Genomic DNA, 57,671 nt, shown 5'->3' with positions numbered 1-57,671 from the left:
CAGCCACGGCAACACCCAGCCCTTCCGCCGCAAGCTCACGTCCGAGTGCCCGGCGATGATCGGCACCGTGCCGGTTTACGACAGTGTGATCCACTACCAGCGGGATCTCGACACCCTGTCCGCGAAGGATTTCATCGATGTGGTGCGCCTGCACGCGCAGGACGGCGTGGATTTTGTGACGCTGCACTGCGGCATTACGCGCAAGACCATCGAGCAGATCCGCAAGCACAGGCGGAAGATGAACATTGTCTCGCGCGGCGGTTCCCTCGTCTTTGCGTGGATGTGCATGACCGGCCAGGAGAACCCCTTCTATGAGTATTACGATGAGATCCTCGACATTTGCCGGGAGTACGATGTGACGATCTCCCTCGGCGACGCGTGCCGCCCCGGCTGTCTGGCGGACGCAACGGATGTGTGCCAGATTGAGGAGCTGGTGCGTCTCGGCGAGCTGACCAAGCGCGCCTGGGAAAAGGACGTACAGGTTATGGTGGAAGGTCCCGGCCATGTGCCGATGGACCAGATCGCGGCCAACATGAAGGTGCAGCAGACGATCTGCATGGGTGCTCCGTTCTATGTGCTCGGGCCTCTGGTGACGGATATTGCGCCGGGCTACGATCATATCACCGCCGCCATCGGCGGAGCCATTGCCGCCATGAACGGCGCGGCTTTCCTGTGCTACGTCACCCCGGCGGAGCATCTGGCTCTGCCGAACCTCGACGACGTGAAGCAGGGCATCATCGCCAGCCGCATCGCGGCGCACGCGGCGGATATCGCCAAGGGTGTGCGCGGCGCGCGCGACATCGATGACAGGATGGGAGACGCCCGCCGTGCCCTCGACTGGGAAGCCCAGTGGGCCTGCGCGATCGACCCCGAGACGGCGAAGGCCGTCCGCGCGTCCCGCTCCCCGGAGCATGACGACACCTGCTCCATGTGCGGTAAGTTCTGCGCCGTGCGCAGCATGAACAAGGCACTTAACGGCGAGCACATTGATATTCTGTAATCCAAACACAGCACACAGCAAATGCCCCGCGTTGGAACCTCTAAAGGCTCCGGCGCGGGGCATTTTTGTTTTGGAAGGCGAGTTATGTGTCGTGCCTGCAATCCGTGCGGAACATGGTCGGGGTTTTGTTTTCCTGCTTTTTAAAGACACGGATGAAGCTGGCGTCGCTGGAAAAACCGACGGCCAGCGCCACATCCCGGACGCTCATGGAGGTTTCCGCCATGAGCGATTTGGCCCGCTCGATCCGCAGGCTGTTGATGTACTGCGTGACGCTGATCTGATACATATTCTTGAACGCGGTGGATAAGTACGAGTTGCTGACGTTGAGCCGTTCGCTGACAAAGTACAGGCCGATCATCGGATCGGTGTAGTTTTCGTCCAGGATTTCCTTGGCGCGCACCGCGATGGGAAGGGGTTTGCTCTCTGCGGGGAGTTCCATCTGCACGCGGTCAAGGTGATCCAGGATCCCCTGCACGCGCAGCCGGTATTCGCTGAGTGTGCAGGGCAGCGAGAGCAGCCGCCACAGCTCGGAGGTCTCCTGTTCCGGGAGAGATTCGCACGCGGCGTCCATCAGAAGGCTGCTCACGGCCTGCTGGCGCAGAACGTCGCTGGAAGGGACGGCGCTTGTGGAGAGGTATTCTTCGCAGAGCTGATCGAGCGTTTTCCGCGCCTGATCGTACTGTTTTTGGTAGATCTGCCGGGAGAACAGCTGCATGGATTTTGTGTTTCCGTGATGCCCGGCCGCCATGTCAGGCGTGTAGCGGCACACAGGGTGCTGTTCCGAGGGCTCGCAGGAGAGAAGGGCCCTTCTGGCGCACTGGTAGCTGGTGACGATAGAGGCCATACTGTCATAAGCGTTCCCAATCCCGGCCGCGGCTGCGCGTCCCGGACAGAGGAGGTCAAGAATTCGGATGCACAGCTCCCGCAGGCTGGTTTCCGAGAGAGGCGCGTCCGTGTTCAGGAGTACGCACAGCCTGCCATTGTAAAAGGCTGCGAGCCCCTTGGCTTGTTCCCGCCGCAGAAGGGAATCGAGCGGACTGCGCCATTGCTCCGATTCGGAGAACAGCTCGCCCTCGCCGGAAAAGAGCAGAACCTGATAAGCCGTGCCCTCGAAGCTGACGCCGTACCGGTTTGCGGCGGCAAAAGCAGCACTTTCGCTGCGCAGTTCTCCGCGCAGAGCCGCGCGGAGAAAGGAGGCATCGAGTAAAAGCTGATGCTCCGATAAAAGCTTCTGATCCTTGGAGTGGGTTTCCAGAAGCGTCTCCACCTTGCTGTCCAGCAGCTCATAGGAATCGCCTTTGTCCTCTGAAGCGCCCAGCTTTGCCAGAAGCCGCCGGAGAGGACGCTGGCTTCGGCTGCCGATGTACAGGGATCCGGCAATGGCGATGATGAGGCTCAAAAAAGCTCCGGCCACACAGATGAAAGCGGTGGCCCGGACGGTTTTCATGGTGTCGTTTTCCGTGTAGAAGCTGGCATAGTATAGATCCGGCAGCATGGATTCGCTGAAAAATCCCACAATTCCATCCTGGCGCACCGGCCCGGAGAGGGGATTTTCTTTCCAGCGGGCAAACAGGGCGGCGGCGGTATCTTCCCCGGCGGCCTGGCCCTCCAGAGAGAGAATTTGATCGTCAAACAGGATGCACAGGGCGCTGGCGTTTGGATAGGATTCCTGCGCCTGGGCAAAGGTTTGCAGCAGGGCGTCAGGGTTTAGCTCGATCACTGTGACAGCTGTGTATTCTCCCTCAATCACTCTGGGGGTGACGTAGCACAGCTTTTGCTCCGGACCGCCGTTGTCGAGCAGAAAGAAGCTGGAATTTCCCACCAGAAGCTGCTGCTTCCAGCTGTCCATCCCAGAGGGGCTGGGCAGGTTTTGCAGGGCGCGGTAAGAGGATGCCTGGTAACAGCCGAGATTTCCCACCGTAAAGTCAAGATCGGGGTAATAGATATAGATCGCATCCACAATGGGATTGGTGGTGACATAATCCTGCATCATATCATGCAGGCGGTAGACTGAGGACGGCAGCGGCTGAGGGACGGACTGCGTGCCGCGCAGAAAGGCGTTGGCATTGTTCAGCTCCAGCGTGAGCGTATAGCGGTAAATTTCTTCCAGACGTTTGTCCGCGCTGCCCTGGATCAGGCTGTTCAAAGAAATGCTGCTTTGCTGGAAGCTGGTGTCAAGCTGGTGGACGATATAAAAGCAGATCCCGGCGAATACCAGGAGGCATGGACACAGCACAGCCAGCACGGGCCGCATCCATCGCCAGATCTGTCTTTGGAACAATTTTTTCATCGGGATTCCTCTTTCTTTTCCGCTCAAACTGCCTTTTGACGGGGTTGGATATTATTGTAACATAAATGATGGAAATAAGCAAAATTTTATGTAATTTTGTGCACTTTTCCTTCTGATCGAAAAAAATGATCCCTGAAATCTAAAAAATTGCAGGGGATCCGCGCAAAGGGAGATGTGCAAAATGAATAAAAAAGAGACGGTTGCTCTTCTCCAAAAAGAAAAATTGCTCATTTACAGAACGGTGATCCGGCGGTATGGTAGAGACACAGAACACGGCGGCGCGCTGAAACAGCAAACGACTTTGTTCTATCGCAGACAAATCCAAAAACCGGTAAATGATTCGGACTTTCATTTACAGAAAAGAGGAGAATACCATGAAAAAAATGAAGAAGCTGGCTTGTATCCTTTTGGTTGGCGCGATGACGGCAAGTCTTTTGGGCGGCTGTACCGGAAACACCACCTCCTCCACGGCAGGCGGCACAGAATCCACCGGCACGGAATCCGCCGCAGCGGAGAGCAAGACAGAGAGTGCGGCGGAGGAAACAAAGGAAAAGGAGCCCTCCAATCTGCTGCTGTGGATGCCGCCGTACGCCACGGACGGCGAGGCGCTCGATCAGCAGTGGTGGACGGAAACACTGGCTCCGTGGGCGGAGGAAAACAATGTTACCCTGAGTATCGAGATCACGCCGTGGGGCAATTACGCGGAAAAATACCTGACAGCCTTCTCCTCCGGGCAGGGGCCGGATGTCGGTTATATGTACAATGAAATGTTTAACGATTTCATTGACATGGGTACGCTCGAGGAACTGAGCCCGTATTTTACCGAGGAGGATACAGCGGATTATATCTATTATGATCTGGGCTACATCAAGGGCGGACAGTATGCGCTCCCATTTATCGTCGGCAATGCCCGCGTCCTGTTCTTCAATATGGATATCCTGGAGCAGGCCGGCGTGACGGAGCTGCCGGAGACGTGGGAGGATCTGACCGAGGTCTGCGTCAAAGTGAAGGATGCCAACATAGAAGGCGTTATCCCCTTTGCGCAGGAGTGGGCCGATACCGCAATCGGCGCGCTGAACAGTATCTATTACCCATATCTGTGGCAGGCGGGCGGCGATATCTTTGACGAAAACGGCGAAGTTGCGCTGATGCAGAATGACGGCGCGGTGAAAGCAGCCCAGTATGTCTACGACATGCGCTATACTTACGGCGTGCTGCCGGACGAATCCATGGCCATGACGGGAAACGACGTGCGCGACCAGTTTGCGGCGGGTAAGGTTGCGGTGGCGATGGGAGCGACCAACCAGGCCGCCCTGTACACGGAAAACGGGCTCAACTGGGATTATGTCGCGAGCCTGAAGGGCGAGCAGCAGGCAACGTGGATCGCGTCCGACGCCCTGATCATGAACGCGGCCGGAAACAACAAGGAGATGGCGGCGGAGCTGATGAAGCATATCACCAGCCCGGCGATCATGGAGAAGTTCCATTCCGAGCTTTCCGCGTTCCCGCCGATCAACAAGAGCGAAAAATACCTGGATAACGAGCGCTTTGCTTCCATCTATGAGAACGAGGAGACCCTTCACACTTTGCCCGTCGCCCCGAATTCCTACAAGGTGATGGATTCCCTTTATAAGAACCTGCAGCTGATGATGCTCGGCGATCTGACTCCCGAGCAGGCTATCCAGCAGACGGTGGATTATGCGGGGAATGTGAGCTGATCAAACGAGCTGAATCAAGCGTAAACCGGTGCAGGCAGGCGCATGGTCGCCTGCCTGTGCGGGCTTTCAAGCAAGGGAGGAGGAAAAGGAATGCTCAACCGCAAAAAGGAAGCAGTGCAGGGGATCCTATATATTCTCCCGAGCCTGATCCTGATTCTGGTTTTCTCTGTTGTGCCGATCCTCATGAGCGCCTATTTCAGTTTTACAAAGTATAACATGATGCAGGCGCCGCAGTGGGTTGGATTGGACAACTATGTAAGAATGGTGTCGGACCCCTATGTCAAGGCGTCCCTCATCAATACCGTCGTCTTTACGCTTGGGACAGTCCCGGTGCAGACCATCCTTTCGCTGATCATTGCGGCGGTGCTGGCGGAGCTGTTCCGCGGGCGGTTCGGCGGTTTCGTTAAAAGCTCGCTCTTTGTGCCGGTGATCGCTTCCGCGATTCTGGTGGGAACGCTGTGGTCGTTCCTGCTGAACCCGCGCGGCCTGATCAATGAGATGCTTGGCGTGTTCGGAATCCCGCCCGTCAACTGGATCGGCGGAAAACAGACGGCGATGTTCTCCATCTGCCTGGTCAGTGTGTGGAAAAACGTCGGGTATTTTCTCGTGATCTACTATGCGGGGATCATGGATATTCCGCGCAGCCATTATGAGGCGGCGGAGGTGGATGGGGCGAACGCGGTTCAGCGGTTCTGGTTCATCACGCTGCCGGGTCTCAAAAGTGTGACGTATCTGGTGGTAACGCTGGGAACGATCTGGTCGTTCCAGGTGTTTGATCTTGTGTACAACATGACGGGCGGCGGCCCCGGTACCTCCACGCAGACGCTGGTGCTGACCATTTACAACGCCGCGTTTAAAGAGTACAATATGGGGTATGCCAGCAGTGTGGCCATGCTGATGTTTGTGTTCGTCCTTCTGATCAACGCCCTGCAAAAGCTGTTTTTGCAGGAGTCGAAGAAAGGGGCGAAATAAACAGATGACCAGAAAACGCAGAGCGGTGTCCGTTTTGGCAGGGTTCTTCCTGCTGATCTTTGCCCTGTCGGCGCTGACGCCCTTCCTTTTCATGGCGGCGGTTTCCCTGACGCAGAAAACGACGCTGAATCTGAATTTTGCGGGGGAAAGCTTTGATCTGAGAAACTATATCTCGGTCTTTCGCAACCTGAATATTGCACGTAATTTTGCGAACAGTCTGATTGTCACGGGCGGATCCTGCATCCTGAATATTCTGATCTGCTCGATGGCGGCGTATGGCTTCACGAAGAAGCGCTGGCCGGGAAGAGACAAGGTGTTCGCGGTGTATCTGGCCACGCTGGTAGTTCCCAGCCAGGTTACGCTGATTCCCGTTTTCATCATTATCCGCAGTCTGAACCTGATCAATACGCACATTGCCCTGATGCTGCCGATTCTCAACGCATTCGGTGTGTTTCTGATGCGCCAGTTTATGGAGAACGTTCCCGACGAGCTGATTGAAGCCGCGCGCATCGATGGATGCGGGGAGATTCGTGTGTTCCGTTCCGTGGTAATCCCCCTGATCCGTCCCGTGATTATCTCTCTGACGGTGTTTACCTTCATCACAAGCTGGAACGATTTTCTGTGGCCGCTTGTGATCTGCACCAACCAGAATATGCACACGCTGACACTGGCGATCTCGGCGCTCAAGGGGAACTATTCCACGAACTACGGGCTTGTGATGGCCGGATCGATGATCGCGTTTCTGCCTCCGTTTATCCTGTATATCTTCCTGCAAAAGCAGTTTGTGGAGGGGATTGCGCTCTCGGGAATCAAGGGGTAACGCCTGCGCGAAAGCAGGCATAGTTTGCCGCCGCTGTATGCGGTGGGACAGGAGGAGTTTTGTATGCCAGGAGTCGAATTTTTCCTTGCGTCCTCGTTGGAAAAGGTATTTCCCGGGAAACGCCCGGAGCCGTTTGCCGGGACGCTCTCTGCATGGCGCGGCACACGGGCGGCTGTGCAGCTCGTGTACCGGAGTGAGGGCGGGGATGGTGGATCCCTGATGCAGCGCTTTACCGTCTCGGTGGAGGGCGCGCCGGGGGAGCCGGAGCTGTACCGCGTGGAGCTGGTGCCCTCGGATTTCCCGTGCTGGGAGTCCTCGGAGGGCGATCCGAATTACCTCACGCGCGATCCGGGCCTGTTCCCGGATCTGCTGCGTCCGCTGGAAGGGAATGTTTTGCGGCCTGTGCCGCGCCAGTACCGCAGCGTGTGGATTTCCCTTCCCGTGCCGCAGGATGCGCTGCCGGGCAGCTATGAGGTGAAAATCCATGTCACACCCGACCCGCAAAACAGCGCGTTTCACGACGAAGCCTGCCTGCATTTCTGTCTGCGTGTCGGAAAAGCACGCCTTGCGCCGCAGAAGCTGCTGCACACGGAGTGGTTCCACGGCGATTGCCTTGCTTCGTATTACGGTGTGGAGCCGCTGAGCGAGGCGCACTGGAACATCCTGGAAAGCTTTATCCGGCAGGCCGGGGAGCGCCACGGGATCAACCTTCTGCTGACGCCGGTGTTCACCCCGCCGCTCGATACGCTGGTGGGCGGTGAACGTCCCACGATGCAGCTGGTGAAAATCCGGCTGGACGGCGGAAAGTATTCCTTTGATTTCACGGATCTTGCGCGCTGGGCAGGCATCTGCCGGGGCAGCGGGATTCATTCGCTGGAAATCGCGCACCTGTTCACCCAGTGGGGCGCGAAGGCCACGCCGAAGATTGTGGCCACTGTCGACGGTGAGGAAAAGCGTATCTTCGGCTGGGACGTGCCCGCGACCGATCCGCGCTACCGCGCCTTCCTGGAAGCTTTCCTGCCCGCTCTCCGCGCGGAGCTGGAGCGCCTTGGCTACGACAGAGAGCATGTGTTCTTCCACATCTCGGACGAGCCGGGAGAAGCCGATCTGGAGGGTTACCTGGCCGCAAAACGCCAGACGGAGGGACTGCTGGACGGCTGTCAGATGATCGACGCGCTCAGCAGCCTGGAATTTTACCGGCGCGGTGTGGTGGAGCAGCCGGTCTGCGCGAGCGACCACATCCAGCCGTTCCTGGACGCGGGCGTGAAGGATGTGTGGGTGTACTATTGCTGCTCACAGGGGAAGCTGGTGCCGAACCGCTTCTTTGCCATGCCAAGCGCGCGCAACCGCATCATGGGCGTGCTGATGTACCTCACCGGTGTGAAGGGCTTCCTGCAATGGGGGTATAATTTCTACTACACGCAGTTCTCCCGTAAACTGACGGATCCCTTCGCCGTCACGCACTGCGATTACGCGTTCCCCTCCGGGGATGCTTTCCTGGTCTATCCCGGCCCGGGCGGCGAGCCGCTGACCTCTCTGCGTGCGGAGGTGCAGAGCGAGGGTCTGACGGACCTGCGCGCCTTGCAGACGCTGGAAGCGCAAGCGGGACGCGAGGCGGTGGAGCGTCTGGTTCTGGAAAACGCCGGAATGGAGTCCATGAGCTATACGCAGTATCCCGCTTTCGCATCGTATCTGCTCGCGCTGCGGGAAGCCGTGTTTGACGTACTGGAAAAAGTGTAAAAACGGAGCCCACCGGGGAAAACCGGTGGGCTCCGTTTTGCTATAAAAAGAAAACATTATGCTCTCTGCGCCATTTTCTGTTGGATTTCCTGTATCAGCGCTTCATATTTTTCGACAAGAGCACGCATCTGCGGCGTCAGCGCCTGCTTGTAATCCGTGCTCTGCGCCGAGAGACTCGGCAGGAAGAGCAGCGTACGCATGGCCTCCTGGGCTGCTTTGGCTGCCTCTGCGCCATGCTCGTAGGTATCTTTCTGTGCCCCGATCCGGGTAAAGGAGCTGCCGGCTGTCGTGAGGACGGTTTTCATCATATAATCCAGCGCGGCAGATTGGTCTCCTCCAAATACATCCGCGCCCTGAATCAGATTCGTCATGTTCTGAAAATATTCAATCCCCTGATCGCTCGTCAAATACGGAGCCAGCATGGTAAACAGATCGTCCTGGATCTGATCGATCTTTCCCCCGTAATTGAAAGCGCCGGGAGAACCCGCAATCATCTCTTTTTGGGTGCCATTCATGGCGTATCGCAGATCCATTCCGCCGTTTTCCAGATTATGAAAATACTGTGGAACATTGCTGAAAAAGCCGGAAAGGAGATCTCCCTGATACGCTTTGTTTGCCTTTGCTTCTTGGGTTTCAGAAGTGCGAAATTTCAAATTGACCAAAGCGTCGCTCTTTTTGCCCGTCAAAGCCAGTGATCGGTTGGAGGCGGCGATGGTGTCATTGGCCGCGAACACATCCTGAAGATTCTGGAACGCATCTGCACCGCCCAGCTGGCCCGGCTGCGCCTGCTCCAGACGGTTTGGGATGCTGGACGCGTCCATTGTCGCGCCGCGCATGGCCTTCTGATAAGCGACGGCCTCCGGCGAGGTGTCCGCCTGCACGGAGAGAGGGGCGGAAATGTTCATCGGCTGCTTCTTTTTGCCGAATTTTTTGCGGAACCAGTCGATCAGGCCTCCCTGCATTTCGCCCTGCGGCGCACTCTCATGCACGCCCTCCCCGCCGGACTGCTGCATGGTGTGGGTCAGCTCGTGTGCCAAAAGGCCGCGGCTGGCGGGATCGTCCTTCTGGAATACGCCCCGGCCGAAGAAAATATCATTGCCCTGGGCGAAAGCGTCGGCTCCCGTCCCCTCCACACGCTGGGCGGCGGATTCGTCGGTGTGGATGTTGACCTGGGAAAAATCATGCCCGAACGCGCGCGACATATCGCCCACAACGTCGGTGCTGTCCATGAAGCGGGACGCAACCTCGTTTGCTTCGCGTTCCGCGCCGAGATTTTGAAGCAGCTTTTTGCTCATCGTTTTGCCTCCTGTTCTATCGGAATCCGGAAGGGCGGAACGGGCTTTGCCGTCTGCCGCATTTCCGGCCGTTTGTCTGAAAAAATGGATGGAGATCAGGTTTCCGTGTCGGGCTGCCTGCGTTCGAGCAGATCGTACAGCAGGTTCCCGTATTCCCCGAATTCCCCGGCCAGCATGACCTTGCCCTCCTTCTGCCGCTCGAGGAAAACGGCTTCGACGAGGTGGCGCATGGTGAGCGCGCCGCCGTCTGCCGCGGCCCGGTAGCAGGCGTTCAGGGCAATGTTCTTGATCTGGGAGCCGGGAAGCTCAAACCGCTCCGCCAGATAGGAGAAGTCGATTCCCTTCTGCGGGACGGACGCGGGCAGAACGGAGCGCCACAGCCGCAGGCGCAGCTCCTTGCCCGGGAGAGTGAAGGAAACGTGGTAGCGGAAGCGGCGCACAAACGCGCTGTCAATGTTTGCGGCAAGGTTTGTCGCCATGAGCACGATGCCGGAATACTCCTCCATGCGTTGGAGCAGGTACGCGACCTCGGTGTTGGCGTATTTGTCCTTCGCGTCCTTCACCTCGCTGCGCTTGCCGAGCAGCGCGTCCGCCTCGTCGAAAAACAAAATCATATTGCTCTTTTCGGCGCGGTCGAACACCTCGCGCAGCCGTTTTTCCGTTTCGCCGATATATTTGTCCACAACCTGGCTCAGGTCGATCTTATAGAGTTCCAGTCCAAGAGCGGCGGCCAGTACCTGCGCGGCCATCGTCTTTCCCGTGCCGGGCGGGCCGGAGAAAAGGGCGGACACGCATCGCCCGTACGGGTATTTCGCCCGCAGTCCCCAGTCGTCGAGCACCTGTCCCTGGTGCTCGACCTGCGCGCAGATAGCCTGAAGCGTTTCCTTCTGGTACGGTTCCAGCTGCAAATCGTCCCAGGAGAAGGTTTTCTCCACAAAGCGGATGTTCTGATAACGCCCATCGTCCAGCACCTGGTAGCACAGGCGGAAGATCTCCTTCGCGTCCCACGGCCCATCGGGATGCGTCCGCGCGAGCAGGGAGAGAATGCGGTCGATCTGCCCGGCGGTGAGCGTCATTTTCCCGGCCAGCTCACGCGCTGGCAGGCCCTCGTCCGTTCCCAGGCGCTCCCGCGCGAGCGCCTGCCAGAGGGCTTCGCTGTCCCGCATGGAGCAGGCACGGATCGGGACGGCATGCACGAAGCAGGAGACAAAGGGGATCACACGCACGGTTTCCCCCGTGGTCAGGAAAGCGGGGCGGCCGAAGGGGCGCAGGTCGCGTTCCAGGATCCGAAGCTGCGCGGGTAATACGCCGGAGCGATCCTCAGCCTCCTGCTCCATGCCGCACAGGCACAGCAGACGGTCCGAGAGAAGCAGCTCGCGCAGAATGCGCCGCCAGGGGGCCGCCAGAAGGCGGTTGTGCTCGCTGATTTCCCCATAGGGCACAAAGAGCACCTCGCGATCGAGCAGGCGGGCCGTTTCCCGCACCAGGAAGCGCCGTCCGCTTGTCGGTTCGCCGGAAATATGCAGAAGGGAAAGGCCATCTGTGCGGGAGAGCAGATCCGCCGCCCTCTCCGCATCCTCGCGCAGGCGGCAGAAGGCGGGGGCGGGTTCCGTCCGGGGGGAAAAGAGCGTGCAGAGGTGGCGCAGGGCGTAGTCCGGCCGATCGTCGCCGGAGAGCCAAGCGGCAAGCCGCCCATCCGGAGCAAACGGGGATCGCAGAAAGCCGGACGCGTCCGGCTGCGCCTGCAAGAGCAGCTCCACACAGTCAAACGCGCGGCGCACCGCGGGGAGATCCTCAATGCTCTCCATGCCCGGGCAGGCAACGCGCGCGGCAATCTCGATCGTCAGCGCGCCCTGCGGCTGTCCGAAGGCTTCCCGCAGAAGAGACAGCGCGCGCTCGTCCATCTCAATGAGCAGCGCAAGCTGGATCGCCGTGAGCGCGATGGGATTGCCGCCGCACAGGTCAAACAGCCTGCGCCAGCGGGATGCAAGGGGAGGATCGTCGGAAAACAGCTCCTCCGGCTCCTGCGGGCAGGAGTCAATCTCCTCCCGCGTCACATCCGGGGAAATCAGGCGGCTGTAGCGCGCGAAAAAAGCGCTGTCCACGCGCCCCTTGAGATACAGGGAGAGGCGCAGCGCCGCCAAAGCGGCCAATCGTTTCAAATCGCGTCCCTCCCTCGTTTTGTCTTACCTTTATTGTAAAGGAGGGCGGATCGCTTGTCAAACCGATCCCGGTTTTTTTAAGGAAATTTTAGATTTCTCGCCACAGACAAAAACGCGCCCGCTCTTGTCGGGGTAAATCCCGAAAGAGCGGGCGCGGAAGGTTCTCTCTTACAGACCGGCGTCCACCAGCTTTAAATCGCCGTTTTCACCGGCGAAAATCTCATAAGACTTCGTCTTGAAGTTCACCTTGAGCTCCGCGACGGCATTGCCGTTCTGACGGCGGATGTGCAGCGAGTCGTCCGCGCAGGGCAGCAGCTCAAAGGAGCCGTCAAAGGCCGGGCACTCGTTGCGGAATTTCATCATATCCAGCAGCTTCTTCACCACAGGGCGCTCCACCTCGGCGGCGACCTCTTCGGCGGTGTAGTAGTGGCGGTTGATGTTGCGGCCCTCCTTGGTGCTCTCGAGCAGCTCGATGTCGTTGCGGCCCGCGAACATGCCCACATAGTACACCTGCGGGATGCCGGGAGCGAAAAACTGCACGGCACGGGCGGCCAGATAGGCGTTGTCATCGTCACCCAGCGCGGAATAGTAGGTGCAGTTGACCTGGTAGATATCCAGATTGTTGTACAGGGCGGTGTTGTAGACCTTTTTCACGTTCGCGCCGAACTGGAAGATGTCCTCCTTGGTGCGGTCGATCTCCTCGTCCGGGAGCAGGCCGCGCACGTCCACCACGCCGATGCCGTCGTGCGTGTCGAGTGTGGTGAACTGCTTTCTCGGGCAGATGGTAAGCCAGTGCTTGAGATACTGGGACTGTCCATAGTAAAGCGCGTTGATCAGCAGCATGGGAAGCTGGAAGTCATAGACCCAGTAGCCTTTTTCCGCGAGCTTGAGGGGCATGGAATAATGCTCGTGGATCTCCGGCAGGATCGTCGCGCCGGAGGGGCGCAGGATATCCATGACCTCGTCAAGCAGGCCCCAGACCTCCGGCTCCAGGAAGAAGCAGGAGGTGCCGGCGCGCTTTGTCGCGTAGGCGAAGGCGTCCAGACGGATGACGGAAACGCCGTGCTTTGTCAGCTCGGCAAGGTTGTCCCGCAGGAACTGCTTGCCCGTCTCAGAGGGGCAGTTGATGTCGATCTGCTCCTCGCCGAAGGTGCACCACACCTTTTCGGATGTGCCGTCCGCAAAGTGGGCTTCCACATACGGGGCGCGGGGCTTGCGCTTATAGATCGCGTCCACCTGCTCCTCGGTCGGCTCGCCGCCCTCCCAGAAATCCTTGTAGCGGATGAATAGATCGTGCCAGGGGGACTCGTCTTTGCGGGCAAGGAAATCACGGAAGTAGCTGCTCTGAGCGGAAATGTGGTTGATCATATAGTCCGTCATCAGGTAATACCGGTCGGCAAGGCCCTCCACATCCTTCCAGGTACCAAAGGCCGGATCCACCTCGTGATAGGTCATGGGAGCGAAGCCGCGATCGCCGGATGAAGGGAAGAACGGCAGCAGATGGATGCCGCCGATGGCATTTCCTACATATTTGGTAAGGAGCTCCTGAAGCTCCGAGATATTCTTTCCGATGGAATCGCTGTAGGTGATCAGCATAATTTGATTGGACAGCTTTTTCATGGGGGATCCTCCTTCCGTGCTGCCCCGCGCATGGCCTTGCGGCCGGGCCGGGGACCTATTGTTAGACTACCATAAGGAGGGCGGTTTGTCAATTTTCGGTGCGAACATAGCAGCGGATCCAGCATAGTGAAAGAGCCCCCGCAGGGAAATTCCCTGCGGGGGCTCTGCTTTGTGTGTTTGATTGGTAAGGCTTACTCCTTGAGCATGTCGCGGTACATCCGGATGTAGTCGTTCGCGGAACGGCCCCAGGAGTTGTCGCTCTTCATAGCCCGGTCAACGAGGATCTTCCATCCGTCGGCCTGCGCGTAGCCCTCCAGCGCACGGTGGATGGCATAGAGCATGTCGCCGCCGTTGTAGCTCTGGAAGGTGAAGCCGTTGCCCTCGCCGTCGCCGCTGTCCTGGATGGAATCCTTCAGGCCGCCGGTGGCGCGCACCACCGGAATGGTGCCGTACCGCAGGGCGATCATCTGCGAAAGGCCGCAGGGTTCGCTCTTGCTGGGCATGAGGAAGATATCGGCGCCCGCGTAAATCTTGCGGGACAGCTCCGGCACGAAGCCGAAGCAGGCACAGAGCCGGCCGGGGTATTTGTTCTGCATCTCGCGGAAGAACGTCTCATATTCGTAGTCGCCCGAGCCGAGGATAACGAACTGGATGTTCGATTCCCACATCAGCTGATCCAGTGTCTCCTTCACGAGATCGAGTCCCTTGTGCGCTACCATGCGGGTCACCATGCCGATGAGCGGCACGTCGGGCGTTTCCGCAAGGTTCAGGCGTTTCTGGAGCTCGAGCTTGTTCACGGCCTTGCCGGACATATCCTGCACGGAGTAGTTCGCGTAGATATCCTTGTCCGTCTCAGGGTTGTAGCTTTCCGTGTCGATGCCGTTGAGAATGCCGCTGAGCTTCCAGGAGCGCTCCCGCAGGATGGTGTCCATCTTGTGGGAGAACCACGGATCGAGGATTTCCTGCGCATACGTCGGGCTGACGGTGGTGACACGGTTGGCCGTCTCGATTGCGCCCTTCATCATGTTGACGCAGTTGTCGTATTCCAGAAGGGGCAGAGCCGATCCGGGAATGCCGAGCACGTCCTCCAGCAGCTCCTTGCCGTACTTGCCCTGGTACTGGATGTTGTGGATCGTGAACACCGTCTTGATGCCGCGATACCACTCGTTATTGGCGTAGAAGATGCTGTAATACACCGGGACGAGAGCCGTCTGCCAGTCGTTGCAGTGGATCACATCCGGGCGGAAGTCGATATAGGGCAGCATTTCCAGCGCGGCACGGCTGAGGAACGCAAAGCGCTCCGCGTCGTCGTAGTGGCCGTAAAGGCCTTTGCGCTTGAAATAATACTGGTTGTCGATGAGGTAATAGATCACCCCGCCCGAGCGCGCTTCAAACACGCCGCAGTACTGCCGGCGCCATGCCACCGGAACAGAAAGGCTGGTGATGAATTTCATGTTGTCGCGCAGGGACTGCGGGATTTCCTCGTAGAGCGGCATGACCACGCGGCAGCCGATGAGACGGGCGCGCAGCGCCTGCGGCAGGGAACCCGCCACATCCGCCAGACCGCCCGTTGCGGCGAAGGGTCTTGCTTCACTGGTGCAGTATAAAACCTTCATAAGTGCTTCTCCTCTCGTTTGCCGCGCGGTGTTCGCCCGGCTGGGACGCGGGCGGTCAGACGATCGCGCCCTTGCTGATGTATACCGGATAGGACTGGAAACCCATCAGCGAGCGCTCTTCTTTGATTTCCACATCTTTATCCACCACCACATAGTTCATGCGGCAGTTCTGGCCGATCACGCTGTCCTGCATGATCACGCAGTTTTCCAGTCTTGCACCTTTTTCCACCCGCACGCCGCGGAAGAGCACACAGTTTTCCACCGTGCCCTCGATCACGCAGCCGTCCGCGATGATGCTGTTTGCCACGTTGGCGCCCAGGCCGTAGCGGGCGGGCATGTCGTCACGCACCTTCGTGTAAATCGGGCGGTTCGGGTTGAAGAGCTCCGCGCGCACCTTCGGCTGCATCAGCGTCATGTTGGCCTCGAAGTAAGAGTTCATGGAGCAGATGGTCTGCACCGTGCCCTCAAACTCATAGCCGTAGATGCGGTAGTTCTTCACGTTCCTCTGCAGGAAATCGCGCTTGAAGTTGAACATGTTGCGGCTCACGCAGTCGCTGATCATGCTGATCAGAAGCTCGCGCTTCATGATGAGGATGCTTATGCCGTGATTGCACTCGCCGTCAATGGCGGGGGAGATGAGCATGTCGAGGATACGGCCGTCCGGTGCAAGCGTATAGACCATCGGATCGCTGCTGCCCACCGGGATTTTGCCGAAGCGGTACACCAGCGTGATGTCGGCTTCCTGGCGCAGATGGAAGGCCAGCACGTCACTGTAGTCAATGTTGCAGAGCATATCACAGTCCGAGAGGGCGACGTATTCCTCGCGGGAGTTGTGCAGGAAGCGGGTGATGGAGGCCAGATATTCCACGCGGCTGTTCGGGATCGCGCTCGCGTCGCCGAAAGGCGGCAGGATAAACAGGCCCTCTCTCTTGCGGGAGAGATCCCATGCCTTGCCGGAGCCGAGATGGTCCATCAGGGACTGATAGTTGTTCTTGGTGATGACGCCAACCTTGTTGATGCCGGAATTCACCATATTGGAGAGCGGGAAGTCGATCAGGCGGTAGCGGCCGCCGAAGGGCACGCTGCCCATGGCGCGCTTTTCCGTCAGCTCCCGGATGTTTTCATCATGTACATTGGAGAACAAAACTCCCAGCATATTATTGGCACGCATTATTTTGTTCCCTCCTCATAAGTGGTTCCCTCTTCGATCATGGCCTTGGGCGGCACGACCGCGCCGGGAGCGATGGTGCAGTCCGCACCGACGACGGCGACGCCCCACTCTTCCTTGTTGTCAATGTCTTCGGGGCGGGCGCCGACATGCGCGCCCTTGCCGATCACGGTGTTCTCGGAGATGATGGCGTACTGGACGACAGCGCCTTCCTCCACGCGGCTGCCGGGCATGATGATGGAATCCTTCACGACGGCGCCCGGAGCGATGTACGCACCCGCGAACAGCACGGCGAAATCAATCTCGCCGTACACGTTGCAGCCTTCCGCCACGAGCGAATTCTGCACGACAGCATCCTTGGCCACATACTGCGGCGGCATGACGGGGTTTCTCGAATAGATTTTCCAGCTTTCCTCGCTCAGATCCAGGGAGCCGTTCGGGTCAAGCAGATCCATGTTGGATTCCCACAGGCTCTCGATGGTTCCCACGTCCTTCCAGTAGCCCTGGAACTCATAGGCAAACATGCGCTCGCCCGCGTTGAGCATGTTCGGAAGCACGTTTTTGCCGAAGTCGTTCGAGGATTTCGGATCCGCCTCATCCTCGATCAGGTACTTGCGCAGCTTGCTCCAGGTGAACACATAGATGCCCATGGAGGCCTTTGTGCTCTTGGGCACCTTCGGCTTCTCGTCGAACTCGTAGATGGAGTTGTCCTCTCTGGTGTTCAGGATACCGAAGCGGGAAGCCTCCGAAAGCGGCACATCGATCACGGCGATGGTGCAGTCGGCCTCCTTTTCCTTGTGGTAGGCCACCATCCTGGAGTAATCCATCTTGTAGATATGGTCGCCGGAGAGCACCACAACATAGTCGGGCTGGTAGCGATCGATGAAATTGATGTTCTGATAAATGGCGTTGGCCGTTCCCTTGTACCAGTCGGATTTCTTGCCGCGCTGATACGGGGGCAGGACATGAACGCCGCCGTACATGCTGTCGAGATCCCACGGCTGCCCGCTTCCGATGTACTCGTTGAGCTCGAGCGGCTGATACTGCGTGAGCACGCCGACGGTCTCAATGCCGGAATTGACACAGTTCGAAAGGGGGAAATCGATGATGCGGTATTTTCCTCCATACGGGACCGCGGGTTTCGCCAGATTTTTTGTCAGTACTCCAAGTCTGCTGCCCTGTCCACCGGCCAGCAGCATTGCCACAACTTCCTGCTTTGGCAACATGGAAAATCCCCTCCTTGATAGAATATGAAAAGATCAAATGATCTTACCAGTGATGGAAAGCGCCGCTTTTATGCGTCGTCCGTCTTTTTTTTGCGGCCGCGCGCGGGTTTCTTTGCTGTGGATTCCCCGGCGGGCTTTGCCTCCTTTGCGGCAGCTTTTGTCTGCCGGGCGGGTCCCTTCTCTTTGGCGGGCTTCGCTTCTTTGGCGGGTCTGGCCTGCTTGGGGGCGGGCTGAGCCTGCGCGGCGGAAATCTTCCTGCGCTGGGGCTTCTTCCTTCTGCACCGCAGGTACAAAACAGACATCGGCGGCAGATCCAGCTCCATGGATTCCTCGCAGCCATGCATCGGCACGGCGGTGGTCTTGATGGTATCGCCGTTTGTGATGCCGGAGCCGCCGTACGCGGCACGGTCGGAGGAGAAAACTTCCTCATAGATGCCGGGCGTGGGCGCGCCGATCCGGTAGCCCTTGCGCTCCACCGGGACAAAGTTGCACACGACGACAAGCTCCCCGCCGTTTTTGTCGATGCGGCGGAAGGCAATGACGCTCTGGGTGTAGTCGTCGTTGGAAATCCAGCTGAAGCCCTCCCACGAGAAATCCACCTCCCAGAGAGCGGGGGTGTCGAGATAGAAATGGTTCAGATCGCGGAAGAAGGATTGCTGCTTGCGGTGCTGCGGGTATTGCAGCAGCAGCCAGTCGAGCTCCTTCTCATAATTCCACTCAATGAACTGGCCGAATTCGCTGCCCATGAACAGGAGCTTTTTGCCCGGGTGCGCCATCATATAGGAGAGGAAAGCGCGCACCCCGGCGAATTTCTGATCATTGTCGCCGGGCATTTTATTCATCAGCGAGCACTTGCCGTGCACCACCTCGTCGTGCGAGATCGGCAGGATGTAGTTCTCGGAGAAGGCATAGAAGAACGAAAACGTGATGTTGTCGTGGTTGAATTTGCGGTAGATGGGGTCCAGGGACATATAGTGGAGCATGTCGTTCATCCAGCCCATGTTCCACTTGTAATTGAAGCCCAGTCCGCCGCAGTCCGTGGGCTTGCTCACCATCGGCCAGGAGGTGGATTCCTCCGCGATCATCATGACCTCCGGGAAGAGGGAGAATACGGATTCGTTGAGCCTCTGCAAAAAGGCGACGGCTTCCAGGTTTTCCTTGCCGCCGTCCTTGTTCGGCAGCCATTCGCCGTCGCGGCGGCTGTAGTCGAGATAGAGCATCGAGGCCACCGCGTCCACGCGGATGCCGTCGATGTGATATTTCTCCAGCCAGAACACGGCGCTGGAGATGAGGAAGCTGACGACCTCGCACCGCCCGTAGTCAAACACGAGCGTCCCCCAGTCCTTGTGCTCGCCCTTTCGGGGATCGGCGTACTCATAGCACGGCGTGCCGTCAAAGCGCGCCAGACCAGCCTCGTCCTTGGGGAAGTGCGCGGGAACCCAGTCCATGATGACGCCCAGGCCCGCCTTGTGGAATTTGTTGACAAAGCTCATGAAATCTTTCGGGGAGCCATAGCGCGAGGTGGGGGCAAAATAGCCCGTCACCTGGTAGCCCCACGATCCGTCGAAGGGGTATTCCGTCAGCGGCATCAGCTCGACGTGCGTGTAGCCCATGTCCAGCAGGTACGGAATGAGCTCGTCCGCCAGCTTGTCATAGGAAAAGACGTTGCCGTCCGCGTACCGGCGCCAGGAACCCGCGTGCACCTCGTAGATGTTGACGGGACGGCTGTAGTGCGGCTTGGCCGCCTTGTGGCGGAACCAGGCGTCGTCCTCCCAGGCAAAGCCCTCAATGTCGCAGTAGATCGAGGAATTGTTCGGCCGTGTCTCGAAGTGGTAGGCATAGGGATCGCTCTTGAGCACTTTGGTACCGTCCTGCTTTACAATGCAGAACTTGTACACGGAATATTGATCCAGCTCAAAGGGCAGAATTGCCTCCCACACGCCGTTTTCGCTGATCTTTTCGAGGGGATGCTTCTCGTCATCCCAGTTGTTGAAGTCTCCCACCAGCGAAACAGCCTGGGCGTTGGGCGCCCAGACACGGCAGGTCATGCCCGGATTTTCGGGATCCCCCGCTTTCCGCAGCCCCATATATTCATAGGCTTTGCTGTTGGTGCCTTGATGGAACAGATAAAGCGGAACGCTGTTTTTGGAGTTGACTTCCTTCTGCATGGAACCATCCTCCTCTATGCAAATTTCTTTACCATAATCATATCACAAAGGTGAGAAATATCAAGTTTTTCCGTCATTTTCTTAAAGATTTTCCGCTTTTAGCCAACTTGTATTGGTTGATTTGTTACAAAATACACAGAAACAGGGCAGGAAGAATTCCATTTCAGTATAGCAGAGAGGAGGTGTCGAATTTATTCGAAAGTGATATTTCTACGATATTGCTTTCTGTTTATTTTAAATAAACAATATATGGAAAATGTTTCCTTCCGGCGCTCAGCGAAGCAGCGTCAGACGGGCAGGCAGGGACGGGGCGGGGATATCCCGATCCGCACCGGAGACGGGAAGCTCCTCGCCGTTGACAGCGGCGCGTACACCGGCCGGAATGCGGAAAACGACCGGGGCCTGCAGGTTGCCCTCCACGGTGCACAGCAGTCCCTCTTCCTTCTTTTCAAAGCGTACGCTCACGCTTGCGCCAAGGACAGGCACGTTCTCCAGCGCGGCATTTTCCCAGCCGGCGGGCGGGCAGGGGGCGATCACAAGCCGGCCCTCGTTTGCGTCCGGCTGGATGCCGAAGAAATAGCGTACGATCGGCACGAAGGCGGCGTACACCGTCCATGCCTGCACAAAGCAGCCGTAGTCCGGGGACATCTCCGAAAGGTTGCCCGGGCCCGCCATGCCGAAGGTGGAGAACATGCGGCGCAGCAAATCGAGGGCGCGGTCCGGATGGCCGTAGCGTGCCTGGGAGACAGCCAGCGCTCCGGTGGAGATGGTCATCATCCGGTTGTGGGAGAGGGCGTCGAGATATGCGCCGAACGGTCCGACAACCTGCGGGCTGTCCATCGTTTTCAGTGCGCGCTGTGCCTTTTCTTCCGGAGCAAGCCCCATCTCCATGGGCAGGCAGATCACCCAGTTGCGGTTGAGCAGCCAGCCGCTTTCACGCTCGCCGAGGGCGCGCTTTTCCTCGATCAGCTCATGGGCGTACCGGCGCAGGCGTTCGCCCTCCTCGCCGCTGGACTTGCCGAGGATCTGGGAAAGCTTGCTTTCCACCTCCGGCAGGCTGGTGTAAGCATCGCAGTACAGCCCGGCGCGCTCGTCCCAGAGCTCCGTGTTCACAGCTTCCCGCACGCGGGCCGAGAGATCGGCGTACTCCTTTGCCTGATCCGCGCGCCCGAGACGGCGGCACATTTTGGAAAACGCATCATAGGCTGTGCAGGCGTAAACGGCGGTGTCGATCAGCTCGGAGTTGAGCCCGGGGATTTCCATGATGCCGTAGCCGCTGGGGAAGAGGTCGCCGTCGTCATCCTGCTTCCGCAGCCAGTTGACGCTCTTTTCCAGATACGGGAAGGCTTCGTTCAGGATGGAGAAATCGCCCGTCCACTCACAGTAGAGCCAGATCGCCGTGAGGAAGTGGGCCGTCTCCTGCGTGTTGCCGGGGTTGGCGCATATGCCGCTTGTGACAATCTCGTGGGCAATGCGGCCGTCGCCGTTGCACTGCTCCGAATAGCGCAGAAGGAGCAGCAGGGTGTCGCGGGCCAGCTGCGCCTCGCCCGTGGCCAGAAGGCCCTGCACGGCGTAGCAGCTGTCGCAGCCGAACCACCACAGGTATTCCGGCGCGCCCGCTGTCAGCCCGCGTCCGAAGCGGCCCGCGTCCACCGTAAGCCAGTCAGAGTGCACGCGGATCCATTCGCAGATTTCAGCGGTGCGCGGATCGATCCCCGTCAGGCGGCAGCGCGCGGCGAGCGCGTCATACCGGGCCTGCTTGGAAGCCAGAAAATCCTCGCTGCCGGAGAGGCGGGCGTGCTGGGCCAGGCAGTCCTCCTTTGACTCAAACGATCCCGCGAGGAAGAAGCGCAGCTCCAGCTCGCCGTCCGCGGGCAGGGAGAGGGAGTCGTAAAACAGGCTTACGCTCACGCCGCGTCCTTCCGTGATTTCCGGGCCAAACTGCTGCCCGATCGCGGTGCGGTCCGGCCTGCGGCTTGCGCCGAGCGAGGCATACCACTCGTTCTTTTCATCCTTTGCGAGGAAAACGCCCGCGTCCTCAAGCCATTCGCCGTGATCCTCCCCGTCCTGCCAGCCGGCGGTGTCGGAGTACCAGACCGGGTGCAGGTCGGTGCGGGCCAGGAATTCCAGGCTGACCGTGCGTGCTTTCTCCGGGTTTTGCAGACGGTAGGTGACGATCACGCCGTGCGCCTCCTCCGGCGCCAGCAGGGTGCGGACAATGCGCACAGGCGTGCTGCCGAGCGTGCTGCCGTAGCCGCCGCCGGACTGCTCCAGGCCCCAGGGAGCGACGCGGCAGGTGTCCGCCGCCACCCAGGTGTCCGGGTGATCGGCGCCATGGTCGCGAAAGCGCAGCCAGAAGCCGTCGAACAGCTTGATCGGGTGCATCCAGACTCCGCCCATCTCGTGGTCCTGATGATGCCCGAAGTCCGGGAAATAGCCCTCCTGCGTGGTGATCAGCTTGATGGCCTCACTGGAGCAGAGGCAGAATTTTCTCGCGGCGTTGGTGGATTCCTGAAGTTTCATAATAGAGATCGTTCCTTTCCTTTTGGATTTCAAAATTTTCAAATTTTACGAACCGAAATCGTTTTCGGTGTTTGGCAGGTTTCGTCGTTTTCACGAATTTGCGGTGGGGGCGGTTGCGCCCCGCACCGGAATCCGGTATACTGAGGGTATTCCGCGCCGCCGCAGGGGCGGTGCGGCAATCCCGATTGTATGGAGGAGGAAGAAAACATGAATGCGGCTGCAAGCGGAGGAAGGCTCAAACGCCTGTTTTCCGCGCAGGATATGTCTCTGGGCGCGCCCTGGAAACGGATCCTGGAATTTTCCCTGCCGATGCTGATCGGCAACCTGGCCCAGCAGATGTACAACACGGCGGACTCGGTCATCGTGGGCATCTATGTGGGGGACAACGCCCTTGCCGCTGTCGGCAGCGCGTCCCCGATCCTGAACCTGCTGCTGGCGCTGTTCGTCGGCATTGCGACGGGCGCGGGAATTTTGGTCTCACAGTATTTCGGGGCGAAGGAGCGGGACCACCTGGCGAACGTCATCGGCAACTGCATGACGCTGACGCTGCTGGCATCCGTGATCATCATGGTGGTGGGGCTGCTCGTGACGCGCCCGCTGCTGGTAATGCTCAACACGCCCGCATCCATTCTGGACTGGTGCACCGATTACCTCAATATCTTTTTCCTGGGGATCGTCGGCTTTGCGGCGTACAACATCCTGTCCGGCGTGCTGCGCGGGCTGGGGGATTCGCTCTCGGCGCTCGTGTTTCTGATTGTGGCCACGGTGCTGAACATTGGGCTGGATCTCTGGTTTGTGGCCGGGCTTCACATGGGCGTGGCGGGTGTGGCCCTCGCCACCGTCATCGCCCAGGCGATCTCCGCCGTGCTGTGCTGTCTCAAGCTGTTCCGCATGCATGACGTGTTCACGCTGCGCGCGGCGCATCTGCGGCCGGTGCGGCAGTATGTGGGGAAAATCATCCGTCTCGGTGTGCCTTCCGGCGTGACGCAGGCGATTTTCTCCATGGCAATGCTTGTGGTGCAGTCGCTCACAAACAGCTTCGGCGAAGCGGTGATCGCGTGCAACGTGATTGTCATGCGCGTGGACGGCTTCGCCATGATGCCGAATTTCACCTTCGGCCAGGCGATGACAACCTTCACAGGTCAGAACGTCGGCGCGGGAAAGCCGGAGCGCGTGCGCGCCGGGGCAAAGCAGGGGACGCTCATGGCGCTTGCGTGCGCTGTGGCTCTGACGCTGTGCATCCTGCTGTTCGGCCGGTCGCTGATGTCGATTTTCACCAGCACGGCTTCGCTTGTGGAGCTGAGCTATCACATGATGAGCATTCTTGCCGCCGGGTATATCGCGATGGCCGTGACGCAGAGCCTGTCCGGCGTGATGCGCGGCGCGGGCGACACGATGACGCCGATGTGGATTTCCATCATCACCACCGTAGTGCTGCGCGTTCCGATCGCCTATGGCCTCGCGTTCCTGACGCGCAGCCCCGAGTATCCGGTGGGCCGTCCGGAGTCTGTGTTTATCTCGCTGCTCGCGTCCTGGGTGCTCGGCGCGCTGATCACGCTGGGAGCCTACCGCATGGGACGCTGGCGCAGAAAGTATGAAAAGAAGGAGGATGCCGTTTGATTTACTGGTTTTCCGCCACAGGGAACAGCCGCTATGCCGCCCAGGCGATCCGCGCCGCCACCGGGGATATGTGTGTCGATCTGCTCCCGCTTCTGCGGGAGGGCGGCGCGGCTCGGGTGGAGTCTGAAAAGCCGCTGGTGTTTGTCTGCCCCACCTATTCCTGGGGAATGCCGCGCATCGTCGAGGACTGGATCGGCAAAGCGAAATTTTCCGGGAACCGCGCGGCGTATTTTGTGCTGACGTGCGGCGCGCAGATCGGCGCGGCCCCGGCGCAGATCCAAAAGCTCTGCGCGCGCTGCGGGCTGGAATACCGCGGGACAGCCGCCGTGCCGATGCCGGACAATTACCTGATGCTGTTCCCGTCCCCCACGCAGGAGGAAATTCACGAGAGCCTGCAAAAGGCGGTGCCGCTTCTGGAGCGGACGGCGGCCGTCATCGCGCGCGGCGAGCTGCTCCCCGAGGAAAAAGCCGGCCTGATGGGACGGCTGTGCAGCGGCCCGGTGCGGAGCATGTTCTATTCCTTCTATGTCAAGGACAAGAACTTCTCCGTCAGCTCCGCCTGCGTTTCCTGCGGTCTGTGCGCGCGCGTGTGCCCGCTCAAAAACATTGTGCTTCGGGATGGCCGTCCCACCTGGAACGGGGCGTGCACCCACTGCACCGCCTGCCTGAACCTCTGTCCAGCCGGGGCGATTGAGTACGGAAAGAAAACCGTGGGAAAACCCCGCTACCGCAATAACAAAACCTTCCCGGATACGGACTGAGCCATCCGGTTCCCCGTCAGAAAGGCCCCTGCCAGTCTTATGTCGCAAATCGGTCCGCGTGGTTTGCGTGGGGGGATTTTGTTTATGCCTGAAGCAGCGGGACGGTGCGGCGGCACTCCTCGATCTCCGCCTCCGTCGGCAGGGCGGGGATGGAGCCCTTGCGGGTGGTGGTGAGGGAACCGGCGGCGTTGCCGTAGGCGAGGATGTCCTCCAGCTCGTCGCGGGACAGCGCGCGGATTTCTTCCAGCGACTTTCCGGCCACACGGTGCAGCACCGCGCCGAAGAAGGAGTCGCCCGCGCCGTTGGTGTCGATCGTTTTCACATCATAGGTCGGCTGGAAGCCTGTCAAAGAGCCGAGACGGTAGAACGCGCCCTGCGCGCCGAGCGAGACGAGAATCAGCGACGGCCCTTTCTCCGCGAGAATGGCCGAGCCGCGCTCGAGATCGTCCGTGCCGCTGAGCAGTTCCAGCTCCTCGCCGGACACCTTCACAATGTCCGCAAGGGCAAGGCCGCGCAGCATCTGCGTCTTGGCGTTCTCCACGCTGTCCCAGAGAGGCGGGCGGAAGTTCGGATCATAGCTCAGCAGCTTGCCAAGGCTTTTCGCATGCTCCGCCGTTTTCAGCGTCGCGGTGCGGGACGGCTCGTCGGTGAGCGAGACGGAACCAAAATGCAGGATACCGGCCTGTTCCACCAGATCCAAACGCACCTCGGAGAAGTCGAGCATGATATCCGCGCCCGGCTTGCGGTAGAAGCTGAACGAGCGGTCGCCGTGCTCGTCAAGCTGGACAAAGGCGAGCGTCGTGTGTACCTTCGGGTCGGAGAGCAAACCTTCCGTGGAGATTCCCAGCCCGTCAAGCGTGGCGCGCAGGAACGATCCGAACGCATCGTCTCCCACTTTTCCAAGGAATGCCGTGCGGTTGCCGAGTTTTGCGGCCGCAGCCAGCACGTTCGCGGGAGCGCCGCCCGGGATGCGGGCGAACAGCATGTCGCCGCGCTCCGTCTGCCCTGCCGGGGTAAAATCGATCAGCAATTCACCGATTGCGGTAATATCAACCATATGACTCAACCGTCCTTTCGCGTCCGCGCGCATCCGGGGCGTGCGGCATTATCCATATTGTACCGCCCCTCCCGGAACCTGTCAAATGCTTTCGCGCTCAGTTCTTCCCTGTGATGCGGATGACGGATTTGACGATGTTCGCCTTGTCGTGTGCGCTCTTGTCCATCGCTTCCTGGATGTCGTCGAAGTCAAAAAGGTTCGTGACAATCCCCTTGAGGTTGATGGCGCCGCTCGCCACGGCCTCGATCGCCATGGGGTAAATATGGCGGTAACGGAAGATGGTGCGGAACGTCAGCTCCTTGTCGAGCGCCAGGCTCATCGGCAGCGTGACGTCGCCTGTTTTCGTGTAGCCCACAAAGACGATCACCGCGCCCTTTTTGGCCATTTCCACCGCCTGGCGGGAGGTCTGCTGTGTGCCCGCCGTCTCGATCACGACGTCCGCGCCTTTGCCCTGCGTCAGCCGCATAATAGCTTCTGTGGTGTCCTCCTGTGAGGCGTTCACCACAGCCTGTGCGCCCAGCTCCTTCGCCTTTTGCAGCCGCGCGTCCATCACGTCCGTCACAATGACGTTCCGCACGCCGCGCGCGTGCAGCGCCAGCATCGTGACCAGCCCGATGCAGCCTGCTCCCAGCACAACCGCTGTCTGCCCCGGCCCCGCCTGCGCCTGGTTCGCCGCGTGGAAGCCGACGGCCAGCGGCTCGATCAGCGCGCCCTCCATCGTGCTCACGTTCTCCGGCAGCGGGAAGCACAGCGCCGCCTCGTGTGCCACATACTCCTGAAATACGCCGTCCACGGGCGGCGTGGCGAAGAATATCACGTCCGGGCACAGATTATACCGGCCCGTGCGGCAGAATTCACAGTGGCCGCACGTTTTTCCCGGCTCAAGCGCCACGCGGTCGCCGGGTTTGACGTTTGTCACGTTCTTTCCGACCTCCACCACAACGCCGCCGCACTCGTGGCCGAGCACAAACGGCGGCTTCACCACATAGTTTCCGATCGCGCCGGACTCGTAGTAATGCAGATCGCTTCCGCACACGCCGACATACTCAATTTTGACAAGGGCTTCGTCGTCCTTCGGCTGTGGGATCGGGCGCTCCTCAAACGCCATTTTTCCGATTCCTGTCATCACAGCTGTTTTCATGATCCCTTTCATTTCCGGTCACTCTCCTTTGTTTTATAAACTACTTTTATAAAACAACTTTAATTAGTTGGATCATACCCCATGGGAAAGCGGTTGTCAAGAGGAAAAGCGGGAGGGTTAAACTTTTTGTAAATTCCACCGCGTGAAAAAGGGCGAACCTTGACAGCACCGCGTGGAGCGGGGTACAATAAGGAAAGCATAACGCCGCCGGACAGGGGCGGAAGGAAGGATTTGCATGAACGGAAAACGCAGGGAAGCGGCTATGAAAATGGCCTCCCTTTCCATTTACAAGGGAATTTTAAACCGAACGGTGCCGCAGGCGCTGTACCGTCTGCTGTGGGCGGAGAATGAGGAAGCGTTTCTGCGCGCGTGGGGTGAGCTGTTTGCCGCCCTGTGCGAGCGCGGCTACAGCGATAACCTCACCGGCTGCCTGACGGAAGCGGCTCTTTTCGATGAAAACGCTTTCTCGCTGACCGCCGCGGCGGGACGCGAGGTATCCCCGGCTATGCGCGGGGCGGCAGGGCGCGATCTGCGCGTGATTCTCGAGTTGGGCTCGCTCAGTGCGCAGGATGTGCTGGACGATGGCCCGCAGGGCGCGGATTCCCTCTCGCTTCCGGTGTGGGGCGCGGGGGAGCCGGTCGAGCAGCTTCGCGGCGAGGGAAGCCTGGCGGAGCGTCTGGAACGGTATTACCGGGAGAACGGCTGCGGCATGTACGCGCGCTATCGCGCCTTCATCTGGCGCGACCACGCGATCCATCCCGTGGTGCATCCCGATCCGACCACGCTGCGCGATCTCAAGGGCTACGAGATCCAGCGCCGCATGGCAATCGACAACACTGTGTCGTTTCTCGTCGGCCTTCCGGCGAACAACTGCCTGCTGTACGGCGATCGCGGCACGGGAAAATCCTCGACTGTCAAGGCCATTCTCAACGAATACTATACGCGCGGCCTGCGCGTGATCGAGATGCCGAAGGAGTCGCTGATGGACTTCCCGCGTCTGGTGGACGAAATCGCGGCGCTGCCGATGAAATTTATCATCTTTATCGATGATCTGTCGTTCTCCAATCAGGACGACACCTATGCGGCGCTCAAGGCTGTGCTCGAGGGCGGACTGGCCGCGCGTCCGGAGAACGCTCTGATCTATGCCACCTCGAATCGCCGCCATTTGCTGCGCGAGACGTTCTCGGATCGCGAGGGCGACGAGGTGCACAAGGGCGACACGATTCAGGAGAGCCTGTCGCTCGCGGATCGCTTCGGGCTGTCGATCCATTTCTCGTCGCCGGATAAATGGCGTTATCTGGAGATTGTCCGCCAGCTTGCCGTGCAGCGCGGGCTGGAGGATCATCTGGAGGAGCTGGACCTGCTGGCCGAGCGCTGGGCGACGGAGCGCGGGGGACGTTCTCCGCGGTGCGCGCGCCAGTTCATCGACGACGCGGAATCCAAGGTGCGGCGCGGGGAACCGCTTCGCTGAGAAAGAAACACACACAGCCCGGCGCGGCGGAAACCGCGCGCTTTCGGGCGGGATACCGGGAAACGGGAGGAGATGCCAAGTTGCAGAAGTCGAATCGATCCATCATCCGGCGGGGGATTTCCCTGCTTTGCATCCTTGTTCTGACGGCGGGGATGCTGCTCACGGGCTGCGGCCAGGCCAACGACGTCACTTCCGGCGTCGGAACCACGGATTTCCCCGTGACAGTCAACGAAGTCACCATTCAGCAGAAGCCGGAGGGCGTGGCTGTCCTCTCGGACAATCTGGCGGATGTGGTGCTTGCCCTCAATTATGAAGCAGTGCTGAAAGCGCGCACGGCGGACTGCACACAGAGCGATCTGGAAGTGCTCCCCATCGTGGATCCCACGGATTACGGCGCAATGAGCGGCGTGGGCGCGACACTTGCGCTGGTGGACGAGCTTCCCGGCGAGGAGGAAGTCAGCGCCGCGGCCTCTGCGGGCGTGACGCTGCTCGCCATCGAACCGGCCAAGTCGCGCGAGGATCTGGAGCGGCTGTATTCGCAGGTCGGCGCGGCGCTTCAGGGCGGCGTGACCGGCTATGAAAAGGGCGGCAAAACCGCGAAAAACGTGTTTATCACTATCGACGATGTGGAGCGCGTGATTCCTTCTTCTGATACCCCGAAGGTGTCCTGCTATCTTTTCGACGCGCAGGGACACGGTGTGACGGGCGACATGTTCCACAGCATCCTGTTTGCCAGCGCGGGGCTGACGAACGCGGCCACCGACTGCACCGGCGGGAACTTCCCGCTTGATAATCTCAAGCTGGCCGATCCCTCGTATATCTTCTGCCCCACGGGCGTGAAGGCACAGCTCGAAGCGGCGGAGGGCTATAAGGATCTCACCGCTGTAAAGGAGGGCCGCGTCTACGAGATGGATCCCACCTGGATGACCTGCCAGGGACGCGGACTGATCCAGGCTGTTTCCTTTATGGCGGGCACGGTGTTCCCGGAGCTGCTGGAGGATACCGGCGACGGCACGCAGAGCACCGCGAGCGGCGACGATACCCAGAGCGGCGGCGACAGCTCCTCCTCCGCGACTTCTTCGCTGCCGGAGGGCGCTCCCTCGGGCGAGCTGAAGATAGGGGATCAGGGCGACGACGTGCTTCGCCTGCAATACCGCTTGCAGGAGCTGGGCTATCTGTTTGTGCCGCCGACGGGTCTCTTTGCCGAGGGCACCGAGCAGTGCGTGAAGGACTTCCAGCTTCTCAACGGCATGATTGTCACAGGCGTGGCGGATGAAGCGACCATTGCGCTGCTCTTCTCCAACGAAGCGGTGCCGCGCAACGCATCCTGATTCGGAGAAACATCCGGAAAGAAAAAGAAACCGCTCTCTCCTTTCCCGTAAATCGGGAGGAGAGGGCGGCTTTTGTGTGGGAGGGGAAATTTTGCGTGAGGATTTGACAACCGGCAGCATCACCGGCACGATGCTGCGCTTTGCCCTGCCGATGATCGCGGGCAACCTGCTTCAGCAGTGTTACAATCTGGCGGACACGTTTTTAGTCGGGCGTTTCATTGGGTCGGACGCACTCGCGGCGGTCGGCTCGTCGTATACGCTCATGACCTTTTTGACGTCGATCCTGCTCGGTCTTTCGATGGGCAGCGGCGCGGCATTCTCGATCCATTTCGGTGCGCGGGAGGAGGATCGGCTCAAGTCGAGCATCTTCACCTCTTTTGTGCTGATCCTGTCGGTGACAGTCGTGCTCAATGTCCTTGTGTTCGCTTTGCTCGACCCGATTCTGGTGGTACTGCAAATCCCGGCTTCGCTCTACGCGATGACGAGGGATTATCTGTGGGTGATTTTCTGGGGCATCAGCGCGACGTTCCTGTATAACTTTTTTGCGTCGCTTCTGCGCGCGCTGGGCAACTCCGCGACGCCGCTGATTTTCCTCGGCGTGTCGGCGGTGCTGAACATTGTGCTTGACGTGGTGTTGATTGTCAACGCGAACATGGGAGTGGCGGGTGCGGCGCTGGCCACCGTGATCGCCCAGTTTGTGTCCGGAATAGGGCTGCTCGTTTACGCGCTCCTGCGCTGTCCGCAGCTTCGTCTCAGCCGCCGCCATCTGCGCGTGACGGCGGCGGGCCTGCGCGAGATTGCGAACCTGTCGTTTCTCACCTGCTTGCAGCAGTCCGTGATGAATTTCGGTATCCTCGCGGTACAGGGGTTGGTGAACAGCTTCGGTCCCGCCGTGATGGCGGCGTTCGCGGCGGCGGTAAAGATCGATTCGTTCGCTTATATGCCGGTGCAGGATTTCGGCAACGCCTTCTCCACCTTTATCGCGCAGAACTACGGAGCGGGGAAAGAGGAGCGCATCCGCCGCGGCGCGCGCAGCGCCGTGCTCGTCTCGTTTGTGTTCTGTATCGTGGTTTCGGCTGTTGTGTTTATTCTGGCTGAACCGCTGCTTCATATCTTTATCGATCCGGCGGAGACGGCTATCACGGCGATCGGTGTGCAGTATCTGCGGATCGAGGGCGCGTTTTACTGCGGGATTGGCTGCCTGTTCCTGCTTTACGGCTATTTCCGCGCTGTGCGCCGTCCGGGTGTCTCGCTGGTGCTGACGATCGTTTCGCTCGGAACGCGCGTTGCGCTGGCGTTTGCTCTCTCCGCCGTACCGTGGATCGGCGTTGTGGGGATCTGGGCGAGCGTGCCGATCGGCTGGTTCCTTGCGGACGCGCTGGGGCTTGTACTCTACCGGAGGGCGCCGCTGGAAAGGGAACTGGCAAATGAGTCTTAGTTACCCGTTGGATCCAAACAGCTTTGCGGTGCGGTACAGACATACCAGCTTCCAGATGCCCGTCACAGCCATAGCAGCGATGACGAACAGCACGAGCAGCAGGCTGAGCGTTGGAACGGCGGACAGAAGCATGGCGGCAGCGGCCGCGATCAGGGCGGCGGCGCGCCATTTCCACAGCATCCGCCATTTGCCCGCCAGCTGCTCGTCCCATCGTTCCGCAAGCGCCGCATGCGCGCTGCACTCATAATATTCGGCGGCAATGGAAAGTCCCGTGCCGCATAACCCCAGCACAAGGATCAGCCCGCCGCCCATTGCGTCGGCGGGGAGGAAAAGTGTCAGGAGGGAGAGAGCAACCGAAACAAGGGTAAACAGTCCCGCTGTGCGGTAGGTATTTTCCTCTTTGCTCAGACGAAGAAAGAGGACTCCGCAGGCGGCGGTGCGCACAAGACCGGCGATTGACCAAAACAGCTCCTGCTGTGCCGCGTCGCCCCCTGAAGTGGTCAGGCGGATCGAGAACGTTCCCAGCAATGTCAGCCAGAACAGAATCCACAGCAGCAGGGAGAGGTCGGGATCCGTTTGACTGAGTTCCAGCCGCCGATCAATCTCTGCGCGGCGTTCGTCCAGGCGATCCTGCGCCGCGTCGTGCCATCGGCGGTATGTTCCGCAGGAGACGCGGAAGCGACATGCGGAGCAGGGCGGGTAGCCATGTTCCCGGCGGCAGCGCGCCAGTTCACATTCCCCCACGCCTTTTTGCCCCGGCCCCCGCGTACAGCCGGGACAGTCGTTTGCCTGCCGGTGCGGGCAGGCTTCGCAGGATTTTCCGCAGGAGCCTTCCTCTTTTACCTTCTCACTCACCATTCTTCCTCCTTTTTTGCTCATAAATCTTATCAATCATTATATTATGTTTCCGTATCTACCACAAGAATAGGCAAGGAATCTGACACAGAATCTGCTTGCCTTTTTTATGAAATTGGGAGATAATAACCAATAAAGAGGAGTACGCGGCCTTTTGAAAAAGGCCTGGCGAAAACTTCACGCGGCTCCGCCGTGCGAACAGAAACTTTATGGTTAAAGGAGACATGCGATATGCAAATCGGCGCGCAATTTTACACCCTCCGCGACCAGTGCAAAACGCTCGAAGCGTTCGCGGAATCGCTCAAGCGGGTGGCGGACATCGGCTACCGCACCGTGCAGATCTCGGGAGTCTGCCCATACGATCCCGCGTGGCTGCGCGACAGGCTGAAGGAAACCGGCCTTGCCTGCGTTATTACGCATACCAACCAGGACCGCATCGCGGACGAGACGCAGGCAGTGATCGCGGATCACAGCGTGTTCGGCTGCGATTATATCGGCGTCGGCTCGATGCCGGGGGGCCTGCGCAATCCCGGTGACTATGAGTCGTTTGTCGAGCGTTTCCGCCCGGCTGGCGCGGCGATCGCGGCGGCGGGCAAACGCCTGATGTACCACAATCATCATTTTGAGTTCATGAAGGCTCCGGACGGCAAGCTTTACCTGGAAAAGCTGGCGGAGGACTTTGCCCCGGAGGAGCTGGGCTTTACGCTCGATACCTACTGGGTGCAGTACGGCGGCGGCGATCCGGCCGCGTGGCTGGAACGGCTGTCCGGCCGTGTGCCGTGCATCCATCTCAAGGACATGGCCTGCGTGAATTTCGAGCAGCATATGGCTCCCGTGGGAGAGGGCAATCTCAACTGGGAGCGGATTCTTTCCTCAGCGGAGCGGGCAGGCGCGAAATATCTGCTTGTGGAGCAGGACGACTGCTATGGCGAGGATCCCTTCGACTGCCTGCGCCGCAGCTATCAGTTCCTGCGCGCGCTGGGGCTCGGCTGAGGCAGTGCGTCAAGGTCTCCGGTGGCGATAATCCGCAGCTCGCGCCCGAATTTCAGGGCCATCTGAATGGTGGAAAAGGTGCCGCCGCTCTGCCGTCCGTCATAGATGGCGAGCACGCGCTGGGAGCGACCGATCATGAAGCGGTTGCGGTGGCTGTATACGCCGGGCGAGTAGCGTTTGGAAAGGACATGCACCTCAGCGCAGCCATTGAGCAGGTCGGTGGTTTCCGGTTTTCTCTGGAGGGTTTGGATCCGTCCGCGGAAGGGGATGGCCGCTTCCAGGCGGATCTCTGGGTTGGTTTTTGCGCGTTCCAGAACCAGGGAAGCAAAGAGCATGTCCGCTCCCTCCGCAAAGCCCGAGAGGAAACAGACATAGCCGTCCTCAATCGCGCGGTCAATTTCCAGTGCGAGCGCGCGTCGGGTCTCCTCCCATTTGTCCGCGGGGATCTCCCGATGGCCTGTGACACAGCAGGTTCTTTCTGTCATGGCATTTTCCTCCCGTCCGCGGTTCGGATTCCATGTGTTCTTCCGGGTACAAGGTCCGAATCGCGGTGTTTTTTCATTTCTTTTCTAATTATACACGGGATTTTGAAAAAAGGAACGTATTTTCGATACAAATTTTCTTTTCTTTTTTGTGGATTATTGCCGCCTGCGCATACTTTCGGAGAGTTTGGGGGATACTGGAAGCGCATCGTGGGATTTTTTACCGCTTTTCCTTTACGATTCTCCACCCATGCGGTATAATAAACCGGAGAAGAGACGTGCGCGGGAAGCGTCCGCGCCGCAATGTAAGCGGACAAGCCGGACAGGCGAAGCGTCCGCAAAGGAGGGTATGTTTTGAATTGGCGTGACTGGATCGGGAACCCAAAGGTGACAAAAAAGATCCTGTTTTACATCACCTACACGGTGCTGCTTGTGTTTGCGATTTTCAATCTCCAGCAGATCCGCGACGCGCTGGGCTATTTTGTGGCTCTGATCTATCCGTTTATCATGGGAATCGCAATGGCCTTTGTGGTGAACGTGATTCTCCGGTTTTACGAGGAGCGGGTATTCGCTTTTCTGAACCGGCGAGGCTCGCAGCTGTGGGAAAAATGCCGCCGGGGTGTTTGTGTGGCGCTGTCGTTTCTCACGCTGATCCTCATTCTCACGGCGATCATCGTCTTTGTGGTTCCGGAGTTTGTTTCCTCGCTGCAAGTGCTGATTGATAACGCGCCCTTGTATATCAATCGTCTTTCCGGCGAGATCACAAGGCTTCTCAAGGAGTTCAATATCACGCAGGACCAGATCAATTCGCTCAAGCTCGACTGGTCCTCCATCCTCACCAAGGCCACAGAGCTGACCACCGGCCTGATGGATTCCGTCGTGGTGGTAACGACTTCCATCGCAAACGGCGTTTTCATCACGGCGATGGGCTTTATCTTCTGCATGTACCTGCTGTTCGGCAAGGAAAAGATCATCGGGAATGTCAAGCGGATCCTGTATGCGTATCTGCCGCGCCGCGCCGCACACCGCATCATCGAGGTGGGATCGCTTTCCAACCGGATTTTCTCCAACTTTGTGCGCGGCCAGCTCACAGAGGCCTGCATCTGGTTCGCCATGATCTATGTTCTGCTTACGTTTATTCTGCGCCTGCCGTATGCCGTGCTGATCAGCTGTATTGTGGCGCTGTGCAGCCTGATTCCGATCATCGGGCCGTATATTTCGATGTTTACAGCTGGTTTTATTCTCTTGCTTGTCAACCCTTGGTATACGCTGACGTACATTATCGCGTTCCTGATTTTGCAGCAGATTGAAGGAAACCTGATTTATCCGCGTGTGGTCGGTACGTCCGTGGGCCTGCCGGGAATCTGGGTGCTGCTGGCGATTATCCTGTGCGGCAATCTCATGGGTGTGCCGGGCATCCTGCTGGGAATTCCGCTGTTTTCCGTCATTTACACGCTTTTGAAAGAATCGACGGCACGCCGCTTGAAAGCCAGGCATATCACAAGCCGCCAGGCGATCAGCAATACGCCGCCGGGCGTGTCGGACGAGGACGATCCCGATGGAGACGAGGGTGTTCTTTATGGGGAAGAGGAGAACATCCCGGATGCGGACGGGAAGGACGCAAAGAAGGAGCCGTAAAACGGCGCTGTACGCGAAATATGGAGAGCCGCGCCGTTTGCAGGGCAGAGGGCGCGGCGTTTTGCAGAAGGAGGACCCCGAAAACATGCGAATTCTGGCTTTGGAAAGTTCCTGCGACGAGACGGCCGCCGCAGTGGTGGAGGACGGAAGAACCGTTCTGTCGAATATTGTCGCATCGCAGGTGGAAGAACACCGGCTGTACGGCGGTGTGGTGCCGGAGATTGCTTCCCGGCGGCACTGCGAGGCTGTGGCTGGCGTGACGCGCGAGGCGCTCTCCCAGGCGGGCATGACGCTCTCTGAGGTGGACGCTATAGCCGTGACCTATGCCCCCGGCCTGATCGGCGCGCTCCTGGTGGGCGTGAGCTTTGCCAAGGGGCTTGCGCTGGCTGCGAAAAAGCCGCTGATCCCGGTACATCATCTGCGCGGGCATATCGCCGCGAACTACATCACCACGCCCGACCTCACGCCGCCGTTTTTGTGCCTGGTCGTATCGGGCGGGCACAGCCATATCATTGAGGTGCAGGATTACACCCATCTGCGGGTGCTTGGCCGCACGCGGGACGACGCGGCGGGCGAAGCCTTCGACAAGGCGGCCCGCGCCATGGGGATGCCGTATCCCGGCGGTGTGGAGCTGGATCGCGTGGCTGAGGGCGGAGATGACCGGGCCTTTTCGCTTCCGCGCCCGTCCGTTGACGGCGCGCCCTACGATTTCAGCTTTTCCGGCCTGAAAACGGCCGTCATCAACCTGCTGCACAATGCGTCTCAGAAGGGGCAGACGCTTTCCGTGCCGGATCTCTCCGCGTCCTACCGGCGCGCCGTGGTCGAATGTCTGGTGAAGAATTTTGTGCGCGCGGCGAAGGATACCGGCGCGAAAACGCTTGTCATCGCGGGCGGCGTGTCCGCGAATTCCCTGCTGCGCCGGAGCCTGGAGGCGGAATGCGCGGCGAACGGCTGGCGTTTCTGCCGCCCGGATCTCTCCCTGTGCGGCGATAACGCGGCGATGATCGGATCCCAGGCGTACTATGAGTATCAGGCGGGGAACCTTGCTTCGACAGCGCTCAACGCCTGCGCTTCCATGGAGATCGCTGCTTCGGGGCCGGAAGATTTTTGAAATAATCTTGTCCCATTCATATAAATTTTAATTGATTATTTCTTAACAATAGATTATAATAAAGGAAGATGTCGGCTTATTCAGACCAGTGAAAGGAGAAACGATCGAAATGACTCAGAACAAGTCCGTTTTAAACTGGATTGAAAACATGAAAGAGCTCGTAACCCCCGATAACATCGTGTGGATTACGGGCGAAGAGGCTCAGCTGGAGGAGCTGCGCAAGCAGGCCTGCTCCACCGGCGAGATGATTAAGCTCAACGAGGAGAAGCTGCCGGGCTGCTACCTGCACCGCACCGCTGTCAACGACGTTGCCCGTGTGGAGGACAGAACCTTCATCTGCTCCAAGAAAGAGGAGGACGCTGGCCCGACCAACCACTGGATGGATCCCGAGAAGGCGTACAAGATGCTGTATGACATCGCAAAGGGCAGCTACAAGGGCCGCACGATGTATGTCATCCCCTACTCCATGGGCCCTGTCGGCTCCCATTTCGCCAAGGCTGGCGTGGAGCTGACCGACTCCATCTATGTTGTGCTGAACATGGCCATCATGACCCGCGTGGGCGAGAAGGTCTGGGAGGCTCTGGGCGACAGCAACGACTGGGTGCGCGGCCTGCACTGCAAGTGCCAGATCGACGCTGAGAAGCGCTACATCTGCCACTTCCCTGAGGACAATACGATCATCTCCGTGAACTCCGGCTACGGCGGAAACGTTCTGCTGGGCAAGAAGTGCTTTGCTCTGCGCATCGCTTCCTTCCAGGGCAAGAACGAGGGCTGGATGGCCGAGCATATGCTGATCCTCGGCGTTGAGAACCCGAAGGGTGAGATTAAGTACGTTACCGCTGCGTTCCCGTCCGCGTGCGGCAAGACCAACCTGGCCATGCTGATTCCGCCGGAGGGATACCGCTCCAAGGGCTACAAGGTCTGGACGGTCGGCGACGACATCGCCTGGATGCGTGTTGGCCCCGACGGCCGCCTGTGGGCCATCAACCCGGAGAACGGCTTCTTCGGCGTTGCTCCCGGCACCAACGAAAAGTCCAACCCGAACGCTCTGCACACCACCCGTCAGGGCACCATCTTCACGAACGTCGCTCACAACCTGGACGACAACACCGTGTGGTGGGAGGGCCTGGACAAGAATCCGCCTGAGAATGCTGTCGACTGGAAGGGCAACCCCTGGAACGGCAAGACCAGCACGGAGAAGGGCGCTCATCCGAACAGCCGCTTCACCGCTCCGGCGAAGAACTGCCCCTGCATCAGCAGCGAGTTTGAGAACGGCGCTGGCGTGCCGATCTCCGCTATCGTGTTCGGCGGCCGCCGCGCACAGACCACTCCTCTGGTGTACCAGTCCCGCGACTGGAACAATGGCGTGTTCGTAGGCTCCATCATGGCTTCCGAGACGACCGCTGCCGCGACCGGCGCTGTCGGCGTTGTGCGCCGCGATCCCATGGCTATGCTGCCCTTCTGCGGCTACCATATGGGCGACTACTTCAAGCACTGGATCGAGATGGGCGAGAAGCTTGGCGACAAGGCCCCGAAGATCTTCAATGTCAACTGGTTCCGTCTTGACGACGAGGGCCACTTCATTTGGCCGGGCTTCGGCGACAACCTCCGCGTTCTCGAGTGGATCATCGACCGCTGCGAGGGCAAGGTCGATGCCAACGAGACCGCGATCGGCTATGTCCCGAAGGCTGAGGACATCAACCTCGAAGGCCTGGACTTCAGCATCGACACCCTCAAGAGCATCCTCGAGGTCAACAACGACCAGTGGATGAAGGAAGCCGAGGGCATCGAGGAGTTCTACAAGAAGTTTGGCGACAAGCTGCCTGCCGAGCTCCGCGATCAGCTGAACAACCTCAAGGACCGTCTCTCCAAGTAAGATTTCTGCGCACCTGCGGAGAGCAAATACGGGAGCAGGTTCAGACCGTCCCGCGCCGCCGGGCCAATGCTTCACGCTGCGCCAACGCGCGGGCCGTTGCGGGACACGGCGAACCTGAGTGAAACCAATCGACCCCCTTGCGATCTTGCGTCGCAAGGGGGTCTTGCTGTACACCCGCGCTGTGACCGCAGAGCGATACAGAAGCAGGCAAAAGCTGTTCTTATGCTGCTGCAACGCCATGCGAAAGCGGAGAGGTAATCCCGCATGGCAGGCTGGCGATTCGCATGGTGCTGCTGTGCGAGTTGCTGCGGGTATCGTCTGCGTTTTGAAAAAAGGGTTGTATGAAGGAGGTAGTATGAACATTTTAGTCATTGACGCGCAGGGCGGCGGCGTGGGAAAGCAGCTTGTCGCCGCGCTGAAAAAAGCGCTGCCGCGTGCGGAGGTCGCGGCGGTGGGGACAAACAGCGCCGCCACTGCCGCCATGCTCCGCGCGGGGGCTGACCACGCGGCCACCGGTGAGAACGCCGTGGTGGTGGGATGCCGCCGGGCAGATCTCATTGTCGGCCCCGTAGGGATCGCGATTGCGGACGCGCTGTGGGGGGAGATTACCCCCGCGATGGCGCTGGCGGTTGGGCAGAGCCGCGCCCGCCGTCTGCTGCTGCCGATGAACCACTGTGAAAACCTCGTGGTCGGTGTGCGGGATCTGAACCTCTCCGCGCTGGTGCAGGAAGCCGTGGAGCGGGCGGTGGAATTTGCCGGGGAAACGGGATGATGGAGCCAAAAGAGTGGCGCCCTTTTGGACGGCAGCTTGACAAAGCGAGTCCTCTTTGGATATAATAGGAAACAGGTTTCCGCAGGAAGCGGAGACAGCGGGGCTGAAGCCCTGTGCAATCGCAAGCCACGCGGGCGGCACGCGCCGCCCGCTTCTTTCCGCGCGGCGCGGAGCCTGTTTCCGGACATGGTATGCCAGGAGGCATACGTCCTCTCATGACGAGGGGGGCGTATGCCTCCTTTTTTGTTGCCCGGATGGTTCCGCGCCGCTTGATGAACCAGAGGAGGAATCGTATGAAATCCCGTATGCATTCGCACCGTTCCCGTTTGACCCGTTTTTCCGCCCTGCTCCTGACGCTGGCTTTGATGCTGGGGCTTTCGTCCTGCATGGCGGAGCTCGCCGGGGATGCCGCCGCTCAGCCGTCGTCCGCGCAGGAGAGCAGCGACGTTTCCGCGCAGGAGGATAATGCGGCGACACGCACTGTCACCGACGTGTGGAACCGCGAGGTGGAGATCCCGGCGGAGGTGAACTCCATCGTCTGCGTGGGATCGATGGCTCCGCGCTTTGCCGCGTATCTCGACGTGATGGATCTGCTTGTAGGCGCGGAGGACAGCGACCTTGACGGCGTGGACGTGCGCTACGATTACAGCGCCGTCTACCATGATACGCTGAAAGATTTGCCCAGCATCGGCGCGGGCGGCGGCAGCGGGGAAAATAACGCATACCCTGAGCAGATTCTTTCCGTCATGCCGGACGTGATCCTCGCGGGCTTTTCCGCCGAGGCCGCCGACGAGCTTCAGCGCCAGACGGGGATCCCCGTCGTCAGCGTGCGCTACCGCGCGCAGGGCTTTCTGGATGACGATTTTTACAGCACGCTGCGCCTGTTCGCGGATGTCGTGGGCGCGCAGGAGCGGTGCGAGGACGTGATCGCTTACCTCGAAGAGTGCCGCACGGATCTGGAACAGCGCACTGCCGGAATCCCGGAGGAGGAGAAACAGCGCGTCTACACCGGAGCCGTCACATTCAACGGCCGCCATGGCTTCGCGTTTACCTACGTCAATTTCCCGCCCTTCGCGGCGATCGGCGCGAACAATGTGGCGGATGTGTTTTTGGAGTCCGCGACCGGCGAAGCCGCGCAGGAGGCCGAGCAGTCCGGCACAGCCTACGTTGGCCAGAACGGCTTTGAGGTGGATCTTGAGCAGATCCTCGCCTGGGATCCCGACGTGGTGTTCCTCGATCCCGGCAACATGGATCTGGTCAACGACGAATACAAGAGCAACCCCGGATTTTTCAGCTCCCTGCGTGCCATCCAGGAGGGCGAGGTGTATGCCATGCCATCCTCGAACGCCGCCGGACCGAACATGACCTATCTGATGATCAACGCGTACTATGCCGGAACCGTCCTGTTCCCCGACCGGTTCGCGGACGTGGACCTGTCCGAAAAGGCGGGCGAGATCATGACGAAGCTGCTTGGCCGCGATTTCTTCGACGAGATGCAGGCGGGAGGGCTGGCCTATGGAAAGCTTACCATCGGCGGATAAAGCGGGGGCCGCGCTGTACCGGCACTATCTGCGGCGCAAGCGGCTGGCTGTTGCGGTGACGGCGGCGGTGGTAGTGGCCGCGTGTCTGCTCTCGCTTATGGCGGGATCGTCGGATCTCAGTTTGGGGGATCTGCTCCTCGCTCTGGTGGGGCGCGGGACACGCCAGACCAGCGCCGTTGTGTGGAACGTGCGCGCGCCGCGCTTGTTTGCCGCCGTGGCCGTGGGCGCGTCGCTTGCGCTCTCCGGCTGCGTAATGCAGAATGTCCTGCGCAACCCGCTTGCGTCGGCTTCCACGCTCGGCGTGTCGCAGGGCGCGTCGTTCGGCGCGGCGGTGGCGATCGTCTGCTTCGGCGGCGGTACGCAGATCAACGCGGGCGGCGCGTCCGCAGCGCTCTCCATCACAAATCCGGCGCTCGTGACCACCTGCGCGTTCCTCGGCGGCATCGCCACCACGGCGGTGATCCTGCTGCTCTCCCGCCTGCGGGGCGCGTCTCCGTCCGCGATGGTGCTGGCGGGCGTGGCGCTCAGCTCGATGTTCACGGGCGGCGTGACGCTGGTGCAGTACTTCGCGGATGATGTGATGGTGGCCACCGTGGTGTATTGGACGTTCGGCAGCCTGGGACGCGCGGGCTGGGGGGAGATCGGGCTGATCGCGGCGCTGTGTTTTCTCGCCTTCCTTTTCTTCCTGCGCCGCTGCTGGGACTACAACGCGCTTGAAGGCGGTTCCCACACCGCGAAAAGCCTGGGCGTGCCGGTGAATTTTCTTATTCCGGCAAGCATGGCGATCTGCGCGCTGCTGGCCTCGGTGTCTGTGGCGTTCGTCGGGTGTATCAGTTTTATTGGGCTGATTGCCCCGCACATCATGCGCCGCTTTGTGGGGAATGATTACCGCTTTCTGCTGCCGTGCTCGGCACTGTGCGGGGCGGCGCTCCTGCTGCTTTCGGACGTTGTGTGCCGCGTGCTGGTGCCGCCTGTGGTGCTGCCGATCGGGGCGCTCACGTCGTTCCTCGGCGCGCCGCTGTTCCTGTACCTGCTGATGAAACGGAGGGGATTTTCATGATCGAGGTGGAGAACCTCTCCTATGCCTACGGCAAAACCGCCGTCCTCTCTGACGTGAGTTTTTCCGCCGGAGACGGCGAGTGTGTGGCGATCCTCGGCAACAACGGCGTGGGGAAAAGCACGCTTGTCACCTGCGTCAACCGGATCCGCACGCCCTCATCGGGCACGATCTGCATCGATGGGGAGGACGCTTTTGCGCTCAGCCGTCTGGAATTGGCAAAGCGCGTGGCCTATGTGGCGCAGAAAAATGAGATGAGCCGCGTCACCGTGTTTGACTGCGTGCTGCTCGGTCGCAAGCCGTATTTCGGCTGGACGGCGGGGGACGAGGATCTGGAACGGTGTGCGGATATGATCCGGCGCACCGGCCTTTCTCATTTGCAGCTGCGCAGTCTGGACACGCTCTCCGGCGGCGAGCTGCAAAAGGCCATGCTGGCGCGCGCGCTGGTGCAGGAGCCGCGCGTCCTGCTGCTCGACGAGCCGACCAGCAGCCTTGATCCGTCCAGCCAGTACGGCATGATGGAGCTGGTGCGGCAGATCACAAAGGAGCGGGGCCTGACCTCGCTGATCGTCCTGCACGATCTCAACCTGGCGCTGCGCTTCTGCGACCGCTTCCTGTTTCTCAGGGAGGGGCGCGCGTTCTGCTGCGGCGGGCCGGAGGTGGTGACCGGGGAGACCATCGAATCGGTGTACGGGATCCCCGCGCGCGTGGCGGAGCTGGACGGGCGGCGCGTGGCGGTGATCGGGTGAGACAGACGGCAAGGAGGACACTATGACAGATTGGGAAAAATGTGTGGAATTTCACGGCCATGCCTGCGGCGGGCTGACAATCGGGTATCAGGCCGTGCGGTACGCAAGGTCGCTTTTGGGACTGACGCGCTCGCCGGATGAACAGGTGGTGTGCATCGCGGAAAATGACGCGTGCGGTGTGGACGCGATTCAGGTGATTCTCGGGTGCAGCGTGGGGAAAGGGAACCTGATCCTGCGCGTGATGGGAAAGCAGGCGTTTTCGTTTTATGAGCGCGCTTCCGGGCGATCGGTGCGCCTTGTCCTGCGGCGCGCGCCGGAAGGGATGACGAAGGAGGAGTCCTTCCGGTATTATCAGGAGCATGAGCCGGAGGAGCTGTTCGACGTGAAGCCCGCCGTGCTGCCCGTGCCGGAACGCGCCCGGATTTACCGCACGCTCACCTGTGAAGGCTGCGGCGAGTCCGTGGGCGAAGCGTGGGTGCGCCTGCGGGACGGCAAATGCCTGTGCCTGGCCTGCGCCGGAAGCGGCTCGGAAAGCTGACAGGGGCCGGCCGCGTTCCCATGGAAAAACGCCTTGAAACAGTGTATAATAAAAAAGCCTGTGGGCGTGAAGCTGTGAGAAAACGAGGTCGGTCTTATGCGGATTCTGCTGATTGAAGACGAAAAGGAGCTTTTGCTGGACTTATCCAGAGGGCTCCATCTCAAGGGGTATGCCGTGGATCAGGCGGAAACAGGCCCCGCTGGCTACCAGATGGCGATCGATGAGGAGTATGATTTGGTCGTTCTGGATTTGAACCTGCCGGAGATGAGCGGTTTAGAGGTGCTTTCCAGATTGAAGCAGGAAAAGCCCGCGCTCCCTGTCCTCATCCTTTCCGCCAATCATCAGCTGGAGACAAAGCTTTCCGGGTTTGAACTGGGCGCGAGCGACTATCTGACCAAGCCCTTTCATTTTGAGGAGCTGGATGCCCGCATCCGTGTGCTGTTGAACCGGAAATTCATCCAGCAGACACATCTTTTGCAGCATGGCCGGATTTCCCTGGATACATTCAGGCGGGCGGCCGCGGTGGACGGCAATCCGCTGCCCCTCACCGCGAAGGAACTGGCGATTCTGGAATATTTCCTGCTGCATGAGGAGCGGCTGATCTCCCAGCAAGAGATCGTGGAGCATGTGTGGAACGGAGATTCCGATCCGTTCAGCAACTCGATCCGGGTTCATTTGTCCGCCCTGAGGAAAAAGCTGAAAGCGGCGCTGGGGTACGATCCCATCCGGACGAAAATTGGGGAGGGATATATTTTCTCATGAAGAAATTATCCTTGCGGATCCGGTATACGCTGATAACGAGCCTGTTTCTGCTGATCTCCTGCACGGCGTTGACCATTATTTCCAACTTATCCGCAAACTCCGTCATGCAGGCTATCACGCTTTCCCTCTCCGTGGAGATAGGAGAATCCGCCCAGCAGTCTCCGGATAGCTCTCCGGAAACCTCCCAGGAGCCGGAGTACATTTCGGAGCCCGCAGTGATTACGACGCGCGCCTCCTACCGTGTGTTCCGCAGGGAAAGCATCATCGCCACCGTGCTGATCGTTCTGATTGGCAGCGCCGCCACCTATGCCGCGGCGGGATATGTGCTCAAACCGATCGTTTCCCTGTCGCGGGAGGTCAAAAAGCGCGATGCGAACAATTTTGCGCAGGCGCTGCCGCTTCCCTCCAGCGCGGACGAGGTGCAGGAGCTGACGGCTTCGTTCAACGCGCTGCTGGCGGAGGTCAAGCGATCCTTCCAGCTGCAAAAGCAGTTTTCGGCGGATGCCGCGCATGAGCTGCGCACACCGCTGGCCGTCATGCAGACGAAGCTGGATGTTTTTGCGATGTCCGGCGAGCTGCCGCCGGAGGCGCAGGAGTTTGCCAAAAACCTCCAGGCACAGCTGGCACGTCTGAGCTCGCTGGTGGAGGACTTGCTCTGGTTCAGCCGCGATTATCCGCTGGAGCCTGTGGAACCGGTGCGGCTGCTCCCCTTGCTGGAGGATATTGTGGAGGAGCTTTCCGACGCCGCGCGGGAAAAGGGGATCCGGGTGGAGCTTCACGCTTCGGATTGCGTTGTCCAGGGGCAGGATTGCCTGCTGGAGCGCGCGTTTTACAATCTGCTGGAAAACGCCATCAAATACAGCCCGGACGGCACGGTGGTGGAGCTGAGCGCCGCTGTGCAGGAGGGGGCGGCCGTGGTCCGCGTTGCGGATCAGGGCGAAGGGATTCCCGAGAAATACCGGGAGGAAATATTTGAGCCGTTTTTTCGTGTCGAAAAATCCAGGAACCGCGCGGTCGGGGGAAGCGGGCTGGGCCTTGCGGTGTGCAAAAAAATTCTGGAACGGCACCGCGCGGTGATCCGTGTGCTGCCCCGCCATCCGTGCGGAAGTGTTTTTGAGGTGACGTTCCCCTCTTAACACCCGCTTTATATGCTGTGTGCTATACTCCTTCTGCAAAAACCAAATGCAGAAGGAGTTTTTTTCATGAAACGATGGACAGCAATTCTGGCGGCGGCTGTGTGTGCCTTTTCCGCCGTCTCCTGCGCCGCGCAGAAGCCCGCGCTGGAGGAAGTGGAAAAAGCAATCGCGGATGGCAATGTAACGGTGGAGGACGCTTTGGAAAAGGGCTGGGTCACGCAGGAATGGGCGGACCAGTACCGGGAGTCCAACACGGTGGACGCGGCGGATAAATCGGAATCCTTTGCCGTGGGAGATTTTCAGACGCAGACGCTTTCCGGAGAGGACTTTACCCAGGAAGATCTCAGCCCGGTGACGTTCTGGGCGTTTCTGGATCCGGCGGACCCCGCTGCCAAGGAGTGGTATCAGGAGCTGGCGGATGCTTATGACGAGATCCGGGAAAAGGGAGCCGAGACTTTGATTTGCTGCAAAACAGAGGGGGACACCTCCCTGTTTGAGGACGCGCCGTTTCCGGTGATCCGTTACAACGACTTGGTCAAAGAGGCGCTGGACAGCATGAATATGGCGGATATGGTGGAGGAGCTGCCCAATACCGGAAACTGGTTTGTGGGAGAATACTTTGCTTCGGCATGGTATTCCAAGCTCGAAGGGGTTGATTTGCCATATTTGTCTGGAGTGTGTCGGCATTGGATAAGAAGAATACAAACAAGCCGGGGCGGAAACGCTGGCGGATCCAGCTTCTGGCAGCCCTGCTCTCCAATCCGTTCCTGCTCAATTTCTTTCAGGGAAGCATTTACAGGGGAAAAGGGAAGCTGGTATGTGTGCCGGGGCTGAACTGTTATTCCTGCCCGGGCGCGGCCGGCTCCTGTCCCATCGGCGCCCTGCAAGCGGTCATGGGGGCTTCCAAATTCCGTGTTTCCTTTTACATTGTGGGGATCATCGCGCTGATCGGCGTGCTGCTGGGGCGGTTTGTCTGTGGATTTTTATGCCCGTTCGGCTGGTTTCAGGAGCTGCTGCACAAAATCCCCTCCAAAAAATTCAGCACAAAGCGCCTGCGGGTGCTGACCGGTCTCAAATATCTCATTCTCGCCCTTTTTGTCTTTGTTCTGCCGAATACGCTGGTCAACGAGGTGGGCATGGGCGATCCCTTTTTCTGCAAATATATCTGCCCTGCCGGTATTCTGGAGGGCGGAATCCCGTTATCCCTTGCAAATGAGCAGATCCGTGCCAGCCTAGGATGGCTGTTTACCTGGAAAAGCTGCATCTTGCTTGCTGTAGTGGTGCTGGCGGTTTTCTTCTATCGCCCATTCTGCAAATGGATCTGCCCTCTCGGCGCTTTCTACGCCCTGTTTCAGAAAGTATCCGTATACCGCTTGGCTGTGGATTCCCAAAAATGTACCGGCTGCGGCGCGTGCAGCCGGGTATGCAAAATGGATGTGGATGTCTGCCGCACCCCAAACCATCCGGAGTGCATCCGGTGCGGGGACTGCATCAGCGCATGCCCGCATCAGGCGATTTCCCGATCGTTTTCCATACGTTCGTCCCATCTGCTGCAAAAGAAGGAAAAAACATGAAGAAGGCAGTTTCCTTTATCCTGAGCGCCGTGTGTCTGGCGGCGGTCCTGTCCGGCTGCGCCTCAGACAGCGGCGATCTTTTGACAAAGACGCCGTTTCCCGAATTTTCGGAAAAGGATATGGCGGGCAACACCGTGAGCAATGATATTTTTTCCGAATATGATGCCACCATCGTCAATTTCTGGAACAACGGGTGCGGCTCCTGTATTGCCGAAATGCCGGAACTGGAAGAGCTGTATCACGAATTTCAGGAGCAGAACATCAACCTGATTGGAGTGGGAGCGGATTCCGGTGAAAGTGAGGAGCAGCATGAAACCGCGCAGAATATTCTGAAGGAAAAAGAAGTTACTTATCAGAATATTTCTCCGGATCCGGAGGGCTCCTTCTATCAGGAATTTGTGTCGGAGCTGAGCACTTATCCCACCACCTATCTGGTGGACAGCGAGGGCAATATCATCGGAGCACCCATTGCCGGAAACGTAAAAAAGCAAAAGGACAAGATCCAGCAACGGATCGATAAAATTCTCAATCCATAAAAAACGCCCCTTCACCAGCCCGGGATCGGCGGCTGTACCGTCGGCCGATCCATTCGCGGGCCCGGAAGGGGCGTTTGTATGTGTTTTGTATTTGAGCGCCTGGGGCATCCCCGGTGCGGGAGAAAGCGGTTTACGAAGCAGGAACGGAAATCACTTCGCTGAATTCGGGGGAGACATAGGCTTCCTCACCGCCGAAGATGATCTTCCGCCAGCCCTCGCTCTCGCCCAGATATTGAAAGCGTTCCCCGGGCTTTGCGCTGCCAAGCGCCGGATAGCCTGTGCCGGGGCCCTCGCGCACGTTGAGCGAGCTTCCCTCCTGCACATTGATGACCTGTACCATGTCGACAAAGCGCACCATCAGCTCCGGCACCACCACAAACGGGATGGTGATGGAAGCAGCCGCTGTGCCGCTTTCCGCGGCGGAGGAAGCGTCTGAAGCTTCGGAAGCGGCAGAGGAAGCGGACGGGGATGGTTCCCCTTTTTTTCCGCAGGCTGTCAGCCCGCACAGCAGGCAGAGCGCCAGCGCAAGGCATGCGATCCGATGGTGTTTCACGTTCCTCCCGCCTTTCCGGTTCGTCTTGTCAAATCTGGTGGTTCTCTTTCATTATACTGCGGATTTTGAGGAAAGTACAATAAAAAAATTGTAATCTTTCTGAAAATTTTGCGCGCTTTGAGAAAGCAAAAAGCGCCTGTTTCCTTCAGCCGATCAGCAGTCTGCGCAGCTCCCCGGCATCCGCGGCAAAGACGCGCGCGCCCTGTTCCTCCATATCCTCGCGCGTGCCGTAGCCATAGAGTACCCCGATGAACGGCACCGCCGTGTCGCGCGCCCCGGCGGCATCGTAGCGCGTGTCCCCAATCATCACGGCCCGCGAGTTGTCGTGCTCCCCGAGCGCGTCCAGCGCGCGGCGGATCAGCGCCGGCTTTTCCCCGCCTGTACCGTCCGGATTGGCGCAGGCGAAGAAGTCAAACGTGTCCCAGAGGGAAAACGCGTCCATCATGGCTTCCATGGCCGGGCGGGGCTTGGTGGAGGCCACCGCCAGCTTTGCCCCTTCCTGCCGCAGATCGCGCAGGAGCTCCGGAATCCCGGGGAAAAAGCGGCTCATGCGCCAGTTTCCCGCGAGATACCGCGCCCGGTGCCAATGCCCGGCGCGCTGGGCCATCTCGTGAGGCATTCCCGCGATGCGCTCATAGCTTTCGTGCGACGGCGGCCCCACAAAGCGGCGCAGCCGCTCCGGCTCCGGTTCCGGCCAGCCGAAGTGAGCCATCGTTTCCCGCGCCGTCTGTAAAATTCCTTCGCCGGACTCAAAGACTGTACCGTCGAGATCCCACAGAACCGTATGATAAAAAAGGGACAAGAAAATCCTCCTTCTTTCTTCTCTTTGTTTCGTTTTCCATGTGTTTCTGATTATATCACAACATTCGATTCCCGTGCAACGAACCGTGCCGGAAGAGAGGGAACACGCGGCGCTTTCGTCATAATCGACAAAATCAGAGCGCTTTTCTGGGGAGGGAAAGAGATTCTCTTACAGAATTATGCTTGAATTCCAGCCCGGGATCCTGTACAATAAAAGCTGTTCCGATTTTATAAAAATCAAAATAATCGAGCAAGAAAATTGTCGTTTCTGCGTGGAATACGCGGGCGGCGGAACAGGTGGTGAGATCGTGGCACAGGAAACGCTGGAACGGATCCGGCAGGCGGAGGAGAAGGCTGAAGCCCTTGAGCAGGAGGGAAAGCGCCAGGCGCAGGAGCTGCTGCAAAACGGAAAAGCCGAGGCTGCCGCGAAAGAAAAACGGCTGACGCAGGAGGCGATCGAGCGCGGGCAGGAGCAGATCCGCAAAGCTGAGCAGGAGGCAAAGGCCGTCCTCAGCCGGGCGGACGCGAACGCCGCGAAAGCGATCGAAGCGCTGCGGGCACAGGCGAAGCAGAATGAGCAGGCGGCGGTAGAAGCCGTTCTGCGGCGTCTGGCCTGACGGCCGGGGGAAGGAGGAATCAGTTTCATGGCAATCGTACAGATGCAGCGCATCCGCGTGTGCGGACTGCGGCGGCAGAGGAAGCACATCCTCGAGCTGCTGCAAAGGCGCGGCGTCGTGGAGATCGACGAGCCGGGAGAGGATCAGGCGGGCTTTGAACGCGCGGACGTGTCCTCCCAGCGGGCGTCGCTGGAGAAGGAGCTGCGCCAGACACAGGAGGCGCTGCAAATCCTTCAGGAGGCCGTGCCGGAGAAAAAGCCCCCGCTCTCCATGCTGGCCGGACGAAGTCCGCTCACGGAGAAGGAGCTGGAGGATTTCCGGGAACAGAGCGCAAAAACGATGGCGCTCATCCGGCAGGTGACATCCGCCGCCCGGGAGCGCGAAGAAATCCGCTCCTCGCTTCTGCGGCTTGAGACGGAGGAGGAGGCGCTTGCCCCCTGGTCGTCGCTTGACGTTCCCCTGCGATCGCGCGGGACCAAAACGACGGCCGTGTTTGCCGGGACGCTGCCCGGCGAATGGACGGCGGCCGCGCTGGAGGGCCGGGCCGAGCCGATCCCGCTCTCCGTGGAGATTGTGAGCGTTTTGCAGGATCAGACGTGTTTGTTTGCCGTCTGCCTCAAGCGTGACCGGGAGGCGGCGGAGCAGTTCCTTCGCTCACTCGGATTCGCGGCGCCCGCGGCGGCGGGCAAAACGCCCCCCTCCGAGCGGCGGGAAGCCATCGCGAAGGAGCGCCGGGAACTCAAACAGCGGGAGGAGGAGCTGCAAAAGGAGCTGGGCAAGCTCGCCGATCAGCGCCGGGACATTCAGCTTCTCGCGGACAGCCTGACCATGCGCATAGAAAAATACCACATGATCGACCGGCTGCTGCAAACCAGGCACACCTTCCTCTTTGCGGGCTATGTGCCCGCCGCGAACGGTCCCGCTCTCGAAAAGGAGCTGGAAGCGTGCGGCGCGGCGGCGGAGCTCTCCGCGCCGGGGCCGGAGGACGATGTGCCGGTGCTTCTCAAAAACAATAAATTTACCGAGCCCGTTGAGGGCGTGCTGGAATCGTACAGCATGCCGGGCAAGGGCGAGATCGACCCCACGCCCGTCATGGCCATCTTTTATTATGTCCTGTTCGGCATGATGCTCTCGGATGCGGCGTATGGCCTGATCATGGTGATCGCCTGCGGCTTCTGCCTGCTCCGCTTCAAAAACATGGAACCGGGGATGCGCAAAAGTCTGCGGATGTTTTTCTTCTGCGGTATCTCCACCGCGTTCTGGGGGTTTATGTATGGCAGTTTCTTCGGGGACGTGGTGGCCGTGTTCAGCAAAACCTTCCTCGGGCATGAAACGGTGCTCGCGCCGCTGTGGTTCGCCCCCGTGGACGACCCGATGCGGATGCTGCTGTTCTCAATGCTCATGGGTATTATCCAGATTTTCGCCGGACTGGCGCTGTGCGCGTACCAGCTGCTGCGGCAGAAGCGCGTGAAGGACGCGATCTACGATGTGGCCTTCTGGTATCTGCTCGTCGGCGGGCTGATTTTCGCGCTGCTGTCCTCCGATATGTTCTCGCAGATCGCCAAAATGGACAAGCTTCCGGCGATCTTCGGCACGGTGGGCGGCGCGTGCGCGGCCGTGGGTGCTGTCGGCATCCTGCTCACGGGTGGGAGAGAGTCGAAAAACCCCGTCAAGCGGCTGCTCAAGGGTGCGTATGCGCTCTATAATGTCACGGGCTACTTAGGCGACATCCTTTCCTATTCGCGTCTGCTTGCCCTCGGTCTTGCCACAGGCGTCATCGCGGAGGTTATCAACTCGATGGCCGTGATGGCGGGCGGCGGGGTGATTGGATTCATCGCCTTCGTCATCATTTTCGTGTTTGGCCACACAGTCAACATCGGGATCAACCTGCTCGGCGCGTATGTGCATACGAACCGTTTGCAGTTTGTGGAATTCTTCGGGAAGTTCTATTCGGGAGACGGGCGGAAATTCACCCCGTTTGCCGATCACACCAAATATTTTAAAATTCGAGAGGAGAAATAAAAAATGGATCAACTTGGTATGGCATTGGCACTGCTCGGAGCGGTTCTCGCGGCACTTCTGGCCGGCATCGGGTCGGCAATCGGCGTCGGTATGGCAGGTCAGGCGGCGGCAGGCGTCGTCACGGAGGATCCCGGCAAGTTCAGTAAGCTGCTCATTTTGCAGCTGCTCCCCGGTACCCAGGGTATTTACGGCTTTCTGATCGCGTTCCTCACGCTTTCCCAGATCGGCGTCATCGGCGGCGGAGCCGTCGAGGTGTCCATGACGAAGGGCATGCTGTATTTCCTCGCCTGCATGCCGATGGCGTTTGTGGGCCTGTGGTCGGCCATCCGTCAGGCGAAGGCGGCCGTGTCCTGTATCGGCCTGATCGCAAAGCGCCCCGACCAGCTCGGCAAGGCCATCATCCTGCCCGCCATGGTCGAGACCTACGCGATTCTGGCTCTGCTGGTGTCCATCCTCGCCATCTTCGGCATCACTCCTCTCGCCCTCTGATTCGCGGGAAAGGAGCGCTCGCATGACTGGGATTGACAGAATTTCAACGGAGATCGAGGAGGGCGGGCGCGCTGCGGCCGCCCGGGCACTGGAGGACGCCCGCCGCGAGGTGGAGGGCTACGCCGCCGCCGAGGCTGCCCGCGGGGAGGAAACCCGCCGCGCCGCCGCGGAGGAAACCGAGGCGCGCTGCCGCTCCATCGCGGAGAGGGCTGTTTCGGCCGCCGCTCTGCGCGAGCGCCAGGCGCTTCTCGCGGAAAAGCAGCGCCTTCTCAGCGGGACGCTGGATCGCGCGAAGCAGTCCGCCCTCGATCTGCCGGACGCAGACTATTTTGCGCTGCTGCTGCGCATGGCGGAGCGGTATGCTCTGCCGAAGGACGGCGAGGCAGCGTTTTCGGCCCGCGATTTGAAGCGGATGCCGAAGGATTTCCCGCAGAAGCTTTCTGCGGCGGCGCAGAAGGTGGGCGGCGCGCTTGCCGTCTCGAAGGATCCGCGCGCCATCGACGGCGGCTTTGTGCTGATCTACGGCGGGATGGAGGAGAACTGCTCCTTCGGGGCCCTGTTCGACGCAAACCGCGAGGACTTTCTCGACGCGGCGCGGGCCGCCCTGTTCGGGGAGGGCTGAGCCATGGCGGAGAAGGAATTTGCCTACGCCGTCGCGCGCATCCGCTGCAAGGAGATGACGCTGCTTGACAGCGCGTTTCTCGAGCAGCTGGTCGCCGCGAAGGATGAGGACGACTGCCTGCGGCTTCTCGTGGAGAAGGGCTGGGAGTCCGCCCCGGCGGAGGAAATGCTGGCCGCCGAGGAGGAAAAGACCTGGGCGCTGATCCGCGAGCTGGTTCCGGATCAGCAGGAGCTGTTCGACGCTCTGCTCTATGAAGCCGATTTTCACAACGCGAAGGCGGCGGTGAAGGCGGTCTGCATGAATGCCGACCCCGCCCGCCTGTTCCTGCCGCGCGGCACAGCGGACGCTATGGAGGTGTACCGCGCCATCAAGGAGCGCGAGTGGGACGCCCTGCCGGAGCATTTGCGGGAGGCGGCGCACGAGGCCTTTGAAACCCTCCTGCACACGCAGGACGGCCAGCTCTGCGACGTGATCCTCGATCGCGCGGCCCTCGATGCGATTCTCGCCGCGGCCAAACGGTCGGGCAGCGATCTGCTCGAGTCGTGGGCGGAGCGCAAGGTGGCGGCAGCCGATATGAAAACAGCCGTGCGCTGCGCGCGCACGGGAAAGCCGCTCTCCTTTGCCCGCCGGGCGCTGGCCCCGTGCGCCACGCTCGACGCGGACGCGCTGGCGCAGGCCGCCGCACAGGGCGAGGAGGAGCTGACCGCGTATCTCGCGGGCACGCCCTACGCCGAGACGGCAAAGGCGCTCGAGGAGTCGTTTTCCACATTTGAACGGCGGTGCGACAACCTCCTCATCGAGGAGATCCGCCCGCAGAAATACAACCCGTTTACGGTCTCGCCGCTGGCGGCCTATGTGCTGGCCCGCGAGAACGAGGTCAAATGCGTGCGGGTGATCCTTTCGGGCAAGCGCAACGGCCTGCCTGAGCAGTCCATCCGGGAGAAGGTGAGGGAGACGTATGTATAGAATCGCCGTTGTGGGCGACCGTGACAGCGTGTACGGCTTCGCGGCGCTGGGTCTCTCCGTTTTTCCCGCGGAGGACGCGGGAGAGGGCGCGCGGCTGCTGCGCCGGCTCTCCGAGCAGGAGGGCGACGGGGCTTACGCCGTGATCTACATCACGGAAGCGCTCGCCGCGCAGCTGGAGGAGGAGATCGACCGGCTGCGGGAGCGCCGTTTTCCCGCCGTCATCCCGATTCCCGGCGTTTCCGGGAACACCGGGGCCGGTATGCGCGCTGTAAAAAAGAGCGTGGAGCAGGCAGTCGGCTCCGACATTATTTTCAACAACTGACGGAAAGGGCAGGAGAAAGAGGATGAGCAAAGGAACCATCAAGAAGGTGGCCGGCCCCCTCGTTATCGCGGAGGGGATGCGCGACGCGAGCATGTTCGACGTTGTGCGCGTCAGCCGGGAACGCCTGATTGGGGAAATCATAGAGATCCACGGCGATCAGGCTTCCATCCAGGTTTATGAGGAGACGAGCGGCCTTGGCCCCGGTGAACCGGTGGAGAGCACCGGCGCACCGCTCTCCGTGGAGCTTGGGCCGGGCCTGATCGGCAGCATTTTCGACGGCATCCAGCGTCCGCTGGTGCAGATTATGGAGGAGTCGGGGAACAACCTGCGCCGCGGCGTGGAGATCCCGTCTCTCGACAGAGCGAAGAAGTGGAAGTTTGTCCCCCGTGTGGCCGCGGGCGATACGGTGCGCGAGGGCGACGTGATCGGCGTGGTGCAGGAGACTCCCATCGTCGAGCAGAAAATTATGGTTCCGCCCGGGGTGGGCGGCGTGGTCGCCTCGATCGAAGCGGGCGAATTCACCGTGGAGGACACGGTGGCTGTGCTCAAAAATGAGAACGGCGGCGAGACGAAGCTGACGCTCATGCAGAAGTGGCCGGTGCGCGCGGGCAGACCACACGCGGGCAAGCTGCCGCCGGACATGCCGCTTGTCACGGGCCAGCGTGTCATTGATGCCATGTTCCCGATCGCAAAGGGCGGCGTGGCGGCTGTGCCGGGCCCGTTCGGCAGCGGAAAAACGGTCGTGCAGCACCAGCTTGCGAAGTGGGCCGAGGCGGATATCGTGGTTTACATCGGCTGCGGCGAACGCGGCAACGAGATGACGGACGTGCTCAACGAGTTCCCGGAGCTGAAGGACCCGAAAACGGGCTACTCGCTCATGCAGCGCACCGTGCTGATCGCGAACACCTCCGACATGCCTGTGGCGGCGCGTGAGGCGTCGATCTATACAGGTATCACGATTGCGGAGTATTTCCGTGATATGGGCTATTCCGTGGCCCTGATGGCTGACTCCACCTCCCGTTGGGCGGAGGCTCTGCGCGAGATGTCGGGCCGTCTGGAAGAAATGCCCGGCGAGGAAGGCTACCCGGCCTACCTGGGCAGCCGTCTGGCGCAGTTCTATGAGAGAGCGGGCCGCGTGCACACGCTCGGCAGCGAGCCGCGTGAGGGCGCTCTGTCCGTCATCGGCGCCGTGTCGCCTCCCGGCGGCGATATCTCCGAGCCGGTTTCGCAGGCGACGCTCCGCATCGTCAAGGTGTTCTGGAGCCTTGACTCCGCACTGGCCTACAAGCGCCATTTCCCGGCGGTCAACTGGCTGACCAGCTACTCGCTCTACACAGACAACATGGGCGGATGGTTCGATGAGAACGTCGATCCCGAGTGGATGCACCTGCGCCAGCGCCTGATGGGGCTCTTGCAGGATGAAGCGGAGCTCGAGGAGATTGTGAAGCTCGTCGGTATGGACGCGCTTTCCGCGCCTGACCGTCTCAAGCTGGAAGCCGCGCGCTCCATCCGCGAGGACTTCCTGCATCAGGACGCCTTCCATGAGATCGATACCTACACCCCGCTGAAAAAGCAGGATATCATGATGCGTCTGGTGCTCGACTACTACGAAGAGTCCACACAGGCGCTCTCCACGGGCGTTTCCGTGGAGGATCTGGTGGCCCTGCCGTCGCGCGAGCGGATCGGCCGCTTCAAGTATACGCCGATCGAGGACGTGGACGCGGCCTATGAGGACGTGCGCCGCGCACTCGCCAAGGAAATCGCGGACTTGCAGCAAAAGGAGGACTTCTGATGCCAAAGGAATACAGGACCATCCAGGAGGTGGCCGGCCCTCTGATGCTGGTGCGCGGCGTGGAGGGCGTCACCTATAACGAGCTGGGCGAGATTGAGCTGGCCAGCGGCGAGAAGCGCCGCTGCAAGGTGCTCGAGATCGACGGCGGCAACGCGCTGGTGCAGCTCTTTGAGAGCTCCACCGGCATCAACCTGAGCAACAGCCGCGTCCGCTTTCTGGGGCGCAGCATGGAGCTGGGCGTCTCGGAGGATATGCTCAGCCGCGTGTTTGACGGCCTGGGCCGCCCGATCGACGGTGGGCCGGAGATCCTGCCGGATAAGCGTATGGACATCAACGGCCTGCCGATCAACCCGGCGGCACGCAGCTACCCGCAGGAGTTCATCCAGACGGGCGTTTCGGCCATCGACGGCCTGAACACCCTCGTGCGCGGCCAGAAGCTGCCGATCTTCTCCGCGAGCGGTCTGCCGCACGCTCAGCTGGCGGCGCAGATTGCGCGTCAGGCGAAGGTGCGCGGCACGAGCGAGCCGTTCGCCGTTGTGTTCGCGGCCATGGGCATCACGTTTGAGGAGAGCAGCTTCTTCATTGAAAGCTTCCGCAAGACGGGCGCCATTGACCGTACCGTGCTGTTTATCAACCTCGCGAACGATCCCGCCGTCGAGCGTATCGCAACGCCGCGCATGGCACTGACGGCCGCGGAATACCTCGCCTTTGAGCGCGGGATGCACGTTCTCGTCATCCTCACTGATATCACGAACTATGCCGACGCCCTGCGCGAGGTTTCCGCCGCGCGCAAGGAGGTGCCGGGCCGCCGCGGCTATCCCGGCTATATGTACACCGACCTTGCGTCCCTGTACGAGCGCGCCGGACGGCAGAAGGGCCGCTCGGGCTCCATCACGATGATCCCGATCCTGACCATGCCCGAGGACGACAAGACCCACCCAATCCCCGACCTCACCGGCTACATCACGGAGGGGCAGATCATCCTGAGCCGTGAGCTGTACCGCCGCGGCGTGACGCCGCCGATCGACGTGCTGCCGTCGCTGTCGCGTCTGAAGGACAAGGGCATCGGCGAGGGCAAGACGCGTGCCGACCACGCGAACACGATGAACCAGCTGTTCAGCGCCTACGCGCGCGGTAAGGACGCCAAAGAACTGATGACGATCCTCGGCGAAGCGGCTCTGACGGACATCGATAAGCTGTATGCCAAGTTCGCGGACGAGTTTGAAAAGGAATACGTTTCGCAGGGCTACGAGGCCAACCGCGATATCGAGGAGACGCTGCGGATCGGCTGGAAGCTGCTCTCCATCCTGCCGCGCTCCGAGCTCAAGCGCATCAAGGACGAGTTCCTGGATGAATACTATGGCAAGGAGTAACGCGCGGACAAACCCGAAAGGAGGCGAGGCGGCTTGGCCGGAACGCATGTAAACCCGACGCGCATGGAGCTGACGCGCCTCAAGCGCAAGCTCGTCACCGCCGTGCGCGGGCATAAGCTGCTCAAGGACAAGCGCGACGAGCTGATGCGCCAGTTCCTTGATCTGGTGCGCGAGAACAAGATGCTGCGCGAGCGTGTAGAGGAGGGCCTGAAAATCGCGAACGCGAATTTCGCGATGGCCCGTGCCGCCGATCGCGGGGCTGTGCTCGATGTGGCCCTCATGACCCCCAAGCAGGAGGTGCAGCTTGAGGCGGGTGTGAAGAACGTGATGAGCGTTGAGATCCCTGTCTTTACCACGAAAACGCGCACCCCGGATCCCAATGATATTTATTCGTATGGCTTTGCATTCACGTCCGGCGATCTGGATGTGGCTGTGCGGTCGCTTTCCGATCTCCTGCCCGACCTGCTGCGTCTGGCGGAGGTGGAAAAATCCTGTCAGCTGATGGCCGCAGAGATCGAAAAGACGCGCCGCCGCGTCAACGCGCTTGAGCACGTCATGATTCCCGATATGCAGGAGAACATCCGCTATATCACGATGAAGCTCGACGAGAACGAGCGCAGCACGCAGATCCGCCTGATGAAGGTCAAGGACATGATGCTGAAGGAAGCCATCGAGGAGAGACGGGCGAAAAGCGGACTCGAAGCAGAGGGATGACCCTTTTCGCCTTGACAGCGGCGTAGAAATTCGGTATCATAAAAACAGAAGGGGCGCTGCCGCATGACGGTTAGCCCCAATTTCTGGTCAAACTAAATTGCTGACCGCTTGGGTGCCGTCCAAGCGGTCAGCACGCTTTTGGGGCTATGTAAAGCATCATCAGAACGACGATGACAAAACACACCGCGAAGCGGAGGACTTTCGCCCAACGCCCGTTTCCCATGCGCATCACCCCCTTTCACAAGGGAGTGGCTAACCGCCATTTTGCAACAGCGCCGGAACGATCATAGCATAGGAGTAAAAGGTTGTAAAGGGTCGTATTGTGGAGAGAAGGGCGAGAAGCAGACAGCTCATGAAGGGATGACCTCTTTCACCTTGACAACCATAGAGAAATTGGGTATCATAAAAACAGAAGGAGCGCTGTTGCATGACGGTTAGCCCCAAGCAAGTTAATAGCTAAGCTAAGTTAACCGCTCGGTGGCAGCCGGGCGGTTAACACGCTTTTGGGGCTATGTAGAGCATCATCAGAACGATGATGACAAAACACACCGCGAAGCGGAGGACTTTCGCCCAACGCCCGTTTCCCATGCGCATCACCCCCTTTCACAAGGGAGTGGCTAACCGCCATTTTGCAACAGCGCCG

At 60.0% G+C, this 57,671-nt stretch carries 48 protein-coding genes (1 of these 48 running past the window's edge); 33 read left to right on the top strand and 15 right to left on the bottom strand.

The genetic code is table 11. From position 1 onward, the window contains the following. Positions 1–1,000: the 3' portion of a phosphomethylpyrimidine synthase ThiC gene (gene thiC, locus B5F35_RS07740; RefSeq protein ID WP_087239695.1), read on the top strand. 308 nt of this gene lie to the left of the window's left edge; 1,000 of the gene's 1,308 nt are visible here — the last part of the coding sequence; the start codon falls outside the window, past its left edge; the stop codon is at positions 998–1,000. An 82-nt stretch (positions 1,001–1,082) separates the two neighbouring features. Here the strand turns inward: thiC and B5F35_RS07735 are convergent, their stop codons facing one another. Continuing rightward, positions 1,083–3,290 carry a helix-turn-helix domain-containing protein gene (locus B5F35_RS07735; RefSeq protein WP_087239693.1) on the bottom strand — a complete coding sequence of 736 codons (2,208 nt, stop codon included), beginning with the start codon at positions 3,288–3,290 and terminating at the stop codon, positions 1,083–1,085. A 374-nt stretch (positions 3,291–3,664) separates the two neighbouring features. On the opposite strand from B5F35_RS07735, the gene B5F35_RS07730 reads away from it, so the two are divergent. The 4 genes from B5F35_RS07730 to B5F35_RS07715 all read left to right on the top strand — a co-directional run bounded on the left by B5F35_RS07730 (position 3,665) and on the right by B5F35_RS07715 (position 8,540). After that, positions 3,665–5,008: an ABC transporter substrate-binding protein gene (locus tag B5F35_RS07730; protein ID WP_242969435.1), complete on the top strand. Its 1,344-nt coding sequence runs from the start codon at positions 3,665–3,667 to the stop codon at positions 5,006–5,008. Positions 5,009–5,098: 90 nt separating this feature from the next. Next, complete coding sequence (locus tag B5F35_RS07725) at positions 5,099–5,980, top strand: carbohydrate ABC transporter permease (protein WP_087239691.1); 882 nt, start codon at positions 5,099–5,101, stop codon at positions 5,978–5,980. A gap of 4 nt (positions 5,981–5,984) precedes the next feature. After that, on the top strand, positions 5,985–6,800 hold the full coding sequence (locus B5F35_RS07720; RefSeq protein WP_087239689.1) for a carbohydrate ABC transporter permease: 816 nt from the start codon (positions 5,985–5,987) through the stop codon (positions 6,798–6,800). Positions 6,801–6,863: 63 nt separating this feature from the next. Then, complete coding sequence (locus B5F35_RS07715) at positions 6,864–8,540, top strand: DUF4091 domain-containing protein (RefSeq protein WP_087239687.1); 1,677 nt, start codon at positions 6,864–6,866, stop codon at positions 8,538–8,540. A gap of 56 nt (positions 8,541–8,596) precedes the next feature. Here the strand turns inward: B5F35_RS07715 and B5F35_RS07710 are convergent, their stop codons facing one another. The 8 genes from B5F35_RS07710 to B5F35_RS07675 all read right to left on the bottom strand — a co-directional run bounded on the left by B5F35_RS07710 (position 8,597) and on the right by B5F35_RS07675 (position 22,318). Beyond that, positions 8,597–9,835: an eCIS core domain-containing protein gene (locus tag B5F35_RS07710; RefSeq protein ID WP_087239685.1), complete on the bottom strand. Its 1,239-nt coding sequence runs from the start codon at positions 9,833–9,835 to the stop codon at positions 8,597–8,599. A gap of 95 nt (positions 9,836–9,930) precedes the next feature. Continuing rightward, positions 9,931–11,997, bottom strand: coding sequence for an ATP-binding protein (locus B5F35_RS19185; RefSeq protein ID WP_140401176.1), 2,067 nt, complete (start codon positions 11,995–11,997; stop codon positions 9,931–9,933). 168 nt (positions 11,998–12,165) lie between these two features. Beyond that, positions 12,166–13,617 carry a sucrose phosphorylase gene (gtfA, locus tag B5F35_RS07700; protein ID WP_087239681.1) on the bottom strand — a complete coding sequence of 484 codons (1,452 nt, stop codon included), beginning with the start codon at positions 13,615–13,617 and terminating at the stop codon, positions 12,166–12,168. Positions 13,618–13,808: 191 nt separating this feature from the next. Further along, positions 13,809–15,233 carry a glycogen synthase GlgA gene (gene glgA, locus B5F35_RS07695; protein WP_087239679.1) on the bottom strand — a complete coding sequence of 475 codons (1,425 nt, stop codon included), beginning with the start codon at positions 15,231–15,233 and terminating at the stop codon, positions 13,809–13,811. Between the two features lie 55 nt (positions 15,234–15,288). Further along, positions 15,289–16,404 (bottom strand): glucose-1-phosphate adenylyltransferase subunit GlgD, encoded by a 1,116-nt coding sequence (gene glgD / locus B5F35_RS07690; protein ID WP_087239677.1) that lies wholly within the window; start codon positions 16,402–16,404, stop codon positions 15,289–15,291. Next, complete coding sequence (locus B5F35_RS07685; RefSeq protein WP_087239675.1) at positions 16,404–17,627, bottom strand: glucose-1-phosphate adenylyltransferase; 1,224 nt, start codon at positions 17,625–17,627, stop codon at positions 16,404–16,406. The genes glgD and B5F35_RS07685 overlap by 1 nt, the downstream gene beginning before the upstream one ends. 68 nt (positions 17,628–17,695) lie before the next feature. Continuing rightward, a complete protein-coding gene (gene glgB / locus B5F35_RS07680; RefSeq protein WP_087239673.1) occupies positions 17,696–19,795 on the bottom strand; it encodes a 1,4-alpha-glucan branching protein GlgB in 2,100 nt (699 codons plus the stop codon). 273 nt (positions 19,796–20,068) lie between these two features. Next, the gene (locus tag B5F35_RS07675) at positions 20,069–22,318 is read right to left on the bottom strand and encodes a glucosylglycerate hydrolase family protein (RefSeq protein WP_087239671.1); all 2,250 of its coding nucleotides are present in this window, start codon (positions 22,316–22,318) and stop codon (positions 20,069–20,071) included. Positions 22,319–22,525: 207 nt separating this feature from the next. Here B5F35_RS07675 and B5F35_RS07670 point away from each other — a divergent pair, with 207 nt between their 5' ends. After that, a complete protein-coding gene (locus B5F35_RS07670) occupies positions 22,526–23,938 on the top strand; it encodes an MATE family efflux transporter (RefSeq protein ID WP_087239669.1) in 1,413 nt (470 codons plus the stop codon). Beyond that, the gene (locus B5F35_RS07665) at positions 23,935–24,699 is read left to right on the top strand and encodes an EFR1 family ferrodoxin (protein ID WP_087239667.1); all 765 of its coding nucleotides are present in this window, start codon (positions 23,935–23,937) and stop codon (positions 24,697–24,699) included. Before B5F35_RS07670 ends, B5F35_RS07665 begins: the two co-directional genes overlap by 4 nt. Before the next feature lie 82 nt (positions 24,700–24,781). Here the strand turns inward: B5F35_RS07665 and B5F35_RS07660 are convergent, their stop codons facing one another. After that, entirely contained in the window at positions 24,782–25,756 is a 975-nt protein-coding gene (locus B5F35_RS07660) for a carbohydrate kinase family protein (protein WP_087239771.1), read from the bottom strand. Positions 25,757–25,853: 97 nt separating this feature from the next. Then, the gene (locus tag B5F35_RS07655) at positions 25,854–26,909 is read right to left on the bottom strand and encodes an NAD(P)-dependent alcohol dehydrogenase (RefSeq protein WP_087239665.1); all 1,056 of its coding nucleotides are present in this window, start codon (positions 26,907–26,909) and stop codon (positions 25,854–25,856) included. 223 nt (positions 26,910–27,132) lie between these two features. On the opposite strand from B5F35_RS07655, the gene B5F35_RS07650 reads away from it, so the two are divergent. The 3 genes from B5F35_RS07650 (at position 27,133) to B5F35_RS07640 (ending at position 31,137) form a co-directional block, all read left to right on the top strand. Next, positions 27,133–28,368, top strand: coding sequence for an ATP-binding protein (locus tag B5F35_RS07650; RefSeq protein ID WP_242969434.1), 1,236 nt, complete (start codon positions 27,133–27,135; stop codon positions 28,366–28,368). Positions 28,369–28,448: 80 nt separating this feature from the next. Then, positions 28,449–29,699 carry a peptidoglycan-binding protein gene (locus B5F35_RS07645; protein WP_242969433.1) on the top strand — a complete coding sequence of 417 codons (1,251 nt, stop codon included), beginning with the start codon at positions 28,449–28,451 and terminating at the stop codon, positions 29,697–29,699. Between the two features lie 91 nt (positions 29,700–29,790). Then, the gene (locus B5F35_RS07640; RefSeq protein ID WP_087239764.1) at positions 29,791–31,137 is read left to right on the top strand and encodes an MATE family efflux transporter; all 1,347 of its coding nucleotides are present in this window, start codon (positions 29,791–29,793) and stop codon (positions 31,135–31,137) included. Here B5F35_RS07640 and B5F35_RS07635 read toward each other — a convergent pair whose 3' ends face one another. Further along, entirely contained in the window at positions 31,138–31,992 is an 855-nt protein-coding gene (locus B5F35_RS07635) for a DUF3795 domain-containing protein (protein ID WP_140401175.1), read from the bottom strand. A 231-nt stretch (positions 31,993–32,223) separates the two neighbouring features. Between B5F35_RS07635 and B5F35_RS07630 the strand changes: the two genes are divergently transcribed. Beyond that, a complete protein-coding gene (locus B5F35_RS07630) occupies positions 32,224–32,985 on the top strand; it encodes a sugar phosphate isomerase/epimerase family protein (protein ID WP_087239661.1) in 762 nt (253 codons plus the stop codon). On the opposite strand, the gene B5F35_RS07625 is transcribed toward B5F35_RS07630, so the two are convergent. Beyond that, positions 32,955–33,470 (bottom strand): SLOG family protein, encoded by a 516-nt coding sequence (locus B5F35_RS07625; RefSeq protein WP_087239660.1) that lies wholly within the window; start codon positions 33,468–33,470, stop codon positions 32,955–32,957. The genes B5F35_RS07630 and B5F35_RS07625 overlap by 31 nt on opposite strands. A gap of 351 nt (positions 33,471–33,821) precedes the next feature. On the opposite strand from B5F35_RS07625, the gene B5F35_RS07620 reads away from it, so the two are divergent. The 13 genes from B5F35_RS07620 to B5F35_RS07565 all read left to right on the top strand — a co-directional run bounded on the left by B5F35_RS07620 (position 33,822) and on the right by B5F35_RS07565 (position 46,757). After that, positions 33,822–35,105: an AI-2E family transporter gene (locus B5F35_RS07620; protein ID WP_087239658.1), complete on the top strand. Its 1,284-nt coding sequence runs from the start codon at positions 33,822–33,824 to the stop codon at positions 35,103–35,105. 85 nt (positions 35,106–35,190) lie between these two features. Further along, positions 35,191–36,216 carry a tRNA (adenosine(37)-N6)-threonylcarbamoyltransferase complex transferase subunit TsaD gene (tsaD, locus tag B5F35_RS07615; RefSeq protein ID WP_087239762.1) on the top strand — a complete coding sequence of 342 codons (1,026 nt, stop codon included), beginning with the start codon at positions 35,191–35,193 and terminating at the stop codon, positions 36,214–36,216. A gap of 103 nt (positions 36,217–36,319) precedes the next feature. Continuing rightward, the gene (locus B5F35_RS07610; protein WP_275532255.1) at positions 36,320–38,092 is read left to right on the top strand and encodes a phosphoenolpyruvate carboxykinase (GTP); all 1,773 of its coding nucleotides are present in this window, start codon (positions 36,320–36,322) and stop codon (positions 38,090–38,092) included. A 355-nt stretch (positions 38,093–38,447) separates the two neighbouring features. Beyond that, positions 38,448–38,864: a DUF3842 family protein gene (locus tag B5F35_RS07605; protein ID WP_087239655.1), complete on the top strand. Its 417-nt coding sequence runs from the start codon at positions 38,448–38,450 to the stop codon at positions 38,862–38,864. A gap of 293 nt (positions 38,865–39,157) precedes the next feature. Further along, positions 39,158–40,405 (top strand): ABC transporter substrate-binding protein, encoded by a 1,248-nt coding sequence (locus tag B5F35_RS07600; protein ID WP_162611368.1) that lies wholly within the window; start codon positions 39,158–39,160, stop codon positions 40,403–40,405. Beyond that, positions 40,380–41,465, top strand: a complete 1,086-nt coding sequence (locus tag B5F35_RS07595) for a FecCD family ABC transporter permease (RefSeq protein ID WP_087239651.1) — start codon at positions 40,380–40,382, stop codon at positions 41,463–41,465. Before B5F35_RS07600 ends, B5F35_RS07595 begins: the two co-directional genes overlap by 26 nt. Beyond that, positions 41,462–42,211 carry an ABC transporter ATP-binding protein gene (locus B5F35_RS07590; protein WP_087239649.1) on the top strand — a complete coding sequence of 250 codons (750 nt, stop codon included), beginning with the start codon at positions 41,462–41,464 and terminating at the stop codon, positions 42,209–42,211. Before B5F35_RS07595 ends, B5F35_RS07590 begins: the two co-directional genes overlap by 4 nt. Positions 42,212–42,233: 22 nt before the next feature. After that, positions 42,234–42,749, top strand: coding sequence for an FmdE family protein (locus B5F35_RS07585; RefSeq protein ID WP_087239647.1), 516 nt, complete (start codon positions 42,234–42,236; stop codon positions 42,747–42,749). Between the two features lie 96 nt (positions 42,750–42,845). After that, a complete protein-coding gene (locus tag B5F35_RS07580; RefSeq protein ID WP_087239645.1) occupies positions 42,846–43,511 on the top strand; it encodes a response regulator transcription factor in 666 nt (221 codons plus the stop codon). Next, positions 43,508–44,647, top strand: coding sequence for a sensor histidine kinase (locus tag B5F35_RS07575; protein WP_087239643.1), 1,140 nt, complete (start codon positions 43,508–43,510; stop codon positions 44,645–44,647). The genes B5F35_RS07580 and B5F35_RS07575 overlap by 4 nt, the downstream gene beginning before the upstream one ends. A gap of 66 nt (positions 44,648–44,713) precedes the next feature. Beyond that, positions 44,714–45,481, top strand: a complete 768-nt coding sequence (locus B5F35_RS19180) for a hypothetical protein (protein WP_242969432.1) — start codon at positions 44,714–44,716, stop codon at positions 45,479–45,481. After that, positions 45,379–46,221: a 4Fe-4S binding protein gene (locus B5F35_RS07570; protein WP_242969438.1), complete on the top strand. Its 843-nt coding sequence runs from the start codon at positions 45,379–45,381 to the stop codon at positions 46,219–46,221. Before B5F35_RS19180 ends, B5F35_RS07570 begins: the two co-directional genes overlap by 103 nt. Next, complete coding sequence (locus B5F35_RS07565; protein WP_087239639.1) at positions 46,218–46,757, top strand: TlpA family protein disulfide reductase; 540 nt, start codon at positions 46,218–46,220, stop codon at positions 46,755–46,757. Before B5F35_RS07570 ends, B5F35_RS07565 begins: the two co-directional genes overlap by 4 nt. Before the next feature lie 130 nt (positions 46,758–46,887). Here the strand turns inward: B5F35_RS07565 and B5F35_RS07560 are convergent, their stop codons facing one another. Together B5F35_RS07560 and B5F35_RS07555 are read right to left on the bottom strand one after the other, a co-directional pair. Next, complete coding sequence (locus tag B5F35_RS07560; RefSeq protein WP_087239637.1) at positions 46,888–47,310, bottom strand: SH3 domain-containing protein; 423 nt, start codon at positions 47,308–47,310, stop codon at positions 46,888–46,890. Between the two features lie 145 nt (positions 47,311–47,455). Further along, on the bottom strand, positions 47,456–48,112 hold the full coding sequence (locus B5F35_RS07555; protein WP_162611367.1) for an HAD hydrolase-like protein: 657 nt from the start codon (positions 48,110–48,112) through the stop codon (positions 47,456–47,458). Positions 48,113–48,419: 307 nt separating this feature from the next. Between B5F35_RS07555 and B5F35_RS07550 the strand changes: the two genes are divergently transcribed. From B5F35_RS07550 to B5F35_RS07510, 9 genes are read left to right on the top strand one after another with little or no spacing between them, the layout of a single operon-like run. Beyond that, positions 48,420–48,728 (top strand): hypothetical protein, encoded by a 309-nt coding sequence (locus B5F35_RS07550; protein WP_140401174.1) that lies wholly within the window; start codon positions 48,420–48,422, stop codon positions 48,726–48,728. A gap of 27 nt (positions 48,729–48,755) precedes the next feature. Further along, positions 48,756–50,750 carry a V-type ATP synthase subunit I gene (locus B5F35_RS07545; protein ID WP_087239630.1) on the top strand — a complete coding sequence of 665 codons (1,995 nt, stop codon included), beginning with the start codon at positions 48,756–48,758 and terminating at the stop codon, positions 50,748–50,750. Positions 50,751–50,753: 3 nt separating this feature from the next. Beyond that, a complete protein-coding gene (locus tag B5F35_RS07540) occupies positions 50,754–51,239 on the top strand; it encodes a V-type ATP synthase subunit K (protein ID WP_087239628.1) in 486 nt (161 codons plus the stop codon). Positions 51,240–51,261: 22 nt separating this feature from the next. Further along, positions 51,262–51,861, top strand: coding sequence for a V-type ATP synthase subunit E (locus B5F35_RS07535; protein WP_087239626.1), 600 nt, complete (start codon positions 51,262–51,264; stop codon positions 51,859–51,861). A gap of 3 nt (positions 51,862–51,864) precedes the next feature. Next, positions 51,865–52,827, top strand: a complete 963-nt coding sequence (locus B5F35_RS07530) for a V-type ATPase subunit (protein ID WP_087239624.1) — start codon at positions 51,865–51,867, stop codon at positions 52,825–52,827. Continuing rightward, positions 52,820–53,149 carry a V-type ATP synthase subunit F gene (locus tag B5F35_RS07525; RefSeq protein ID WP_087239622.1) on the top strand — a complete coding sequence of 110 codons (330 nt, stop codon included), beginning with the start codon at positions 52,820–52,822 and terminating at the stop codon, positions 53,147–53,149. The genes B5F35_RS07530 and B5F35_RS07525 overlap by 8 nt, the downstream gene beginning before the upstream one ends. A gap of 22 nt (positions 53,150–53,171) precedes the next feature. Continuing rightward, positions 53,172–54,941, top strand: a complete 1,770-nt coding sequence (locus B5F35_RS07520) for a V-type ATP synthase subunit A (RefSeq protein ID WP_087239620.1) — start codon at positions 53,172–53,174, stop codon at positions 54,939–54,941. Continuing rightward, positions 54,941–56,314, top strand: coding sequence for a V-type ATP synthase subunit B (locus B5F35_RS07515; RefSeq protein ID WP_087239618.1), 1,374 nt, complete (start codon positions 54,941–54,943; stop codon positions 56,312–56,314). The genes B5F35_RS07520 and B5F35_RS07515 overlap by 1 nt, the downstream gene beginning before the upstream one ends. A 33-nt stretch (positions 56,315–56,347) precedes the next feature. Then, complete coding sequence (locus tag B5F35_RS07510; protein ID WP_087239616.1) at positions 56,348–57,028, top strand: V-type ATP synthase subunit D; 681 nt, start codon at positions 56,348–56,350, stop codon at positions 57,026–57,028. The last annotated feature ends 643 nt before the right edge of the window (positions 57,029–57,671 follow it).

The sequence above is a fragment of the Anaeromassilibacillus sp. An200 genome (assembly GCF_002160025.1).
Taxonomy (GTDB): Bacteria; Bacillota; Clostridia; order Oscillospirales; family Acutalibacteraceae; genus Caccousia; species Caccousia stercoris.
Note: the sequence above shows the minus strand (reverse complement) of the source record. Positions and strands in the feature narration are given on the sequence as shown.

Bases quoted from the DNA above. Each gene is read 5' to 3' on its own strand.
- glgA (WP_087239679.1), bottom strand. From the start codon at position 15,233: ATGAAGGTTTTATACTGCACCAGTGAAGCAAGACCCTTCGCCGCAACG.
- B5F35_RS07650 (WP_242969434.1), top strand. From the start codon at position 27,133: ATGAACGGAAAACGCAGGGAAGCGGCTATGAAAATGGCCTCCCTTTCC.
- B5F35_RS07520 (WP_087239620.1), top strand. From the start codon at position 53,172: ATGAGCAAAGGAACCATCAAGAAGGTGGCCGGCCCCCTCGTTATCGCG.
- B5F35_RS07530 (WP_087239624.1), top strand. From the start codon at position 51,865: ATGGCGGAGAAGGAATTTGCCTACGCCGTCGCGCGCATCCGCTGCAAG.
- glgD (WP_087239677.1), bottom strand. From the start codon at position 16,404: ATGCGTGCCAATAATATGCTGGGAGTTTTGTTCTCCAATGTACATGAT.
- B5F35_RS07655 (WP_087239665.1), bottom strand. From the start codon at position 26,909: ATGAAAGGGATCATGAAAACAGCTGTGATGACAGGAATCGGAAAAATG.
- B5F35_RS07600 (WP_162611368.1), top strand. From the start codon at position 39,158: ATGAAATCCCGTATGCATTCGCACCGTTCCCGTTTGACCCGTTTTTCC.
- B5F35_RS07545 (WP_087239630.1), top strand. From the start codon at position 48,756: ATGGCAATCGTACAGATGCAGCGCATCCGCGTGTGCGGACTGCGGCGG.
- B5F35_RS07675 (WP_087239671.1), bottom strand. From the start codon at position 22,318: ATGAAACTTCAGGAATCCACCAACGCCGCGAGAAAATTCTGCCTCTGC.
- B5F35_RS07715 (WP_087239687.1), top strand. From the start codon at position 6,864: ATGCCAGGAGTCGAATTTTTCCTTGCGTCCTCGTTGGAAAAGGTATTT.
- gtfA (WP_087239681.1), bottom strand. From the start codon at position 13,617: ATGAAAAAGCTGTCCAATCAAATTATGCTGATCACCTACAGCGATTCC.
- B5F35_RS07525 (WP_087239622.1), top strand. From the start codon at position 52,820: ATGTATAGAATCGCCGTTGTGGGCGACCGTGACAGCGTGTACGGCTTC.
- B5F35_RS19180 (WP_242969432.1), top strand. From the start codon at position 44,714: ATGAAACGATGGACAGCAATTCTGGCGGCGGCTGTGTGTGCCTTTTCC.
- B5F35_RS07630 (WP_087239661.1), top strand. From the start codon at position 32,224: ATGCAAATCGGCGCGCAATTTTACACCCTCCGCGACCAGTGCAAAACG.
- B5F35_RS07565 (WP_087239639.1), top strand. From the start codon at position 46,218: ATGAAGAAGGCAGTTTCCTTTATCCTGAGCGCCGTGTGTCTGGCGGCG.
- B5F35_RS07605 (WP_087239655.1), top strand. From the start codon at position 38,448: ATGAACATTTTAGTCATTGACGCGCAGGGCGGCGGCGTGGGAAAGCAG.
- B5F35_RS07670 (WP_087239669.1), top strand. From the start codon at position 22,526: ATGAATGCGGCTGCAAGCGGAGGAAGGCTCAAACGCCTGTTTTCCGCG.
- B5F35_RS07595 (WP_087239651.1), top strand. From the start codon at position 40,380: ATGGAAAGCTTACCATCGGCGGATAAAGCGGGGGCCGCGCTGTACCGG.
- B5F35_RS07735 (WP_087239693.1), bottom strand. From the start codon at position 3,290: ATGAAAAAATTGTTCCAAAGACAGATCTGGCGATGGATGCGGCCCGTG.
- B5F35_RS07575 (WP_087239643.1), top strand. From the start codon at position 43,508: ATGAAGAAATTATCCTTGCGGATCCGGTATACGCTGATAACGAGCCTG.
- B5F35_RS07515 (WP_087239618.1), top strand. From the start codon at position 54,941: ATGCCAAAGGAATACAGGACCATCCAGGAGGTGGCCGGCCCTCTGATG.
- B5F35_RS07535 (WP_087239626.1), top strand. From the start codon at position 51,262: ATGACTGGGATTGACAGAATTTCAACGGAGATCGAGGAGGGCGGGCGC.
- B5F35_RS07540 (WP_087239628.1), top strand. From the start codon at position 50,754: ATGGATCAACTTGGTATGGCATTGGCACTGCTCGGAGCGGTTCTCGCG.
- tsaD (WP_087239762.1), top strand. From the start codon at position 35,191: ATGCGAATTCTGGCTTTGGAAAGTTCCTGCGACGAGACGGCCGCCGCA.
- B5F35_RS07725 (WP_087239691.1), top strand. From the start codon at position 5,099: ATGCTCAACCGCAAAAAGGAAGCAGTGCAGGGGATCCTATATATTCTC.
- B5F35_RS07580 (WP_087239645.1), top strand. From the start codon at position 42,846: ATGCGGATTCTGCTGATTGAAGACGAAAAGGAGCTTTTGCTGGACTTA.
- B5F35_RS07720 (WP_087239689.1), top strand. From the start codon at position 5,985: ATGACCAGAAAACGCAGAGCGGTGTCCGTTTTGGCAGGGTTCTTCCTG.
- B5F35_RS07730 (WP_242969435.1), top strand. From the start codon at position 3,665: ATGAAAAAAATGAAGAAGCTGGCTTGTATCCTTTTGGTTGGCGCGATG.
- B5F35_RS07710 (WP_087239685.1), bottom strand. From the start codon at position 9,835: ATGAGCAAAAAGCTGCTTCAAAATCTCGGCGCGGAACGCGAAGCAAAC.
- B5F35_RS07585 (WP_087239647.1), top strand. From the start codon at position 42,234: ATGACAGATTGGGAAAAATGTGTGGAATTTCACGGCCATGCCTGCGGC.
- glgB (WP_087239673.1), bottom strand. From the start codon at position 19,795: ATGCAGAAGGAAGTCAACTCCAAAAACAGCGTTCCGCTTTATCTGTTC.
- B5F35_RS07660 (WP_087239771.1), bottom strand. From the start codon at position 25,756: ATGGTTGATATTACCGCAATCGGTGAATTGCTGATCGATTTTACCCCG.
- B5F35_RS07590 (WP_087239649.1), top strand. From the start codon at position 41,462: ATGATCGAGGTGGAGAACCTCTCCTATGCCTACGGCAAAACCGCCGTC.
- B5F35_RS07625 (WP_087239660.1), bottom strand. From the start codon at position 33,470: ATGACAGAAAGAACCTGCTGTGTCACAGGCCATCGGGAGATCCCCGCG.
- B5F35_RS07685 (WP_087239675.1), bottom strand. From the start codon at position 17,627: ATGTTGCCAAAGCAGGAAGTTGTGGCAATGCTGCTGGCCGGTGGACAG.